58 protein-coding genes (1 of these 58 running past the window's edge) are annotated in these 57,671 nt (G+C 40.8%); 17 read left to right on the forward strand and 41 right to left on the reverse strand.

The genetic code is table 11. The features are described from left to right. Positions 1-939: 939 nt before the first annotated feature. The 18 genes from rplQ to H5117_RS13705 all read right to left on the reverse strand — a co-directional run bounded on the left by rplQ (position 940) and on the right by H5117_RS13705 (position 11,659). Positions 940-1,341, reverse strand: a complete 402-nt coding sequence (gene rplQ, locus H5117_RS13620; protein WP_002959450.1) for a 50S ribosomal protein L17 — start codon at positions 1,339-1,341, stop codon at positions 940-942. Positions 1,342-1,380: 39 nt separating this feature from the next. Beyond that, positions 1,381-2,367, reverse strand: coding sequence for a DNA-directed RNA polymerase subunit alpha (locus H5117_RS13625; protein ID WP_002959452.1), 987 nt, complete (start codon positions 2,365-2,367; stop codon positions 1,381-1,383). Positions 2,368-2,391: 24 nt separating this feature from the next. Further along, positions 2,392-3,012, reverse strand: a complete 621-nt coding sequence (rpsD, locus tag H5117_RS13630) for a 30S ribosomal protein S4 (RefSeq protein ID WP_002959461.1) — start codon at positions 3,010-3,012, stop codon at positions 2,392-2,394. Positions 3,013-3,033: 21 nt separating this feature from the next. Next, on the reverse strand, positions 3,034-3,420 hold the full coding sequence (gene rpsK, locus H5117_RS13635) for a 30S ribosomal protein S11 (RefSeq protein ID WP_002959471.1): 387 nt from the start codon (positions 3,418-3,420) through the stop codon (positions 3,034-3,036). Positions 3,421-3,432: 12 nt separating this feature from the next. Continuing rightward, a complete protein-coding gene (gene rpsM / locus H5117_RS13640; RefSeq protein WP_002959473.1) occupies positions 3,433-3,789 on the reverse strand; it encodes a 30S ribosomal protein S13 in 357 nt (118 codons plus the stop codon). Between the two features lie 125 nt (positions 3,790-3,914). Then, on the reverse strand, positions 3,915-4,028 hold the full coding sequence (gene rpmJ, locus H5117_RS13645; RefSeq protein ID WP_002959476.1) for a 50S ribosomal protein L36: 114 nt from the start codon (positions 4,026-4,028) through the stop codon (positions 3,915-3,917). A 22-nt stretch (positions 4,029-4,050) separates the two neighbouring features. Further along, positions 4,051-5,379 (reverse strand): preprotein translocase subunit SecY, encoded by a 1,329-nt coding sequence (secY, locus tag H5117_RS13650; RefSeq protein WP_002959478.1) that lies wholly within the window; start codon positions 5,377-5,379, stop codon positions 4,051-4,053. A gap of 10 nt (positions 5,380-5,389) precedes the next feature. Beyond that, positions 5,390-5,824 carry a 50S ribosomal protein L15 gene (gene rplO / locus H5117_RS13655; protein WP_002959480.1) on the reverse strand — a complete coding sequence of 145 codons (435 nt, stop codon included), beginning with the start codon at positions 5,822-5,824 and terminating at the stop codon, positions 5,390-5,392. A 4-nt stretch (positions 5,825-5,828) separates the two neighbouring features. Then, positions 5,829-6,011, reverse strand: coding sequence for a 50S ribosomal protein L30 (rpmD, locus tag H5117_RS13660; RefSeq protein ID WP_002959482.1), 183 nt, complete (start codon positions 6,009-6,011; stop codon positions 5,829-5,831). Between the two features lie 2 nt (positions 6,012-6,013). Continuing rightward, positions 6,014-6,520, reverse strand: coding sequence for a 30S ribosomal protein S5 (rpsE, locus tag H5117_RS13665; RefSeq protein WP_002959485.1), 507 nt, complete (start codon positions 6,518-6,520; stop codon positions 6,014-6,016). Between the two features lie 9 nt (positions 6,521-6,529). Then, positions 6,530-6,880: a 50S ribosomal protein L18 gene (rplR, locus tag H5117_RS13670; protein ID WP_002959486.1), complete on the reverse strand. Its 351-nt coding sequence runs from the start codon at positions 6,878-6,880 to the stop codon at positions 6,530-6,532. Positions 6,881-6,889: 9 nt separating this feature from the next. Further along, complete coding sequence (gene rplF, locus H5117_RS13675) at positions 6,890-7,423, reverse strand: 50S ribosomal protein L6 (protein WP_002959488.1); 534 nt, start codon at positions 7,421-7,423, stop codon at positions 6,890-6,892. 13 nt (positions 7,424-7,436) lie between these two features. Beyond that, positions 7,437-7,829 (reverse strand): 30S ribosomal protein S8, encoded by a 393-nt coding sequence (gene rpsH, locus H5117_RS13680; RefSeq protein WP_002959491.1) that lies wholly within the window; start codon positions 7,827-7,829, stop codon positions 7,437-7,439. Positions 7,830-7,850: 21 nt separating this feature from the next. Next, positions 7,851-8,156 carry a 30S ribosomal protein S14 gene (gene rpsN, locus H5117_RS13685; protein ID WP_006794245.1) on the reverse strand — a complete coding sequence of 102 codons (306 nt, stop codon included), beginning with the start codon at positions 8,154-8,156 and terminating at the stop codon, positions 7,851-7,853. A 10-nt stretch (positions 8,157-8,166) separates the two neighbouring features. Further along, positions 8,167-8,706, reverse strand: coding sequence for a 50S ribosomal protein L5 (gene rplE, locus H5117_RS13690; protein WP_010554915.1), 540 nt, complete (start codon positions 8,704-8,706; stop codon positions 8,167-8,169). Between the two features lie 16 nt (positions 8,707-8,722). Continuing rightward, positions 8,723-9,037 carry a 50S ribosomal protein L24 gene (gene rplX, locus H5117_RS13695; RefSeq protein WP_002959496.1) on the reverse strand — a complete coding sequence of 105 codons (315 nt, stop codon included), beginning with the start codon at positions 9,035-9,037 and terminating at the stop codon, positions 8,723-8,725. 10 nt (positions 9,038-9,047) lie between these two features. After that, positions 9,048-9,416, reverse strand: a complete 369-nt coding sequence (rplN, locus tag H5117_RS13700; protein WP_002959498.1) for a 50S ribosomal protein L14 — start codon at positions 9,414-9,416, stop codon at positions 9,048-9,050. Positions 9,417-9,688: 272 nt separating this feature from the next. After that, complete coding sequence (locus H5117_RS13705) at positions 9,689-11,659, reverse strand: AsmA family protein (RefSeq protein WP_182738356.1); 1,971 nt, start codon at positions 11,657-11,659, stop codon at positions 9,689-9,691. 232 nt (positions 11,660-11,891) lie between these two features. Here H5117_RS13705 and H5117_RS13710 point away from each other — a divergent pair, with 232 nt between their 5' ends. The 4 genes from H5117_RS13710 to H5117_RS13725 all read left to right on the forward strand — a co-directional run bounded on the left by H5117_RS13710 (position 11,892) and on the right by H5117_RS13725 (position 14,802). Then, the gene (locus H5117_RS13710; RefSeq protein ID WP_002959502.1) at positions 11,892-12,311 is read left to right on the forward strand and encodes a hypothetical protein; all 420 of its coding nucleotides are present in this window, start codon (positions 11,892-11,894) and stop codon (positions 12,309-12,311) included. Positions 12,312-12,319: 8 nt separating this feature from the next. Next, complete coding sequence (locus H5117_RS13715; protein ID WP_002959505.1) at positions 12,320-12,520, forward strand: helix-turn-helix transcriptional regulator; 201 nt, start codon at positions 12,320-12,322, stop codon at positions 12,518-12,520. A 155-nt stretch (positions 12,521-12,675) separates the two neighbouring features. Beyond that, positions 12,676-13,839: a hypothetical protein gene (locus H5117_RS13720; protein ID WP_024606326.1), complete on the forward strand. Its 1,164-nt coding sequence runs from the start codon at positions 12,676-12,678 to the stop codon at positions 13,837-13,839. A gap of 276 nt (positions 13,840-14,115) precedes the next feature. Beyond that, the gene (locus tag H5117_RS13725; protein WP_182693254.1) at positions 14,116-14,802 is read left to right on the forward strand and encodes a TorF family putative porin; all 687 of its coding nucleotides are present in this window, start codon (positions 14,116-14,118) and stop codon (positions 14,800-14,802) included. A gap of 54 nt (positions 14,803-14,856) precedes the next feature. On the opposite strand, the gene H5117_RS13730 is transcribed toward H5117_RS13725, so the two are convergent. The 4 genes from H5117_RS13730 to H5117_RS13745 all read right to left on the reverse strand — a co-directional run bounded on the left by H5117_RS13730 (position 14,857) and on the right by H5117_RS13745 (position 20,153). Continuing rightward, positions 14,857-15,192, reverse strand: coding sequence for a Bor/Iss family lipoprotein (locus H5117_RS13730; RefSeq protein ID WP_182738358.1), 336 nt, complete (start codon positions 15,190-15,192; stop codon positions 14,857-14,859). Then, positions 15,189-15,500, reverse strand: a complete 312-nt coding sequence (locus tag H5117_RS13735; RefSeq protein WP_002959514.1) for a Bor family protein — start codon at positions 15,498-15,500, stop codon at positions 15,189-15,191. The genes H5117_RS13730 and H5117_RS13735 overlap by 4 nt, the downstream gene beginning before the upstream one ends. A 183-nt stretch (positions 15,501-15,683) precedes the next feature. Beyond that, on the reverse strand, positions 15,684-19,262 hold the full coding sequence (locus H5117_RS13740; protein ID WP_182738360.1) for a M1 family aminopeptidase: 3,579 nt from the start codon (positions 19,260-19,262) through the stop codon (positions 15,684-15,686). Between the two features lie 9 nt (positions 19,263-19,271). After that, complete coding sequence (locus H5117_RS13745) at positions 19,272-20,153, reverse strand: ABC transporter ATP-binding protein (protein WP_002959519.1); 882 nt, start codon at positions 20,151-20,153, stop codon at positions 19,272-19,274. Positions 20,154-20,340: 187 nt separating this feature from the next. Here H5117_RS13745 and H5117_RS13750 point away from each other — a divergent pair, with 187 nt between their 5' ends. Further along, the gene (locus H5117_RS13750; RefSeq protein ID WP_182738363.1) at positions 20,341-21,018 is read left to right on the forward strand and encodes a nitroreductase family protein; all 678 of its coding nucleotides are present in this window, start codon (positions 20,341-20,343) and stop codon (positions 21,016-21,018) included. A gap of 6 nt (positions 21,019-21,024) precedes the next feature. Here H5117_RS13750 and H5117_RS13755 read toward each other — a convergent pair whose 3' ends face one another. After that, on the reverse strand, positions 21,025-21,333 hold the full coding sequence (locus H5117_RS13755) for a helix-turn-helix transcriptional regulator (protein WP_182738365.1): 309 nt from the start codon (positions 21,331-21,333) through the stop codon (positions 21,025-21,027). A 265-nt stretch (positions 21,334-21,598) separates the two neighbouring features. Between H5117_RS13755 and H5117_RS13760 the strand changes: the two genes are divergently transcribed. Then, a complete protein-coding gene (locus tag H5117_RS13760) occupies positions 21,599-21,943 on the forward strand; it encodes a rhodanese-like domain-containing protein (protein WP_024591370.1) in 345 nt (114 codons plus the stop codon). Between the two features lie 15 nt (positions 21,944-21,958). On the opposite strand, the gene H5117_RS13765 is transcribed toward H5117_RS13760, so the two are convergent. Together H5117_RS13765 and H5117_RS13770 are read right to left on the reverse strand one after the other, a co-directional pair. Continuing rightward, positions 21,959-22,360 carry a DUF1801 domain-containing protein gene (locus H5117_RS13765; protein ID WP_024604483.1) on the reverse strand — a complete coding sequence of 134 codons (402 nt, stop codon included), beginning with the start codon at positions 22,358-22,360 and terminating at the stop codon, positions 21,959-21,961. Between the two features lie 37 nt (positions 22,361-22,397). Continuing rightward, a complete protein-coding gene (locus H5117_RS13770; RefSeq protein WP_182737909.1) occupies positions 22,398-22,943 on the reverse strand; it encodes a PH domain-containing protein in 546 nt (181 codons plus the stop codon). Between the two features lie 248 nt (positions 22,944-23,191). Between H5117_RS13770 and H5117_RS13775 the strand changes: the two genes are divergently transcribed. The 3 genes from H5117_RS13775 (at position 23,192) to H5117_RS13785 (ending at position 26,404) form a co-directional block, all read left to right on the forward strand. Next, complete coding sequence (locus H5117_RS13775; RefSeq protein ID WP_182738367.1) at positions 23,192-24,109, forward strand: homocysteine S-methyltransferase family protein; 918 nt, start codon at positions 23,192-23,194, stop codon at positions 24,107-24,109. 32 nt (positions 24,110-24,141) lie between these two features. Beyond that, positions 24,142-25,467, forward strand: coding sequence for a basic amino acid/polyamine antiporter (locus H5117_RS13780; protein ID WP_029773146.1), 1,326 nt, complete (start codon positions 24,142-24,144; stop codon positions 25,465-25,467). A 187-nt stretch (positions 25,468-25,654) separates the two neighbouring features. Next, positions 25,655-26,404, forward strand: a complete 750-nt coding sequence (locus tag H5117_RS13785; protein WP_182695853.1) for a MipA/OmpV family protein — start codon at positions 25,655-25,657, stop codon at positions 26,402-26,404. Positions 26,405-26,491: 87 nt separating this feature from the next. Here the strand turns inward: H5117_RS13785 and H5117_RS13790 are convergent, their stop codons facing one another. The 5 genes from H5117_RS13790 to H5117_RS13810 all read right to left on the reverse strand — a co-directional run bounded on the left by H5117_RS13790 (position 26,492) and on the right by H5117_RS13810 (position 35,075). Further along, a complete protein-coding gene (locus tag H5117_RS13790) occupies positions 26,492-30,796 on the reverse strand; it encodes an alpha-1,6-glucosidase domain-containing protein (RefSeq protein ID WP_182738369.1) in 4,305 nt (1,434 codons plus the stop codon). A gap of 22 nt (positions 30,797-30,818) precedes the next feature. Continuing rightward, entirely contained in the window at positions 30,819-33,692 is a 2,874-nt protein-coding gene (locus H5117_RS13795; RefSeq protein WP_182738371.1) for a TonB-dependent receptor, read from the reverse strand. 166 nt (positions 33,693-33,858) lie between these two features. Further along, a complete protein-coding gene (locus H5117_RS13800; RefSeq protein WP_182738373.1) occupies positions 33,859-34,476 on the reverse strand; it encodes a LysE family translocator in 618 nt (205 codons plus the stop codon). Next, positions 34,477-34,659 carry a hypothetical protein gene (locus tag H5117_RS13805; protein WP_024599480.1) on the reverse strand — a complete coding sequence of 61 codons (183 nt, stop codon included), beginning with the start codon at positions 34,657-34,659 and terminating at the stop codon, positions 34,477-34,479. A gap of 17 nt (positions 34,660-34,676) precedes the next feature. After that, entirely contained in the window at positions 34,677-35,075 is a 399-nt protein-coding gene (locus H5117_RS13810) for a DUF3224 domain-containing protein (protein ID WP_182712836.1), read from the reverse strand. 89 nt (positions 35,076-35,164) lie between these two features. Between H5117_RS13810 and H5117_RS13815 the strand changes: the two genes are divergently transcribed. After that, positions 35,165-36,943: an ABC transporter transmembrane domain-containing protein gene (locus H5117_RS13815; protein WP_182738375.1), complete on the forward strand. Its 1,779-nt coding sequence runs from the start codon at positions 35,165-35,167 to the stop codon at positions 36,941-36,943. Here H5117_RS13815 and H5117_RS13820 read toward each other — a convergent pair whose 3' ends face one another. Then, a complete protein-coding gene (locus H5117_RS13820) occupies positions 36,944-37,576 on the reverse strand; it encodes an OmpA family protein (protein ID WP_002959537.1) in 633 nt (210 codons plus the stop codon). 190 nt (positions 37,577-37,766) lie between these two features. Between H5117_RS13820 and chrA the strand changes: the two genes are divergently transcribed. Beyond that, a complete protein-coding gene (gene chrA, locus H5117_RS13825; RefSeq protein ID WP_182738417.1) occupies positions 37,767-38,921 on the forward strand; it encodes a chromate efflux transporter in 1,155 nt (384 codons plus the stop codon). Here chrA and H5117_RS13830 read toward each other — a convergent pair. The 4 genes from H5117_RS13830 to speA are packed head-to-tail and all read right to left on the reverse strand — an operon-like array spanning position 38,878 to position 43,899. Next, a complete protein-coding gene (locus H5117_RS13830; protein ID WP_039490513.1) occupies positions 38,878-40,137 on the reverse strand; it encodes a mechanosensitive ion channel family protein in 1,260 nt (419 codons plus the stop codon). The genes chrA and H5117_RS13830 overlap by 44 nt on opposite strands. Beyond that, positions 40,134-41,054: an acetyltransferase gene (locus H5117_RS13835; protein WP_002959541.1), complete on the reverse strand. Its 921-nt coding sequence runs from the start codon at positions 41,052-41,054 to the stop codon at positions 40,134-40,136. The genes H5117_RS13830 and H5117_RS13835 overlap by 4 nt, the downstream gene beginning before the upstream one ends. 25 nt (positions 41,055-41,079) lie before the next feature. Beyond that, positions 41,080-41,958 carry an acyltransferase gene (locus H5117_RS13840; protein WP_182682750.1) on the reverse strand — a complete coding sequence of 293 codons (879 nt, stop codon included), beginning with the start codon at positions 41,956-41,958 and terminating at the stop codon, positions 41,080-41,082. Positions 41,959-42,018: 60 nt separating this feature from the next. Next, the gene (gene speA / locus H5117_RS13845; RefSeq protein WP_002959544.1) at positions 42,019-43,899 is read right to left on the reverse strand and encodes a biosynthetic arginine decarboxylase; all 1,881 of its coding nucleotides are present in this window, start codon (positions 43,897-43,899) and stop codon (positions 42,019-42,021) included. A 199-nt stretch (positions 43,900-44,098) separates the two neighbouring features. On the opposite strand from speA, the gene speE reads away from it, so the two are divergent. Then, positions 44,099-44,962, forward strand: coding sequence for a polyamine aminopropyltransferase (gene speE, locus H5117_RS13850; protein WP_182712831.1), 864 nt, complete (start codon positions 44,099-44,101; stop codon positions 44,960-44,962). 180 nt (positions 44,963-45,142) lie between these two features. Here the strand turns inward: speE and H5117_RS13855 are convergent, their stop codons facing one another. The 3 genes from H5117_RS13855 to H5117_RS13865 all read right to left on the reverse strand — a co-directional run bounded on the left by H5117_RS13855 (position 45,143) and on the right by H5117_RS13865 (position 48,655). Next, on the reverse strand, positions 45,143-46,744 hold the full coding sequence (locus tag H5117_RS13855) for a methyl-accepting chemotaxis protein (RefSeq protein ID WP_182738378.1): 1,602 nt from the start codon (positions 46,742-46,744) through the stop codon (positions 45,143-45,145). A gap of 65 nt (positions 46,745-46,809) precedes the next feature. Beyond that, positions 46,810-48,042 carry a hypothetical protein gene (locus H5117_RS13860; RefSeq protein WP_104641785.1) on the reverse strand — a complete coding sequence of 411 codons (1,233 nt, stop codon included), beginning with the start codon at positions 48,040-48,042 and terminating at the stop codon, positions 46,810-46,812. Continuing rightward, on the reverse strand, positions 48,032-48,655 hold the full coding sequence (locus H5117_RS13865) for a methylamine utilization protein (RefSeq protein ID WP_182738380.1): 624 nt from the start codon (positions 48,653-48,655) through the stop codon (positions 48,032-48,034). Before H5117_RS13865 ends, H5117_RS13860 begins: the two co-directional genes overlap by 11 nt. Before the next feature lie 158 nt (positions 48,656-48,813). Between H5117_RS13865 and H5117_RS13870 the strand changes: the two genes are divergently transcribed. Beyond that, positions 48,814-50,856, forward strand: coding sequence for a glycoside hydrolase family 97 protein (locus tag H5117_RS13870; RefSeq protein WP_182738382.1), 2,043 nt, complete (start codon positions 48,814-48,816; stop codon positions 50,854-50,856). Positions 50,857-50,883: 27 nt separating this feature from the next. Here H5117_RS13870 and envZ read toward each other — a convergent pair whose 3' ends face one another. Together envZ and ompR are read right to left on the reverse strand one after the other, a co-directional pair. After that, positions 50,884-52,200, reverse strand: a complete 1,317-nt coding sequence (gene envZ / locus H5117_RS13875; RefSeq protein WP_182738384.1) for a two-component system sensor histidine kinase EnvZ — start codon at positions 52,198-52,200, stop codon at positions 50,884-50,886. A 5-nt stretch (positions 52,201-52,205) separates the two neighbouring features. Then, entirely contained in the window at positions 52,206-52,925 is a 720-nt protein-coding gene (gene ompR, locus H5117_RS13880; RefSeq protein WP_002959552.1) for a two-component system response regulator OmpR, read from the reverse strand. 195 nt (positions 52,926-53,120) lie between these two features. Between ompR and greB the strand changes: the two genes are divergently transcribed. From greB to H5117_RS13900, 4 genes are all read left to right on the forward strand, one after another. Further along, positions 53,121-53,600 carry a transcription elongation factor GreB gene (gene greB / locus H5117_RS13885; RefSeq protein ID WP_182738386.1) on the forward strand — a complete coding sequence of 160 codons (480 nt, stop codon included), beginning with the start codon at positions 53,121-53,123 and terminating at the stop codon, positions 53,598-53,600. Between the two features lie 116 nt (positions 53,601-53,716). After that, on the forward strand, positions 53,717-54,028 hold the full coding sequence (locus H5117_RS13890; RefSeq protein ID WP_138489777.1) for a hypothetical protein: 312 nt from the start codon (positions 53,717-53,719) through the stop codon (positions 54,026-54,028). A gap of 50 nt (positions 54,029-54,078) precedes the next feature. Beyond that, a complete protein-coding gene (locus H5117_RS13895) occupies positions 54,079-54,660 on the forward strand; it encodes a CBS domain-containing protein (RefSeq protein ID WP_039489108.1) in 582 nt (193 codons plus the stop codon). 168 nt (positions 54,661-54,828) lie between these two features. Beyond that, a complete protein-coding gene (locus tag H5117_RS13900; RefSeq protein ID WP_182738388.1) occupies positions 54,829-57,156 on the forward strand; it encodes a Tex family protein in 2,328 nt (775 codons plus the stop codon). A gap of 71 nt (positions 57,157-57,227) precedes the next feature. Here the strand turns inward: H5117_RS13900 and H5117_RS13905 are convergent, their stop codons facing one another. Then, positions 57,228-57,671 carry the 3' portion of a putative metalloprotease CJM1_0395 family protein gene (locus H5117_RS13905; RefSeq protein WP_138489779.1) on the reverse strand. Its footprint extends 411 nt past the window's final position, so only the last 444 of its 855 coding nucleotides appear in the window; its start codon lies off the right edge, out of view; it ends in the stop codon at positions 57,228-57,230.

The raw sequence follows: 57,671 nt of genomic DNA on the forward strand, positions 1-57,671 counted from the left end.
AGCTTGGCTGTTAGAACTCAATCTGTACGAGTGCCCACACAGATGATTGCTTTATATTGTTAAAGAACGTTGCGATTATAAAGTTGAACTTTATCTCGCTAGGGCTGCGCATATTACGCTTTCCTGTTTTTTTGTCAACACTTAAATTTAAACTTTCTAAAAAGATTCAATCTAAGTTTTACTTAACACCCTGAGTTGTTCGTGCCTCGCTATGCGTTGGCGTTTCCCGTCTCAGTGGGGTCGCATTATAGGGAGATCCGAAAACAGATCAACCCTTTTTTGAAGAAAACTTGAAATAATGTGTTGTTCGCTGAGTATTTGAGCTAAACGCTCAAAAACACAACTAAACCACCTGTATTGAGAGGTTTATAGAGCTATTTAAAGTCAAAGTTATGGTAACTAGTGATCAGTAGAGACATATTTGGATCATCAATGCTGAAAAAGCCAACCAATAAGTTAAGAGTCGTGTTACTAAAATCATTTGAAATAGTCAAAAGCTGAGATTTAAATTCATTGGGCTATATTTTTATTTGAGAAGTGAGTTTACTAAGGCCCCAATGGTTAGCTTTACTATGAGGTTCTTAGTACCGGTATATAGATAAGAGAACGACCCCATATATCTTCTGATCAGCTCTAATCAATAAAAACTTCGTTAGGGATTGCTTAATGGCAGTTAAATTCGAAGTGCTATTATTAATAACTGTAAATCACTATATAAAGTGAAAATGATATTTAACTAAAACCGGATAGGCTATTTTGGATGAATGGTAAGTAAAGGTAACTAGGCTAAGTTATTAAAACAGCAGTCAAAACAACCTATCGATTCAGAATCTATGAGTCGATGCACATAATAAAAGGTAATTACTGGTTCATATAGTTTGACAAATTTTAGGCAAGAAAAAGCCGAGCATAAGCTCGGCTTTTAGGTTTCTTTAAGACTTACTCTGCAGACTGTGCGTCTTCTTGAACTGCTTCGCTAGTCGCTGGGCGACCAACTAGTTCAATATAAGCCATTGGTGCATTATCACCAGTACGGAAGCCACACTTAAGAATACGAGTGTAACCACCTGGACGATCCGCGTTACGTGGACCGATTTCACTGAATAATTTACCAACAACTTCATTATCACGCGTGCGAGCAAACGCTAAACGGCGATTTGCTACACTGTCAGTCTTAGCCAGTGTGATTAAAGGTTCAATTACACGACGTAACTCTTTCGCTTTTGGCAAAGTAGTTTTGATGATTTCATGTTTCACCAAAGAACCTGCCATATTGCTAAACATCGCTTTACGATGGCTACTGTTACGGTTTAATTGACGACCACTCTTACGATGGCGCATGACCCTATCCTTCTAACTAAACTAATATAGTGATTTAGATTATTCAGCTAAGCTTGCAGGTGGCCAATTTTCTAGGCGCATACCTAGAGAAAGTCCACGTGAAGCTAGCACGTCTTTAATTTCAGTTAGAGACTTCTTACCTAGATTAGGCGTTTTAAGAAGCTCAACTTCAGTGCGCTGAACTAAATCACCGATATATTGAATTTGCTCGGCTTTCAAACAATTTGCTGAGCGTACTGTTAATTCAAGATCATCAACTGGACGAAGTAGAATAGGATCGAATTCTGGCTTCTCTTCTTTCTCTTCTGGCTCAGTTACATCACGTAAATCTACGAATGCATCTAATTGCTCAGCTAAGATAGTAGACGCACGGCGGATCGCTTCTTCTGGATCTAAAGTGCCGTTTGTTTCCATATCAATGATTAACTTGTCTAAATCTGTACGTTGCTCAACTCGAGCTGATTCAACCGAGTACGCAATACGTTCAACTGGGCTAAATGATGCATCAAGCAACAATCTACCAATTGGACGCTCATCGTCATCAGAGGATAAACGACTAGATGCCGGCACATAACCACGACCACGTTCAACACGAATACGCATGCTGATCTCGCTGTTATTTGTAGTTAAATTACAAATAACGTGATCTGGATTAGCAATTGTTACATCGCCATCGTGCTGAATATCAGCCGCAGTAACAGGGCCTACACCAGATTTAGTCAGGGTCAGAAAAACTTCATCTTTGCCTTCTAACGTTACTGCTAAACCTTTAAGGTTTAATAGTATTTCAATGATGTCTTCTTGAACGCCTTCTTTCGCGCTGTACTCATGTAATACACCGTCGATTTCAACTTCAGTTACTGCACATCCAGGCATAGATGAAAGTAATATACGGCGTAAAGCATTACCCAGAGTATGGCCAAAGCCACGCTCTAATGGTTCTAAAACTATTTTAGAACGCGTTGGGTTGATAGCGTCGATGTCGACTAACCTTGGTTTTAGAAATTCTGTAACAGAACCCTGCATTTTATCCTCTCTTAACTCTTAACTTTACTTAGAGTAAAGTTCGACGATTAGTTGTTCATTAATGTCCGCAGACAGGTCTGAACGCTCAGGTAGACGCTTAAAGCTGCCTTCCAATTTCTTACCGTCAACTTCAACCCAAGTCGGCTTTTCACGTTGCTCAGCCAACTCTAGAGCAGCGATGATACGTGCTTGCGTCTTAGACTTCTCACGGATTACAACAGTATCTTCTGGAGTAATTACGTATGAAGGAATGTTCACAACACGACCATTAACTAAAATCGCTTTATGGCTTACTAACTGACGTGCTTCTGCACGTGTGCTAGCAAAACCCATGCGATATACAACATTGTCTAAACGTTGCTCTAAAAGCTGTAACAAGTTTTCACCTGTGTTGCCTTTAAGGCGAGCAGCTTCTTTATAGTAGTTACGGAATTGCTTTTCTAATACACCGTAGATACGACGTACTTTTTGCTTTTCACGTAATTGTAAACCGTAATCAGATAAGCGACCTTTACGAGCGCCGTGCTGACCAGGTGCAGTCTCAAGTTTACACTTAGAGTCGATAGCTCTTACGCCGCTCTTAAGGAACAGGTCAGTACCTTCACGACGACTCAGCTTGAGCTTAGGGCCCAAATATCTTGCCATGTTATTTCTCCTAACCTATTGTTAAACGCGACGTTTCTTCGGTGGACGACAACCATTATGTGGTATTGGCGTCACGTCAGTAATGTTGGTAATACGGTAACCAGCAGCATTCAAAGCACGTACAGCAGACTCACGACCTGGACCTGGACCTTTAATGAAAACTTCTAGATTTTTTAAACCGTATTCTTGAGCAGCAGTACCTGCACGCTCTGCAGCAACCTGAGCAGCAAATGGTGTAGATTTACGTGAACCACGGAAACCTGAACCACCGGCAGTAGCCCATGATAGTGCATTACCTTGACGGTCGGTAATCGTTACAATAGTGTTGTTGAAAGACGCATGAACATGAGCCATACCATCAGCAACTTGTTTTTTAACCTTTTTACGACGAATTGGTGTCTTAGCCATAATACTATCCCCTTATCGCTTAATAGGCTTACGAGGACCCTTACGGGTGCGCGCGTTAGTCTTAGTTCTTTGACCACGTAATGGTAAAGAGCGACGGTGACGTAGGCCACGATAACAACCAAGGTCCATTAGGCGCTTGATATTTAAAGTAACTTCACGACGAAGATCACCTTCAACAGTGTACTTGCCAACTGCATCACGCAGTACGTCAAGAATTTCGTCTGAAAGTTCACCGATTTTTGTGGTTTCGGCGATACCAGTCGCTTCTAAGATAGCCTTAGAGCGAGTCTTACCTATGCCATAAATAGCTGTTAAACCAATAACTGCATGTTTATGATCAGGGACGTTAATGCCAGCAATACGGGCCACTAACACATCTCCTATATTCGAATTTGGTAATCAAAAGTTTGAAAAGCCCGTAAGGATACTCAAACGAAGACCAAATCACTACTAAAAACACAGGCCGAGAAAACTCAGCCTGCACGACTGTTTACTTAGCCTTGCCTTTGCTTATGCTTAGGCTCACTGCAAATTACGCGTACTACACCAGCACGTTTAATAACTTTACAGTTACGGCATATTTTCTTAACGGAAGCACGTACTTTCATTGCTCAACTCCGTAAACTGACCTTATCGACCGTAGCCTTTAAGGTTCGCTTTTTTCAGCACAGAATCATACTGATGAGACATCAGGTGAGTCTGTACTTGTGCCATAAAGTCCATGATTACTACAACGATAATCAAAACTGATGTACCGCCGAAGTAGAATGGCGTTTGCCACGCCATCGTCATGAATTCAGGCACCAGACAGATAAAGGTTATATACAAAGCACCTGCCAATGTCAGGCGTGTCATCACTTTATCAATGTATTTAGATGTCTGCTCACCTGGACGAATACCTGGGATAAATGCGCCAGATTTCTTAAGGTTATCTGCTGTTTCACGTGGGTTAAAAACCAACGCTGTGTAGAAAAAGCAGAAGAAGATAATAGCCGCAGCTAAAACAAGCGAGTACAACGGTTGACCTGGAGTCAACGTAGTAGCAACAGCTTGTAATACATCAGCGACTGGACCTTCACCTTGGCCGAACCAGCTAGCAATTGTACCAGGGAACAGAATTATACTGCTAGCGAAGATTGGTGGAATAACACCCGCCATATTTACTTTTAGTGGTAAATGCGTGCTTTGGGCAGCAAATACTTGACGACCTTGTTGGCGTTTAGCGTAGTTAACAACAATACGACGTTGTCCACGTTCGAAAAACACTACAAGATAAGTAACAGCGAATACGATTACCGCAACCATCAACAGTACAAAAACATTCAAATCACCTTGGCGCGCCATTTCGACTGTCGAACCAATAGCAGACGGCAAGTTAGCTACAATACCAACAAATATTAGAACAGAGATACCGTTACCGATACCGCGCTCTGTTATTTGTTCACCCAACCACATAAGGAACATAGTACCAGTAACTAAACTCACCACAGCGGTGAAATAGAAACCCATACCAGGGTTAACAACTAACCCCTCCATCATGCCCGGTAAGCTAGTAGCAATACCGATTGATTGAATAGTAGCTAGCACAAGCGTGCCATAGCGTGTGTACTGGCTAATTTTTTTACGCCCTTGCTCACCTTCTTTCTTAAGCTCTATAAACGGAGGATACATATGCGTTAATAGTTGCGTAATAATCGAAGCCGAGATATACGGCATAATACCCAGTGCTAACACTGAAGCTCGCTCAAGTGCACCACCACTGAACATGTTGAACATTTCAACAATGGTGCCCTTTTGTTGCTCGAAGAAATCGGCAAGTACAGCGGCGTCAATCCCAGGGATCGGCACAAATGAACCTAGACGGTAAATTATGATAGCACCCAATACGAAGAGTAATCGGCGCTTCAATTCCGAAAGTCCACCTTGTGCACTTTTTGTATCTTGACCTGGTTTAGCCATTAGTACTTCCTTAGTCTTCTACCTTGCCTCCGGCAGCTTCAATAGCTTCGCGAGCACCTTTAGAGGCTTTAAGGCCTTTAACGGTAACAGCGCGTGAAACTTCGCCAGATTTAACAACTTTAACGAAAAGAACGTTCTTTTTAACTAGACCAGCTGCTTGTAACGCGCTTAGGTCTACCACATCGCCTTCAACTTTAGCGATTTCAAAAAGGTTTATTTCTGCAGATACTAAAGATTTGCGAGAAGTAAAACCAAATTTAGGTAGACGACGTTGCATAGGCATTTGACCGCCTTCAAAACCAACGCGTACTTTGCCGCCAGAACGTGATTTTTGACCTTTGTGACCACGACCACCAGTCTTACCTAGACCAGAACCGATACCACGACCAACACGTTTTGGAGCAGTTTTTGAACCTGCAGCAGGTGAAAGTGTATTCAAATGCATCGAATTAACCCTCTACCTTAACCATGTAAGAAACCTTGTTTATCATACCACGTACACATGCTGTGTCTTCTAACTCAACAGTGTGGTTGATACGACGTAAACCAAGACCGCGTAATGTAGCTTTATGTTTCGGTAAACGACCGATAGAGCTTTTTACTTGTGTTACTTTTACAGTTTGATTTGCCATGGTTACCCCAGTATTTCGTCTACGCGAAGGCCACGTTTTGCAGCGATTGACTGTGGAGAATTCATATTCTCAAGAGCCGAAATCGTTGCACGTACTACGTTGATTGGGTTAGTAGAACCGTAACATTTAGAAAGTACGTTCTGAACACCAGTCACTTCTAGTACTGCACGCATAGCACCACCTGCGATGATACCAGTACCTTCAGAGGCTGGTTTCATGAACACTAGTGAGCCAGCATGACGTCCCTTAACAGGATGCTGTAATGTATTGCCATTTAGGTCTACATTGATCATGTTGCGACGTGCTTTTTCCATTGCTTTTTGAATAGCAGCTGGAACTTCACGTGCTTTACCATAACCAAAACCTACTTTACCTGCGCCGTCACCAACTACAGTTAGTGCAGTAAAGCTAAAGATACGACCACCTTTAACTACTTTAGACACACGGTTCACCGCGATTAGCTTTTCAGCTAGATCAGGCTGTTGTTGCTTTGCTTCTACGTTAGCCATAGTCTACTCCTAGAATTGCAAACCGGCTTCACGCGCAGCATCAGCTAGCGCCTTCACACGGCCGTGATATTTAAAGCCACTGCGATCAAAAGCAATCTTTTCGATGCCTTTGTCAGCCGCACGTTCAGCAACCGCTTTGCCAACTGCTTGCGCAGCTTCAACGTTACCGGTGCCTTTAACTGTTTCGCTAATAGCCTTTTCAACAGTAGAAGCAGCAGCCAGTACATTACCCTCAGCATTTACAACTTGAGCGTATATGTGACGTGGCGTGCGGTGGATAACAAGACGCGTTGTGCCTTGTTCAATATAATTTCTACGAGTGCGTTTAGCACGACGTAGACGAGCTGTTTTTTTATCCATCGTCTTACCTTACTTCTTCTTAGCCTCTTTACGGCGTACATTCTCATCTGAATAACGAACACCCTTACCTTTATAAGGCTCAGGTTTACGGTATGCACGAATGTTAGCAGCTGTTTGACCAACTAACTGCTTGTCTACGCCCTTAACTAGAACTTCTGTTTGGCTTGGAGTTTCAATCGTAATTCCTTCAGGAACTGCGAAATTAACTGGGTGTGAGAAGCCAAGAGTTAAATCCAATGTTTTACCCTTCGCTGCAGCACGGTAACCCACGCCTACTAACTGAAGTTTCTTCTCGTAACCTTCATGCGTACCAACAACCATGTTGTTGATTAGAGCGCGAGCAGTACCTGCTTGAGCCCATGCATTAGCTACGCCATCACGAGGTAAAGTAGTAATAACGTTGTCATTTACTTGTACTTCAACAGCGTTGTTGATTGTACGAGTAAGTTCACCGTTTTTGCCTTTAACTGTGATTTCCTGGCCTTTTAATGTAACTTCTACACCGGCAGGAACAGTAATTGGTGCCTTTGCTATGCGAGACATAGTTCCCCTCCGATTAAGCTACAAAACCAATGATTTCACCACCAACACCAGCACTACGTGCTGCGCGGTCTGTCATTAGGCCTTTAGAAGTTGATACGATAGCGATACCAAGACCACCCATTACCTTAGGTAATTGGTCACGTTTCTTATAGATACGTAAACCAGGGCGACTTACACGCTGGATATTTTCAATTACAGCTTTGCCTTCGAAGTACTTCAACTCGATAGAAAGCTCAGGTTTAGTTTCGCCGTTAACAGCGAAATCTACGATATAACCTTCGTCTTTTAGTACTTTAGCTAATGCTACTTTCAGCTTTGAAGTTGGCATCGTTACAGATACTTTCTTCGCTGATTGACCGTTACGAATTCGTGTGAACAAATCCGCGATAGGATCTTGCAAGCTCATAGTCTTACTCCCATGATTCTATTACCAGCTAGCCTTTTTAAGGCCAGGAATTTCACCGCGCATAGCTGCTTCGCGAACTTTAATACGGCTCATGCCGAATTTGCGAAGGAAACCATGTGGGCGGCCCGTAATGTTACAACGATTACGTTGACGTGCAGGGCTAGAATCACGTGGTAAAGCTTGTAGCTTAAGTACCGCGTCCCAACGATCATCTTCAGATGTGTTAACATCACTGATGATAGCTTTTAGTGCAGCGCGCTTTTCAGCGTACTGAGCAACTAGTTTTGTGCGCTTTGCTTCGCGCGCTTTCATAGAATTCTTTGCCATAACCCTACCCTTATTTCTTAAATGGGAAGTTAAACGCTTCTAACAACGCACGGCCTTCCTCATCAGATTTCGCAGAAGTAGTGATAGTAATATCCATACCGCGTACACGGTCTACTTTATCGTAATCGATTTCTGGGAAGATGATTTGTTCACGTACGCCCATGCTGTAGTTGCCACGTCCATCAAAAGACTTTGCACTTACGCCACGGAAGTCACGAATACGTGGGATAGCGATTGATACCAAACGCTCAAAAAAGTCCCACATACGCTCGCCGCGTAGGGTTACTTTACAACCAATCGGGTAGCCTTCACGCACTTTAAAGCCAGCAACAGATTTGCGTGCTTTAGTGATTAAAGGTTTCTGACCAGAGATTGCTGCTAGATCCGCTACTGCGTTATCTAAAATCTTCTTGTCAGCTAGGGCTTCGCCCACGCCCATATTCAATGTGATCTTTTCGATCTGAGGGACTTGCATGACAGAGCTGAAACCAAACTTCTCTTGAAGTTCAGCAACTACTTTGTCTTTATATACTTCATGCAGTTTCGCCATCATTCTACTCCAACTATTAGATAGTTTTACCAGTAGATTTAAAGATACGTAATTTCTTACCATCTTCAATCTTGAAACCTACACGATCAGCTTTACTCGTTTCCGAGTTGAAGATCGCAACGTTTGATGCATCCATAGATGCTTCTTTCTCAACAATGCCGCCAGCTTGGTTCAATTGTGGAACCGGCTTTTGGTGTTTCTTGATCAAGTTTATGCCTTCGACAAAGATTCGACCAGATTCAGTAACAACTGAAAGCACTTTTCCGCGCTTACCTTTGTCTTTACCTGCTAGTACGATTACTTCGTCATCACGACGTATTTTTGCTGCCATGATTGGCTCCTTACAGTACTTCTGGGGCTAGTGAAACGATTTTCATGAACTTATCATTACGAAGTTCGCGAGTCACAGGGCCGAAAATACGTGTACCAATTGGCTGTAAGTTATCATTTAAGATAACAGCAGCGTTGCTGTCAAAACGGATCAGAGAACCATCTGGACGGCGAACACCTTTTCTGGTACGCACAACTACCGCGTTTTTAACATCACCTTTCTTCACTTTACCGCGAGGAATAGCTTCTTTTACAGAAACTTTAATGATGTCGCCAATCGCTGCGTAGCGACGGTGAGAACCACCAAGGACTTTTATACACTGCACTTTGCGAGCGCCGCTGTTATCAGCAACTTCCAGCTGAGTTTGCATTTGGATCATGTTAATGACCTCCGGTGTAGTAATTACAACGTGTCTTAAATTTGTTTAAAATCAAGACATTTCGATTAAATCCCACTCAAAAACAAACGAGTTGTCTCTTAAGGGCGGGCAATTGTACCAGCATTGAGGGGGTAGCGATAGGTTATTTTTTAATTAATTTGGAGTGATGGGAAATTAAAGCTGAGTAATTACGGCTATGTAGCTATTTTACAGGTGGTTACAAAACAAACAAGGCACCTGTAATGTGCCTTGTTTGTTTAAAGTGTAATAAATTAACCAAATAAACCTTTTAATTTATCTTTAATTTTATCTTTTGCTTTGTCTTTGGCTTTTTCTTTTGCCTCATCGACCTTCTGCTTAGCTTCATCTTTGAGCGCATCACCAACATCTAGCTTTATACCTACATCGTGGAAAGGCCCTTTTATACGTAGTGGTATTTTAAAGCCAGTGCTGTCATCGGTAGTTCCCTGACCTTCGATAGATCCAACTATACCTGTAACCAAACGATAGTTGACCGTTGTTTGCGGTAAATCAACGTCGCCTTCACCTGATATTCTAATAAGTGGGCTGATAAGTGATAGGTCGGTATTTTTGCCAACGCCATTAGTAAAGTTAAAACTTCCAGTTAATGCTGAAAAATCTGTTTGCTCAGATTCTTCAAATCCGGTATTAAGCCCTTCAGATGCAGCACCAAAGTTACCTGAAATGAGTTCCTTACCTTTACGAACCATCTCAGCTATATTTGCACCTTTTACAGCTCCATCAGCAAACTCAAATCCAAGCTTTCCATTAAGCGCATCAATAAACGACTTTTGACTTTGGCCAGTTGTGTTTAGGTTCCAATTTAAAGACCCCTTACCCATTAGCTTGTCAAAACCTGCCGCATCCGTTAATAAAGGCTGTGCATCTATTCCAGCTAAGTCAAAGTTAGTTGATATTTTATAAGGTACTTGCTGTGCGTTTACATTGATAACGCCTTTACCTGACCCTTCATAAGCAGAAAAGCTATCTAGGCTTAGTTTTGCAACGCTATTTTTTAAAGCAACAGTAAATTGATTTGCGCCTAATTTAATATCATTGGCTTTTAATCCACTTGAACGAATCACTACATTTGCATCTAGTGAATTTAATGCACTTAAATCAATTTTAGTGTCATCCCATACTATTGGCTCTGCAGGTTTATCTTCTTGCTCTTCTGGCTCTTCTTGTTTTGCCACTGCTTCAGGTAGATACGGGTTTAAGTCAAGCATACCTAAATTAATATCAGCATTTACTACTAAACGCTTACCTAGGTTAAGCTCGCTCTTACCTTTTATTTCTAATGCGTCTAACGTCGCAACTAAATCTTCTAGATTAAATTTCTCACCTAGTAGGTGCATTTTACCGTTTACACTAAATCCGTTAAATGCATTGTCTTTAGCGTCTAGCTCTACACCTTGCCATTTCGCAATACTTTTAACAGACTCACCGCTTAGTGCTAACTGACCCTTAATATCTTGGCCTTGCTTAGCTATGCTCCCTTCGAACGTTAAATCAACTAAACGAGAATCTAAGGTTTGTTTAACATTAAAAGTAGCACCTTCAATTGCTTTAGCAGGAGTATCTAATTTTATATCAAGATCAAAACGCTCTTGCATATAAGTAATACCTCCTTTTACTTCTAATGTTTTACGAAGTGAAGGAAGTAAAATAGCGAGTTCTAAATCGCTAATTTGTTGTTTGGCACCTGTTTGACCATCTAGATAAGTGAATGTGCCGCCATAAATAGCAACCTCACCTAACTCAATATCAAAGTTATCTGGAAGCTTTATCGCTTCACCTGGTTGGCTCTGCTCTTTTGGTTGCTCTGCAACTACATCAAACAACTGCCAATTGGCTTTACCATTTTTGTCGGTTTCTAATAGGATATTTGGTTCGTTTATAACAAACTTATCTAATTTAAACTCACCACCAAATAATGAAAACCAAGGTATGTGTACAGCAAGCTGTTTCATACTCGCCATATCGGCGCGCGAACCTGATTCCATATTTGCAAAATGCACGTCGTTAAGTTCTAACTTTAATGCAGGGAATACACTAAGTGTTTTATCACCTTTAATAGTAAGAGTGCGCCCAGTTGTTTGTTCTACCTGTTCTGAAACTTTGTTAAAAATAGTATCAGTAGGGATTAAAAACGGTGCGGCAACAATTAGTGCTATACATAGTAAAAGTATTACACCTACAATTTTAAGTAAGGTTTTCATGATCGTCCTTTCAAACGTGCAAATAATGTTCTTATCATAGCGAGTGTTAGCCTTAAAATCATTGTCGTTCTGATAAAAAAGCTTTTTATTAGATATTACATTCCCATCCTGAATCGCCCCTGAAACATTTTGATACCTTTAGGTTACAAATAAATATTGACCCAATGAAACCTTAAGGTTGCATTGATACCTACAGGTTACATATTGTAAAAATTTTAAAAGGAAATGAGCTATGTCTAATTACGATATTAAAAGTGAAGAAAAATTTATGGGCCAAAATGCATGGTTTTCATTATTCATGGGGGTCACTTTATTAATCATTAGTGTTTACCCAATGCTTAATCAAACATCAGCCCCACTATTGTTTTTAGGAACTGCTGCTTTTTTAGGTTCATTCTTTATGTTTGTGATCAGAGGCGGGTTTACATGGAGAATGAAATACCACCTTACATATAAAGATGAGTATTTAAATACCATCGACACTATTGCCTATAAACATGTCGTGCTTGGCTTACTTTTTAGTATGGGTGGCGTGTACTTACTCTCCGATACTCTTGCTTTAGAAGTATCTCACAGCATGATGGCTACATTTTACCTTGCTGTAATGAGTTTAATATACGGCGTATCAATTCTTTGGCAAAGCAAAGATTAGGAGCAAAAGTGCAAAATAAAATTGCAAAATACCGCAAAGAAGCAGGCCTTTCTCAACAAGACTTGGCTGATCTAATTGCGGTTTCACGTAAGACTATTAGTACAGTAGAAACGGCACGATTTACCCCTTCGGTAATAATTGCTCTAAAAATAGCAAAGCATTTTAATACCTCAGTTGAAAGTCTCTTTGTACTAGATAAAAATGATTGATACATGTTAAAGCGTTGGTCTCATTCTATTAGCAAAAACACCGATTTAGCTACTTCAATTACAACGTATGGAGGACAGCGCTGTTGTTATTAGCGTAATTGCGCTAAAATAGACCAGCAAAAAAATATATATCTAAACCGGAGATTCTACAAGGCATGAAAAAACTGCTAATTTCACCGTCAAAAATGACGCTAGGCGAACAAGAAAATCAAATCTATCAGAACATTCTGAAGCAATCTTCAGAATTAAGCCTTAACCTTATGGCCGTGAAAGTAGAAAACCACCCTGATGATTTTTTACCTTGGTGTTACGAATTGCTAAGTGCAAGCAGAGATCGTATGAACTACGACTTACTAGAGCCGCAGCAATTACCAGTACTTAAGAAGCTACACGATCAGCTTATTTCAGCTATCAGCTTTTTACAGGTTAAAACTTTACGTATTGCTCCGTGGCCTGTAGTAAGTGTATTTGTAGAACAACACAAAGACGTTATTGCTCTTGATGAACAGCTTCGCTTAGTAGACTACATTAAAAGCATTCGTGAACAATCTCTTAAAGATATGATTCCTGAAGACTTACTTGCGTTTAGCGGTAAGCACATGGCATCACTTGATCCAAGCACATACAACTTTGACGTTGAATGGTTTGCATCAACAAAAAGTGCGAAGAGCTTTCATCAAATGCTTGGCGATTTACCAGGTGCCTTTGACGATGCACTAGTAAATATTCCACTTGAAGGTGACATTACTCAATACGAATATCAACAATTTGTTGCTGCTTATTCAAAAATATTCACCGACAATAATGAAAAACCAACACTTGCGCCTGCAACACGACTGCTTGCAATGCGTCGCCCTGATATATTTACTCCGATCACAAACAATCGATTAGATGCATTATGCGGTGCCCTTGGTGTTTCTAAACTAAAAAATAGTGATTTTGAGCGTTACTGGCAAGATATTGTAAAAGGTATTCAAGCTATGTCATGGTACAAAATGGCTAAACCTAGTAATGAGTTAGAAGAACAATTAGTTGCTATTAAAGCACTAATCCCATGTTTCTTTCACTATGCTGATGCAAAAACACCAGATAACTCTAACTACATCAAACTGTTAAGTAAGCCTAAACGAACTACAACTACGACAGGTAAAACTCAGCGTAGAGGTAAAGAGTCTGCAGAAATTTTAGTAGACCGCGCACTTGCTGCTGACGATATTCCTGAGCACATTCGCAGTAAGCGCGATTCAATTGTGAGTGAAGTTCAAAAAGGTCGTAGTGTAAACGAAACAATTAGCCTTATGCGCACTATATTTGGCTAAAAACTTCTAATTTAGCCGTACTTTCATGGTGCGGCTAGGTTAATTTATGCACCAACAGTGTGCGCAACATCTTCCTACATACCATCTCTCTTCTCAATCTATAAAATACAAGCCCATGTTTTTAATGTATAAAAATAATTTTTAATAAAAAATAATGAAGCTGGCACATACAGTGCAATTATCCCGTTAGTTAAACAATAAAAAGCCGTCAGCCTAAAGGTTCCGAATACATAATAAAAACCTTGGCGAGCAAAAATCATATAACGGGAAATGGACATGCTAAAACTAAAAAAAACCATCGCTATAAGTGCTATAGCATTAATGGGCGCAACATCTTTAACATCAACAGCCGTACATGCTGAAGTAACAGCTAATGCAGCGGCAACATCAAACTACTTATGGCGTGGTCAAGAGCAAACTGGGGGCGATGCAGCTATTTCAGGCGGTATTGATTACGCCAATGAATCGGGCTTTTATGCAGGTACTTGGGCTTCAAATGCATCGTGGGCAGATGAAATGACATATGAGCTTGATTTATATGCAGGCTTTGGTGGCGACATTAACGAAAGCGTTAGCTATGATGTTGGCTATATTTATTACGCTTACCCAGATGCAGCTTCTGAAGCTGACGCAGATTTCTCTGAAATTTACGGTAGCATCAGTGTTGAAGGCTTTACATTTGGTGCTTCAGTACTTGCAACATCAGCTGCAAGTGGTGATGGTACAGACTTTGGTGATTCACTTTACCTGACAGCTGACTACGGTTTTGCTATTGGCAGTAACGGCACTGAAATGGCACTTCACTTAGGCCACTACTCTGGTGACTTTATTGGCGATGATAATATCTTAGATTACGGTGTATCAATTTCGAAAGATGGTTTCACTTTTGGTTTATCTGATACAGATATGGATGACTCAGATATTAAAGCTTACGTTGCTTATTCTGTAGACTTTAATTTATAAGAAAGAATGTGTTACTTGCTGCGACACGAAGGGCCTTTTGGCCCTTTTCTCGTTTTATAGCTGTTTTGCTTTAAATGGTACCTTATTACATTGTACTTCTACTGTTTTAGGGTACCAAGCTGGGCCAATTTGATTCACAACCACCTCAGCTAAACCATTAGTAAACGATTTATACGTATGAACGCTTTGCCACTCCCCTTGTGGGCAATGTTTTGTTAAATCTAACGGCTCTGATCCCTCGTACAACGCAAGTGCAAAATTATGATGCCACTGTGAGCTTTTTAGCGTTTTATTGCTTACTTTGCTCTGCATACCGTTATCAAAGTAAATATTTGTACACCCCGTTAAAATAATCAGTGTGCAACCGGCTGCAAATAGCTTGATGCTCATAATGTCTCCCCTAGTACTTGCTCTTGGCACCACACTTTAATGGTATGGGGCGAGTATATTCCAAGCGTAATTAAACTCAGCGCTCCATCACTAAACGTTTGTTGTGACTGCATTTGAATAACCGGTGTATTTGAACATATTTGTTTTACGTCTACCCGCTGCTCACCCACTAATCCCCATAAATAAAATGGGCGGCTATCTTCGTAATTAGCTTGGCTCGTTATTTTTGCTGTTGCCTGTGGCTGAATGGTTACCGCAGAACAAGCACTGAGGCTTAATGCTATCGCCCCTATAATTAATGGTTTCATACTCTTCCTTATAAACTAAATACCAGTAAGGTAACTTTATAAGAGAACATAAAATATTAGCGTAAAAAGCTGTGGGGAATATGTAGAAACGCTATGAAGTTTTATACAGTTTATTACACATAAAGGCCGCATAAATGCGGCCTTTAAAGTAGTCAGTTTAAGTGTTTAGTAAATAAATAGACTTTAAAACTTAGCTAAGTTGTTTTTACTGTCTTTGTCGACCAGCTTAATGTAAGGATCAACCCCTGCAAATAATGGTTTTTCTTTTACTTTTAGATCAATAGTATTATTACCAGATACTATTTGATGCTTTTGCGAGTAAATAACAAAGTCTTCAGCGAGTAAGTTTTCAGGGTCGTCGCTAAATAATGCAATATCAATTAGCTCATCGAGCGGCTGCTCAGTTTCTTCACCTTGTCCATCGGCATGCTGCTTAGTTGCTTCAACGCTCAGTGTTACTGTATAAAAACCTTCGCCATCAACATCATCAGTAACCGACACTTCTTTCATTTCAAGCTCATAAAGCGTTATATATTTAAACTGATCATCAATAAAACGTTGTTCAGCTTGTGTTGCATCTCGCTTTAAATAACTAAGTAAATCAATTGTGGTTGGATATGGCGTTGATTGATATTTAAACTCATTCAAAAACGCTTTAAGTGCTGCATTTAAGCGTACTTCACCTAAACGATCATAAATCGCCATCATCGCAACTGAGCCTTTATTGTAATGAAGGTATTGTTGAGCCTGCGTTTTATATAGTGGCATTTCTTCAAAGGCTTCGCCAGTACGGCCCATTAAGTATTTATCTAACTCGTACTTTAAGAATTTACGAAGTTTCTCGGCGCCAAAGCGTTTTTTTAGCACCATAAGCGCACTGTACTGGGAAAGTGTTTCAGAAATAACAGCACTGCCCTCTACATTAGCCCCTGATACTTGATGCCCCCACCATTGGTGCGCAACTTCATGTGCGGTTACATAGTAAGGTAGGTCAACTTTACTCTCATCTCTTAGGTCTGTAATAAAGCCCATACTTTCTGAGTAAGGTACCGTATTGGCAAAACTTTGCGCAAACGAGCGATACTTAGGAAATTCAATAATACGAAGCTGTCTATGCTGATACGGGCCAAAGGCTTGTGTGTAGTAATCTATTGAGTCTTGAACTGACTCAATCATGCGGTCAACATTCCATGCATGATCTTTGTGGTAGTACACCTCAATATTTACACCGTTATGCTCAACCTTTTTACTTTCAAGCTCTGCCGAAAGCACAGAGTAAAAGTTTATAATTGGAGCATCCATTTCATAAACAAAAGTACGGCGCCCGTCTTTTACACTCTCACTTTTTAAGTAACCTGGTGTAATAGCAAATTGTGACTCATCGGTGCTTACCGTTGCCTTATAGTTTATAAAGCCATTAGCAGGCCCAAACTCATTTTGCGTATAATAGCGGCTGTCTTCTAGTTTATGTGCGCGCTCAAGTTCAGGTAAATCGTGCTTGCGGCGCTCATACTTATCGGCAATTTGAAAATACTTTTGATAACCAAAATTTGGCAATAATTCTCCATTATTTATAAATGTACCGTTGTGCACGAGTTGAGTATCAGATCTCCTATCAACAAAACCGTCGTGTTCACGAGAAACTGAGAGCTCGCCTTCTCGTACTTCATTGGGCATTAGCGGTTGTTCAAACTCAAACCATACCATGCCAAAATCGGTTAAACGCTCTACTATTTTTCCGCCCGCCATTTTTACATCCCAGCTTTTAGATTGGCTAGGCTCGTTGATTAACACACGGGTTATTGGCTCGTTTGCGGTATTGGTAAACTTAATTTTAGCCACGGCATTTAAAGCACGCTTTTTAGGATAAATATCAATGTGTAAGTCAACATCAGTTATTATAGGCAGTGGCAAGTCTTTGTATTGTGAAAACTCTTGCTCATACCTTACTTGTAGCGCTTCGTTATCATCACTTGTTACAAACTCGTTGATTACACGGGTGTTGTAATAAATGTTATAACCCGCGCCCACAAATACCAATAAACTTATAACGGCTGCAATCTGGCCTTTTAAAGACATGTTGTAACGCACTAAAGATAAACGAGTACGCAATGATTGCGACGGGCCGCGATGCCATAAAGCAAACCCTACAATAGCTAAAAACACACTCAATGCCCCCCAATATAGGGTATACCAATGCGCGCCTTGTAAAAAATGTCCATAACCATTTATATCAGAATACGGTACGCTACTGCTTTGAGAAAAATGATACATATGATGCTCAAACCCGTAAGCACCCATTACCATTTGAGCAATGTAATACAGAATAAATAAACCCATACCTATGTATTTATTAGGGCTAATTATTTGTAAAAAGAACGCCAATATAGCCATCATAATTAAAGGCAGTAATGTAAGGTAACCCAACCTAAATAAGTACTGACCAAGCTCTAGGTTAAATTGCCCCTTAAATAGCTGCACTGCAATGGTAAACATCATGCCTACTAAATAAAGGCCACAAACTGCAGTGATTAACGCAATAATTTTAGATACCCAAAACACACTGTTATGCACCGGGAAACTGTCAACAATATCACCCATACCACTTTGGCGTTCTCGCCAAACCAGCTCTGCGCTGTAATAAGCAATAATGATAAACATAAACAAAGCGGAGGAGTTTTGAATAATGCCCACCATGTTTTGTGTGAGCGGCCAATCCGTTGTGCCATATGCGCCAATAGGTGCAAAAAGTGGTGCGAGTAACATAGTAATACTGACACCCGCTAAAATCATAAAAGGGGCACTTAATATAACTTGCTTAAGTTCAAATAAGCTGCGCATTACTAATTGCGATTTCGTATTTACCCCTTTTGACTTGTAATTTTTAGCGCTGCTAATAAGTGCTGCTTGTTTGTTTTTTACAAACGTTGAGACAGCAAATTGCTTTTTCTGTTTTTTAGTGACTACGCGATTACCTAACTTTCCGAGGCCAAAAAACATCGCTAAACTTATTGCTACCCATAAAATACGGTTAATTAAAAAATCGCCCGAAAGCGTTAACACTTCAGTATTTTTATCACTTACAGTCCAGTAACGGGTTAAGTCAATTAACGACCCTGTGCCAAATGGGTCTGCGTAAACAACAATATTTCTAAACGCTAAATCGTCAAAATAGATACTCGCCAATTGGTAGGTTATATAAACCACCACGGCCGTTACATATACCGCCATCATGGTTTTAAAATAGACCGCCACACTATTAAAAATAGCACTGAGGACCAATAAGCTTGGCACTGCTAAATATAAGAAAGGCGCTGCGTAATATATAAACTTATTGGGGCCTACTAGCTCGCTATCGAGCCAGCCAACCAACAAGCCAAATTGAGATCCCAAAAATACGCCTAGTGGCACGCTTAAAAACACAATAAGTACAACTAAGTAAGAACCAAAAAAACGCCCTGATTGATAAGCAAGCGGGTTAACGGGCTTACTAAACACCAGCTCATCCATTTTGGTCTCGCTGTTGCGAATCGCTGAGCTTGCAACAAAGTTAACCACTAAAAACATAGCAAGCGTACAAAAGGTAACCGTTAAAACCATAATGGTATAAGGCGAGTTCATATGAACATTAGCCCCACCTAACGGAAACTTACTACTGGAGCTTATAAAAAACGCCATAAAAAAGAATATTAATGAGGTCACATAAAACGAAGGCTGACGCATAAAATAGCGCAGCTCAAACGCTAGCATATTAAAAAACATAGCGCCCCCTTATGCTACTTGGCTGTTACGATGATTAAGCAACGTAGAAAAATACACATCTTCTAGGTTTGCACTGCTGAGCTCAAAACCTTCAGGGGCTTCATTGGCTAATACATGTAATATGGTTTGCCCAGCAAATAAGCGTTTTGAAATAACAGGCAGCTGCGGTTCAAGCTCTAGCGCTTCTTCTTGGCTCATGGCTTTGCGCCAAATTTGGCCTTGGAGTTTATCGGTAAGGGCAATTGGATTGCCCTCTAATAGTATTTTACCGCCTGCCAGCACCGCCATGTTTGGGCAAAGCTCTGCTACATCTTCAACAATGTGGGTCGATAATATAACGACTTTTTGCTCGCCTAAGCTTACTAACAAGTTATGAAAGCGATTTCGCTCTTCAGGATCTAGCCCTGCGGTAGGTTCATCAACGATAAGTAAGTCGGGGTCGCCTAGTAAAGCTTGTGCAATACCAAAACGCTGGCGCATACCGCCCGAAAAGCCACTTACCGCTTTTGAGCGATGTTGATATAAATTAGTATGTGCAAGTAATCCTTCAACCGACTCTTTACGCTCTGCTTTATTATGAATTCCCTTTAAAACAGCCATATGGTCCAGTAAGTCGTAAGCACTAACACGCGGGTACACACCAAAATCTTGTGGTAAGTAACCTAAGCGTTGGCGCAGAGCCTGTGGGTCTTTAAAAACATCAATACCATCAAAAGTGATTGAACCCGAATCAGCCGACTGCAGTGTTGCAATGGTACGCATTAGCGATGATTTACCTGCGCCATTTGGCCCAAGTAATCCAAACATCCCTTTGCCGATAGATAAATCAACACCTTGTAGTGCATGTACGCCATTATCGTAGGTTTTAGATAACCCTGTTATTGATAGCATTTTTACTTCCTTGAATATGAGTAATTATTTTTATAATGTTTTATACCACAAGGAAAATAGGAACATAAGTTACTTGCTGGTTAAATTTGTAACAACAAATAAACATAATTTAAACTCATAACACTTGCCTGCACTGTATTCACTCGGTATAAAAACCACATATACTTTTTATAAGAAACGAAAAGCCATGCAAGATCACCAAAGCCAGCCGTTAAATGACTTTATAGAATATCCACATGAAGAAATGCTAAATCGTGCTAACGAGTTTTTACAAACCAGCCAACGCCGCCATAGCATTCGCAGCTTTAGCGATCGCCCAGTACCAAAAAATATTATTGAAGCATGTATAAAAGCAGCTGGCACAGCACCAAGTGGAGCGAATCATCAGCCTTGGCATTTTGTGGCTATAAACAGTAGCGATGTAAAAAAACAAATAAGAGAAGCCGCAGAAAAATTAGAGCGTTCTTTTTACGAAGGCAGAGCAGGTGAAGAATGGTTAGATGCGCTAAAACCGTTAGGTACCGACGCCAATAAACCTTATTTAGAGCATGCACCTTGGCTTATAGCTGTATTTAGTCAAAAAAAGGGCGGCGTAAGCAGCGATGATAAAAATACGAATTATTATGTGCATGAGTCTGTTGGCTTAGCTACCGGCTTTTTAATTCAAGCTTTGCACCGCAGTGGTTTGGCAACCCTTACTCATACTCCAAAGCCAATGAGTTTTTTAACCGACATATGTAATCGCGATAAAGATAACGAACGCCCATACATGCTACTTATTGCAGGCTACCCAAGCGATGATGCCACAGTGCCTGCCCATGCACTTGATAAAAAATCGCTTAATGAAATTGCGACCTTTATTTAAAACACATTATTTAGCTGTACTTTGCTTGCAAAACCACTCGTAAAGTAACGTAATAATCGACTCAACTTTTGGGTCGATCAGCGAATAATAAATAGTGTGCCCATCACGGCGAGTTGCTACTAGCTGCGCTTTACGTAAACTCGCCAAATGCTGAGACAAAGCAGACTGCGCCAACGGAACATTTTGATTTAACTCACCTACACTTTGTTCACCTTGTAATAAACTGCATAAAATCATTAAACGGTTTTTATTTGCCATTAATTTTAAAAACTGCTCTGCCTGCTGGGCGTTTTCTGCAAGTTGTTCAATATTCATTGTGATACTTAATTATTTTGCGTGTTTTAATTATAGACTTTTACATTAGCAAGTTCTAATATAATTAATATTAGACCTTACTAATATTAATTTCATTCGCTTTAATTAGGGACTATGTTGTTACAATTTCAGTACTGCTAAGCTACTTTGTTGATAGTAACTTTCAATTTTTAACGTTATTTATTGGTATTAACTTAGTGCAATCCGCCTACACTAAATGATGCCCATTAATGACTTTTTTGCGCAAAAGAGGATTTACAAACTAATGCTTACTTCAATTCCTGATTTACTAAAAATTATCACACCTAACCAACGCCGTATTGATGCAGCGCAAGCAAAACTCGAGCTTGAACAAAATAAAGGTTTACTTATTGATGTGCGAGAACCTGCAGAGCACGCGACAAAATCGGCTGCCGGCGCTATAAATATTCCGCGTGGGTTACTCGAGATGAAACTGATGGAAATAGAAAAAGACGCAGCTCGCCCTATTTACGTGCACTGCGCAAGTGGTGCGCGCGCAACGTTGGGAGCAGAAGCGTTAACGCGTGTGGGTTATGAAAACGTAACCGTTATTACCTGTGACGCAAACCAAATATGTAGTGTGTTTTAAACATCAACTGAATACTTATAATGATGCGCCTAGTAAAGGTAGGCGTTTAACTTTGTGATAAGTCAGTGCTAATTTAATACACTCTTTAACTGGGTATTCTGGTAATGGCTTTTCACTATTTAATACAATTGCCCGGTTACCTTCGAAAGTGAGAGTGTGGGAATACAACTCTCTAAATGTGCTTACTAGCTTTGATTGGCAATGAAAAAACAAATAACACGAGGAGCCCTTAAAGCCTACGCGAATGGGGCTGCCATTTATTGTGTTATAACTTGGCTCTCCCCACTTTAAAGACTCTTCAACAGCTCCTAAGTTTTGCTCTTGTGCTACGGTATAAATTAACTCTCGTAATTTTATAAGCTTACTTTTTGCTATCTCAGGATAATTATTAAATATATTTTCTATTTCCGTATTCATAAAAATATCCTTATAAGCTTTACAATTTTAAAACAGGCTACTTTTGCTGCCTTTCATCAAGTAAAACAAGTAGCATCTGCTCAATATTTTTAACACTATAAGTAAGTGATCTCAGTAGCTCTTTCTCACTTTGCTCTGTTGCCTGCTGCGACGCTTTACCTTGGTTTGCCAATACATCTTTTTGCTCAAGTATGGCTTCTCTAAACTCACTGGCATTTTCAACACCAAGTAATGACACCAATGCACCATGACCCGACTGCCCTGCAGTTTCAAAGCTTAACCGATATAAGCCAAAAAAGCGCATAAGCGGCCCTTGGTTCAGCCCAACATCGGTTATTTTTTCAAGCGGTATAGATTTTTCTTCTTTAAATAAAATGCCGCGTTTAACAACCAGCTTTTGCGTGAGTAATTGCGCCGACATAGCGGCCAAAATTTTACCTGCCACCAGCCATACAACAAATAACACCAAAGGTATAAGTGGAATGGTCACTAGTGCAACGGCACTAAAAAAGCATGCCATGGTCATCCAGTATTGCTTCACTTTGGGATCAAAGCTGGCACTTTTTAAAATAGAGTTGCTCATTGGTTTATCCTTAATCTACTTAAACACGGCGCTTTACTGCTAGTAAAATACACTGCTTGTTTAAGTTACGTGATCAATTACTTCAATGCAATTTAACGAGGTTGTTAAGCAATGATAACGCTTAGTTAATACGCCCATTATTTTAATTTATAGGGTTGTTTAACCTAATTGTGTGCTTTATATTCTGGCAACAGCTTTATAGACGTCTAAACATCCAAAGTGAAATTATCTCATACAAAGGGAACATAATGACAACTCATACTCTAACTTTACTCGATGGCGGCATGAGCAGAGAGCTCACTCGTATTGGTGCGCCATTTCAGCAACCTGAGTGGTCAGCATTGGCAGTAATAGAAGCCCCTGACAAAGTAACGCAGGCTCATAGTAACTTTATACAAAGTGGTGCCACTGTTATTACCACAAATAGCTATGCATTAGTGCCTTTTCATATTGGCGAAGAACGCTTTAATCAATCTGCTAAATCACTGGCTGAAACCGCCGGACTAGCGGCTAAAAAAGCGGTCGAGCAACACAATAAAGGCACAAAAATAGCGGCAAGTTTACCTCCTATGTTTGGCTCATATCGCCCAGATTTATACCAAGCAGAGCAACTAACACGCATTGCTACGCCTTTAATAGAAGGCCTAGCACCTTATGCCGACCTGTGGTTAATAGAAACCCAAAGCCTCATTCAAGAAGCGCTCGATATTAAAGCACTAATCAGTAAAGTAAGTGATAGTCAAAAACCTGTGTGGGTTGCCTTTACCCTTGACGATGAAAACCCCAACGAGCAAGCCACGTTACGCTCGGGCGAGTCGGTGCAAGATGCGGTCACTGCAATGCTAAAAGAAAATGTAAAAGGCATTTTATTTAATTGCTGCCAGCCCGAGGTAATAGAGCAAGCTTTAGTTTTAACCCAAAAGGAATTAAAAACACAAAGAGCAGAGCATGTTCAAGTGGGTGCTTACGCAAATGCATTTGCGCCACAAACTAAAGAAGCCACAGCTAACGAAGGGTTAGATGAGGTTCGCAAAGACTTAACCCCGCTCTCTTACTTGCAATGGGCTAAGCAATGGCAACAACAAGGTGCCAGCATAATTGGTGGCTGCTGCGGTATAGGCCCTGAACACATTGCAACATTAAATCAGCACTTTGCCTCTTTATAACGCTAATTATTAGCTTACATGTAAGTAGTAAAATGAAAGAAAATAAAATTGGATTAGTCGCACTTACCGCGCTGGTATTTAGTGCAATGGTAGGGGCTGGGATATTTAGTCTGCCACAAAATATGGCCGAAGTGGCTGGTGTAAATGCTGTTTTAGTAGGTTGGCTTATCACCGGTGTGGGTATTTTATTGCTTGCAGGGTGTTTTTTACAATTATCACGCGCTAAGCCAGAGCTCGACGGCGGCATTTATATTTATGCTAGAGAAGGCTTTGGCGAACTAGCAGGCTTTTTATCTGCATGGGGCTATTGGCTTTGCGCCACCATTGGGGTGGTGGGTTATTTAGTCGTGGCTTTTGCTGCTTTAGGCGCATTTGTAGATACGCCAACATTCACTCTATTTGGCCAGGGTAATACCCTTATGGCGTTTATTTGCGAATCTATTATTTTATGGGCTGTGCATTTAATTATTGTTAAAGGCATTAAACAGGCCTCTTTCATTAACCTGCTTGGTACTATCGCTAAAGTGATCCCGCTGTTGCTATTTATCGGCTTTGCTTATGCTTATTTTGACCCTAACGTATTTAAGGCAAATCAAAGCCATGTGAGCGTGCAAACAGACTTTATTGATCAAGTAAAAAATACCATGCTTATTACTTTATGGGTATTTACCGGTATTGAAGGGGCTGCCGTGCTCTCTGCACGTGCCAAAAACCGTAAAGATATTGGCCTAGCCACGGTGATAGGCGTTGTTGCAGCGCTTATTTTATATATTGCTATTACCATGCTGTCATTTGGAATAATGAACCAAAGCACTATCGCCCAACTTAGTAACCCTTCAATGGCGGGCATTATGGCCATGATGAGTGGCACTACTGGCAAAGTTATTATAAGTGCGGGGCTTATTGTGTCGGTACTGGCTTCTTACTTAAGTTGGATTATTTACGCCGCCGAAGTGCCTAACAGCGCGGCTAAATACGGCGCATTTCCTAACGTTTTTAAAAAGCAAAATCATAACGGAACCTCTATAGCGTCATTAACTTTAACCAGCCTTACGGTGCAACTTTGCTTAGTGCTTATTTTATTTACTGGCGAGAGTTATAACACCTTAGTGCTTGTATCAACGTCTATGATATTGGTGCCGTACTTTTTAGTTGCCGCCTATATGGTAAAAGTCGCCTTTGCACAAAAGCTCTCGGTACCCATTAAGCTAATGGGGTTAGGCGCAAGTGTGTATGGTTTATGGCTTGTTTATGCTGCGGGGCTAAACACATTAGCGCTTTCACTTATTTTATATATTCCAGGCACGTTATTATTTATGTATAGCCGTAAACAATTTAAATTAAATCAACACGCTTAAAGTATCCATACTCAGGTTTTATCTTTATTAAAAGCCTGAGTATTAACCCACTTACATTCAGATAAACTTTCATACACTCTCTTACAAACGCCAATCAAAAATATAGCTACACTAAAGCCTAATAGCGTTGCGGCACACTTTACTTATCGCAAACAATTTTCACTTTTTACTTAACACCAAGGCTCCTATGAACACTTATATACAAAACTCACTACGGTTATTAGTTGGCACACTTGCACTTGGCAGCATTACTGCTCAAGCTGAGTCGCAGTTTTCTTTAGGGGGCGGTGTCATTTCTACCAGCTCACCTTATGCAGGTACCGACAGTGAAACGCTATTTTTACCTATCATTACTTACGAAGGCGAAAGGCTTAGTTTTAAAGGTTTTTCGCTTGATTATAAATTAGTGGAGCAGCAAGGTTTTAACTGGTCATTAGTTTTAGAGCCAGGAGATAACTTTGATACCTCAGATTCAGACCTTGCAGCCATAAAAGCCTTAGACGATAGAAAGCTATCACTCTACGCTGGCACGCAGGTTAGTTACACTGCAAGCTTTGGTAAAATAAGCGCCAGTGCTACCCATGATGTAATAGGCCACGGCGATGGCGCTAAATTTAAAACCAATTACAGTTACCCTATTAAGTTATCTAAACAACTAATGCTCGTTCCTTCTGTAGGTGTTGAGCTAAATAGCAGTGATGTATCTAACTATTATTATGGTGTAGCACTGGGCGAATCTACCACCTATGCGCCTTACGAACTTGGTTCTACGGTTAACTACAATGCGGGTTTATTTTTAATGTATTACATTAATAAAAACTGGAACGTAAATGCCATGGTTAACTATAAGCAGCTCGATTCTGATATTGAAGACTCACCCATTATTGATACCGATAACACCACGACTGTTATGATGTCGGTTAACTATCGTTTTTAATCCCCCCTTTTGTTAGGTATTAATTAGGCATTAAAAAAGCCGAGCATACAGGGCTATGCTCGGCTTAGGTCTGGGAAAATATAACTGCTACTGCTTATTAATAAGTATGCTTACATTTTCTCTATCTGGGCCTATTACCTTAAAGGTGTAAGTACCTTGTTCGGTAATATTTAGTGCTATATTGGCACCTACGGCTTCAAGTAGTGTTAGTTCATCAATTGCCACTACCGGCGTATCGCCTGCTCCACCGTAATCAACGGTACTCCAATCTTCAGACGCTACTTTAAATTCGTAGTCACCTGCTTCTAAATCTATTGATGTAGAGTAAATTGCATCACCCTCGTACATAAGCGGGTTATCAGTACTCCAGTCATTTAAGCTGCCGCGAATAAATACCGTTGTTTGTGCAAACATTTCAGCGTTGAGCACTTTTAGCGATACGTTATTTAAATCACTGGCGTCAAATATAAACTGGTATTCACCTTCTTCTGCAATGTCGATGGTCATATTCGCGCCCGCAACCGACAACTGCTCAGCGGTGCCAACCATTACACTGGCATCACCCTCAGCCGATCCATAATCAACCGTGCTCCAATCTTCTGACGCTACTTTAAATTCATAACTTGCAGCACTCAGTGTTTTAGTAAAGGTGTAAATGCCTTTACCTTTATAACTTAGCTCATCGGTTACTCCCCAGTCATTAAGCGTACCGCGCACATAAATAGCAGTGCCTATAAATGGCTCTTCGTTGTATAAAGTAAGCGTTGGATTTTCAGGGTTTGAAGCATCAAGTGAAAATACATAGGTTGCATCAATAGCAGCGCTGAATGTCATGTTTGCACCTGAGCGCGTTAATGCCTCACTTTGGTTTTCAACTACATCTTTATCAGCGTCAGTAAGCGCGCCAAAATCAACTGTAGACCAATCTTCAGAGGCAATTTTAAATTCGTAATCGCCAGCGCTCAGTGCAATTGCTATACGGTATTCACCCTCGCCAATATATTCAAATGCATCGCGTGTGCCCCAGTCGTTTAAAGTCCCGCGCACAAACACAGCGGTGCTGCCATAAGGTACTACATCAGGTGCACCCACTGTCGCATTTGCACTTAAACCAGCACCTTGGCTCTCACCTTGGTTTTTAGTAAATACAGCTAATGTGTAAGGCGGTACAGTAAATGTGCCTTCGTTATCGCCAGCAGCAAAATTAGCATCGGTCATGCTTGCATCAACACTGTTTTTTAATACGTCGTGTAATTCAAAATCCGCTGCGGTGGCAATAGTATGGCTAAGGGTTTGCTCGGTTGCGTTAATCACGACAACAAGCGCGTCAAATGCAGGGTCTAAGTCTGTTAGCCCTTCGCCATCATCAATGCTCATTACAATTAAGCCATGTTGCTGCGCTTTACCTACGTTATGAAAACCCACTCGCTCAATAACATCTTGCTCTGTGGTTAATCTAAAGAGTGCGCTGCTACTACGTATTTGTAAAAACTCGTTAAATACATCATGTGCAAAGGTAATATCTTGTGGCTGTGCGGCCGCTTGGGTATTAGCAGAAATAGGCATAATTTCTTGCCATTTCACTTCGTTGTCTTGTGCGGGTGGCAAGCCAATATTCCAGTTATTAGTATCTTGGGTAAAATCAACAAAGTTAAACCAGTCGCCAGAGTCGTAGCTGTTACGATCCATCGATTTTGAACGCAGCAAGTCGGCGCCCATTTGCATAAATGGAATACCTTGGCTCATAAGCGGAAGTGCTAACGCCATATTATGAGCACGAACGCGCTGCTCAATACTCATATTAGTGCTGTGTTTATATTGCAGCTGATCCCATAGTGTTTCGTTATCGTGTTTAGATACGTAATGAATGCTATCGGCAGGGTCTAGTGCATACGCTGTTGGCTGGGTATTCCAAGTAAAGCTATTACCCTTTGCTAAGTTACCTTTAAAGTCTTTTAAAATGTAGTTTTGTAAATTACCCGCAAGCGACAAACGTAAAGTATCTTGCTCGGCTAGGTTGCCATCTGTCGGGTTATTGCTAAACATTGCACCACCACGCACGGCTTCACGAATACGGTCGTTAAATGTACCCACCTCTGAGCCTGCCATATCAGCCTGTTTAGCTTGTGTGAATAAACGATTGTTAGCTACTTCACCAAAATCCCAGCCTTCACCGTAAAAATAGTTATCTGGGTCAACTGCTTGCACGGCTTCACGCGCAGCTAATATTGATGATTTTGGCATATGCCCCATTACATCAAATCTAAAACTGTCGTAGCCAAATTCACGCGCTAAAATAACCAATGAATCAGTAACAAACTTATCCATCATTACATGCTCTGTAGCTGTATTTTCACAACACGTTGAGCGCTCTATTTCACCACTTACTTCGTTATAGCGATGGTAGTAACCCGGTACTAGCTTATCAAATACCGACTTATCCCAAATACCCGACGACGTTGTATGGTTATAAACCACATCCAGTACAACACGAAGTCCTACTTCTTGCAGTGATTGCACCATAGCGCGGGTTTCTTTAACGCGGGCAATGCCCTCTGGGCTTGAGGCATACGAGCCTTCAGGCGCTATAAAGTAATGCGGATCGTAACCCCAGTTAAAGCCATCTAAATCACGCATCGCATTGGCTAATGCTTGTGCATCGTCTGAGCCAGGTAGGTAACTTTGCATAATATCGACAATGGTGCTGCTTTTATCTTCGATTTTACATGCATCAGCTTCATCGTTAATACGCTCACATAATTTACCTAAGGTGTCTGTAATTTCCACACGCTGCGAGGCATCCTCTTCAATGGAGCCAATATCAGTCACTGGCAGTAAATGAAAGTGTGTTAAGCCTTTATCTGCTAATTGCTTAAGGTGCTGCATTGGCACGCTTTCAAGTTCAGTGAATGCAAGGTATTTACCGCGGTTTGCTTCGCTTACTGACTGATCACGCACACTAAAATCACGTACATGGCCTTCATAAATAACCGCATCTTCTGGGTTAGTAATAGTAGGCACGATACGCTCATCCCAGCCTTCTGGCTTAGTGTCATCATCGGCTAAATTAATCAGCTGGCTGTATAAACCATTGGTAGATACATTGAGTGAGTAAGGGTCTGTACTCCAAAGCGACTCTATTTGCTGAGTCAGTGGGTGGTAAACATCAAAATTAAAGCGGTAATAGTGGCGGTCGTATTGCATATCTAAACTTGCTTGCCAAATACCTGTCTGTGTATTTAATGTCATTGGTATAGAGTGCACTTGTGTTTTTGCATCATCAAACACGTTTAGCACCATGTTATTAGCGGTGGGTGCCCACACAGTTACATCAATCGCGTTATTGCCATAAGTTACGCCAAGTACAGCTTCGTTAGCGTCATCTTCGCCTTGTGTGTAAAGGGCATCGAGAGCTTTAGCGGTTTGTACATAGCTTGCTTCTAGCAGCTTACCTTCACTATCGTAACCGGCAATAACAAGCTGCGATTTTATAAGCGCTTTAGCCGTGTTTGTATCCCAACTTCCTTCGTAAGCGTTCCAATTGGTTAAATGCGGTACTTTTGCCGCTTGCTCATCAGTTAAACTGCTTGATTGCAGCGTAACAGTATCGCCGTTTAAACCAGTATCAATATCCACTTCAAGCTGAGCCGTAGCTGATGAATGCAACTTAATTAGGCTTGTAAGCTCGTTACTTGGTTTATACAAAATAGTATTTAAATCAATCCAATGCGCTGAAGCACCTGTTATAGCAACTGCGCGTTCGCCCAAACTTAAAATAGGATATTCAAACACCGAAGGCTCACCATGAATGGTAAAGTTCATACGCTGAAAGGTTTCATCGTCTTGCATCAGCGGCATGGTTAAATCCACATCACCAAACGCCTTACCTGACCCTTCTGTACCAATATGAATAATAAAATTGGCACATTCGTTATAACCCTCTTTAAGGTTAATTATCCAGTACGCACCGTAGTTTGGATCAATACCATCGTATTCATGGCCGTTAGCCCAATCACTGGTATCAAATGGTGGTGCATAAGCATCACACACATCGTTATTCCACGAATGTAATCGGTAACCTTCGTAGTTATCATCGGCTAAGCGGTTATAAAATAAAACCGCCTCTCCCTCCCCTGCAAATACAACAGGGTCTGGCAGGGTTGGGTCGGCGCCAACCACGCAACTTTCGTTATTTTCATCAGGTACTGTAGGTGCAGGGCACGATATAGGTTCGGGATCGACACATTGTGACCCCGCTTCATTAGGGACTTGTGGCACATTACAGGTAAGTAATGGTTCACCAGATTCAACATCACCTGTTCCACCACACGCTGCTAATAGCATTAACGCTAACGTTATTAGCAAATATTTAGACTTAGTTATAATTTTCATTTTTAAACGCTCCGTTTGCTAATTAATGACTGTATGTAAAACCAAGGTAGAACTGACGACCAAAGTACTGAGTCGTCCCTGTTCGTTGCTCTGAGCCAAAGTAACTTTGGGTTGGTTCATCGGTTAAGTTATTAACTTGCAAAAGCATTGTTAGCGAGTCGCTAAAGCGATAAGAGGTTTGAAAGTCGACTACGGTTTCAGCATCAAAATTAACCACTTGCTCGTTAATGGCAACCTGCTCTGATACAAACTCATCGCGGTAGCGCACATTGAGGCGGGTTTCAAAATCATCCATTGAGTAAAAAACCGTGGCATTAAATACGTTATTAGATAGCCCAGGTAAAGATTGCGCTAACGTGTCGCCCCCTAAACTGGTAATCGATTCAATTTCACTTTCGGTGTATGAGTAACTTGCATTAGCGCCTAAGCCATTAAATGGCTCAGGTAAAAAGGTAAACACTTGCGTATAAGCAAGCTCTAGCCCTCTGATATAGCCACCTTCACCGTTATTAACTGCCGTGGTGTAAATACCGTTTGTTGTCGCAACTTGCTCGCCACTAACTGGGTCTTCTATAGAGTCAGGTACGTTAAAGCCACTGCCTTTAAAGTCGAAGTTTTCGATTGATAAGGTTTCAACAAACGAGTCTATATTTTTATAAAATAACGCTGCTGCGATAGTGCCGTTACCTTCTTCAAAATAATATTCGTAAGATAAGTCGTACTGGTCGGCATAAAAGGGTTTTAAAAATGGGTTATTAGTACTTGAACCATTAATAACACCATCGTCACTTACGTTTGCACTGGCATCGCCCGCTAAGCGGTTAATTGGCGCACGCGACATTACTTTAGCCGCTGCAAAGCGCACAAGTGAATTGTCGTTAAGTTGCAGGTTTAAATTTAATGATGGTAAGTAGTCGGTGTATTTAGTGCCTAATACATTAGGTGCGTATAAATCATTTACAATGCCGTTCTCATCAACAATATTTTGCGCACCTAAGCGCGCATCGCCTACTACGTTTTCTAGTACCGTTGCTGATTGGTCGGTTTCAACGCGGCGCACACCCACATTACCCGATAGGTCGAGCCCCCCTATTTGCGTGTTAATGTTTACCATAACGTACGCAGCTAGCACATCTTCAAACACCGAGCCGCTTTGTAGCAATGTCCACGAATAGTTAGTTGTGTAACCTTGCGCGTCGTCTACGCCATCGGCGTTGCCCCATGTTTGAACAGGCTCGGGCGTGCCATCTGGAAACCACGCATTGAGCGCTTTGTCTAAATCAATGGCTAAATACGACGGGAAATAACTAAACTCGCCCTGCCAGTCAACCACAGAGGCCATATCGTCGGTTAAACTCAAAGGCGGTTGCGTTGCTGAAAACGCCCCGTCGTTACCGTACTCAAATACCGAACGCTTTCGGCTGTATTCTCTATCTGAGTAGCGCGCACCAAACTCTACTGAGCTAAATATGTCGCTTTCTAGCTCGTATTTAAAATCGAGCTTAAATGCCGTTACTTCATCTTCTGTTTGATCTGGGTAAATACCATATTTGCTGACCATTACACGGTCTATATCGCTAAAGGCGGCCGCCTGATTAAACCCAACGTCAGATAAATTTAAGCCGTTTAATTGATAGTTAATTGCTACGTTGTTATCAAATACTGGCGTTTCTGCATTGGCATCTTCTGCTACTAAGCTCCACAGTAAGCCATTTCTAAAATTACTTTTTGCGCGAGAAAGCGACACATCGGCATTTACGCTTAATCTATCGGTTACCTGCCAATCGGCATTAACGCCAAAACTATCTACTTCGTCAAAGTCTTGGTTGTCGTCGTTCACTATTTCAACGCGGGTATAGCTTTGCGAAGTACGGTTAACCGCTGCGCCTATTACGGCATTACCGTCGAGCTGAGCGTTTGCATATGCAGCTGTTGGCCCGCCTAATTTAACCCTCAGGCCGCGGGCAAACGACTCTTTATCAAAGCGCGATAAAAACGCATCACCTTTTAATTTAAAGTTATCTGCCGGTGCCCACTCTATGGCTGCTAAATAGCCATTACGGGTTTCTTCGCCACCTAAATGCTGTAGCTCAAAGCCTTCGCTAATGTATTCGTTTTCTGGTTTAGCTAAAGGGCCATTGGTGTCGTTAGCTGCGCCATCTACATCTTTTGTGTCGTTGTAAGCAAGGCCAATAAACTGCGTTGCTACACTTGGCTGAAACAAGCGCGCATAGCCCAGCGCCACGCCCAATGTGTCGTCTAGGTATTTGCCTTGATACGAAAAACTAATTCGGTCGCCAAATTCAGTGGCATCCGATACCTCTGAGGCGCGGTCGTTATACATACCGCGCACATTAGCTACAAATTTATGTGTTTGGTCGTTATTGAGTGGGCTGGCGGTTTCAAGCTCTACCGTACCGGCCACGCCACCTTCAATAAGCGATGCCTTTGGCGATTTGTATACCGCCGCAGAGCTAATTAATTCTGACGGATATTGGTCAAACTCAATACTGCGGCTGCCACTTGTAGATACTTGCTCGCGGCCATTAAGTGTTGAAAATACAAACCCGCCCGACAGCCCGCGTATATTAATTTGCGCCGCTTGGCCGCCCGTTCTTACTGCTGAAATGCCTGGTAATCGTGTAAGCGCATCGGCCATTGAAATATCAGGCAATGCCCCTAAATCATCGGCAGAAATTTGTTCTGACACCGTATCGCTAAAACGCTTTTGATTTAAAGATTGGATTAAACTGCGACTAAAGCCTCGCACTTCAATAATTTCTAAATCTTCAGCTTGTGTGCTGGGTGATTGATTTGTTGAGTCTTCGTTTGCAGCCAATGCACTATTTGCGGCAAATAAAGCCAGCATAAGTGCACTTAGTTTAAACTTGTCCATGTGTGTGAACCTTTGAGTTATTGTTGTCAGGTGTTGCTGTGTTGTTCAAAACACAACCAACAAATTGTAACTAAAAGGTAAAATTAATGTGATGAATACGTATGCAGGGCATGAGAGTTAGGCTGCAGGTGTATGCGCGTACATACACCTGCATTTGGAACGCTATTTAAAGGCTAAGCACCACTTTTATCGCAAGAGCAATAAACACAACACCCAGTATTTTATCAAGCCACGGGTTTTGCTTGGTAAATCCAAAGCGGTTTTTTGAAACCTCTGTCAGTAACGCCACCAGCAAGTACCAACCGGTATCAATTACAAACACGGTTAAACACATAATTATGCCCACACTTAAAGTAAGTAGCTGAGGGTCAATAAACTGTGAGAACAAGGCTAAAAAGAAAATAGCGAGCTTGGGGTTTAAAAAAGCAATGGCAAAACCATCTTGTAATGCTTTAGCTGCACTTACCTCACTTTTTTGTACTTCAAGTTCGTTATTGCTGGGTTTTGCTAGCAATATTTTTATACCTAAATACGCCAAATAGGCTGCGCCTAAATACACGAGTATTTGATAAACAGTTGGAAACTGCGTCATTAAAGCGCCTAACCCTAATAACGATGCACCAGCATACAAGCCAACGCCAGTACCATGACTGAGCGCGGCAAGCATACCGTTTTTCATACTGCCGTTAAGTGAGTGCTTTAAAACCACCGCTAAACTTGGTCCTGGCGACATTGCGCCCATCATACAAATAGCCGCTAGGCTTAACCATACTGTAAATGTCATTTAAAGCTCGTCAGTTTCAATAAACAAAGTATAACCATGCACTTGGCCATAAAAGCCTGTCAATGGCACTGCGTTTATTACTTTCCAGCCATCTTGGTTTAATTCCTGTATGCGGTCATTCAGTGCGACTATATCTACCCCACCCAAAAAACGGGTCTTTCTAAATTCGATTACTTTTTGCATTTTAATCCTTGTGTATCTTATAAGGTGTATTCAAAATCGTAGTAATGAATCCCTTGCTCAATACGTATTTTCATACTGCCCGTTAACCCTTCTAGCTCATGAGTGCCTGAATCGGGAATTACATTTAAAATTAGGCTGTCTTGGCCTTTATCCATAGTGCCAAAATGCTGCAGTACAAAACTGCCTTTTTTGCCGTCAAGCTCGCCTATTACTTGCTCTATGGCAACATAACCGGCACTGCCTTGTGTGGGTGTCATGGCGCTTAGCATTTCGCCTTGGCTGGTGGCATTTAAGCTACCTTTAAATGTTTTATCTATCGACATACGCCCTAAATTAACGCCGTTTTGGCCGCTTGCGTAGCCTTCAATTGGGGCTAGATTTACATTAAATTCTCCACTTACGGTTGCAGTAGTCATAACGTTTCCTTATTGGCTAATATTTAATAGTATTGATTTTTATTATCTTAGTGCCATATCTATACCTTAACCTTTAAAAAGAATCCACTATGTCAAAAACAAGCCCTAAGCCCGAAAAAGCCGCTTTTAGTAGTTTATTACCTATTTTTGCGTTTATTAAACCGTATAAATGGATGGTAGTGGCGGCGCTTGCTGCCCTTTTAGTCACCGCTGGTGTTAACTTATCATTAGGTCAAGGGGTTAAGTTTGTCATAGATCATGGCTTTATAGCTGGCTCTAAAGATCAGCTACAACAAGCTGTATTGGTGCTTATTGGTTTAATTAGTTTATTGGCTGTAGGCACCTTTAGCCGCTTTTATTTAATGTCGTGGATTGGCGAGCGAGTCAGTAACGATATTCGCAAAGCCGTGTTTAATCGCATTGTTACTTTGCACCCAAGCTACTTTGAAGAAAACCGCAGTGGCGAGCTTATGTCGCGTTTAACAACCGACACAACATTACTGCAATCAATTATTGGTTCATCATTTTCTATGGCGCTTCGCAGTGTACTTATGCTGGTTGGTGGGCTTGCTATGCTGCTGTTTACTAATTTAAAACTTACCTTAGTGGTTGTAGCCTGTGTACCGCTGGTACTTGTACCCATGATGGTATTTGGTCGCAAGGTACGCAAACTCGCAAGCTCTAGCCAAGATGCCATTGCCGACATAAGCACGTATGCCGGCGAAATCATACAAAATATTAAAGTAGTGCAAAGCTATAGCCATGAAGAGCAAGAGCAGCATGCCTTTGCACTTGAGACCGAAAAAGCCTTTAACGTGGCTAAAAAACGCATTAAGCAGCGTTCGTTTTTAATAGCCGTGGTGATTTTTTTAACCTTTAGTGCCATTAGCGCAATGCTTTGGGTGGGTGGTAACGATGTACTTGCAGGTACTATGACCGGCGGCGAGTTAGGTGCATTTGTGTTTTACGCTATTATGGTGGCAATGTCGGTGGCAACCGTTGCTGAAGTATATGGCGAACTACAACGCGCAGCAGGCGCAGCTGCAAGATTACTTGAGTTACTTGCTGTTAAAAGTGAGATAGAAAACCCGCTAAACCCACAAGATAGTAACTTACTAAAAAATAGTAACAGTCCTGCTATTACGCTTGAGAATATAAGCTTTAACTACCCTTCTCGCCCAGACGTAAGCGCACTTAATAAAATAAGTTTAAATATACTTCAAGGCCAAACTGTGGCTATTGTTGGCCCTTCTGGCGCAGGTAAAACAACCTTATTTGAATTACTACAGCGCTTTTACGATCCGGCTAGCGGAGCCATTAAATTTAAAGATATAAACATTAAAGAATTATCGCTTAATACCCTCAGAGGTAAAATGGGTATGGTAGCGCAAAACCCTATTTTATTTAGCTCCGATGTAATGCATAACATTCGCTACGGCAACCCAAAAGCAAGTGACGAGCAAGTATATGCCGCTGCCAAACATGCTCATGCTGATGAATTTATTAAACAATTACCGCAAGGTTATAACAGTTTTTTAGGTGAGCAAGGTGTGAGGTTATCGGGTGGGCAAAAGCAGCGTATTGTACTGGCACGCGCTATTTTAAAAGACCCTGAAATACTCCTTCTTGATGAAGCCACCAGTGCACTCGATGCTCAAAGTGAGCACCACGTGCAAGCTGCGCTTGAGCATTTAATGCAAAATAGAACAACGCTTATTATTGCCCATAGGCTGGCAACGGTTAAACATGCCGATGTGATTGTAGTCATGGAAAATGGAGAGATTATAGCAACGGGTACCCACCAAGAATTAGTAGCAAGTAACCCGTTGTATCAAAAACTGTGTGAATTACAGTTTAATAAAGACTAATTATTCTTCTGTGTTTGGCACTATTTGAATTTCTACACGGCGGTTTTGAGCACGGCCATTTGCACTATCGTTAGTCGCAATTGGACGTGTTTCGCCATAACCCATAGTACTTACACGCTCAGCCATAATCTGCTGGTTCACTAAGTAGTTTTTAACGCTTTGAGCACGTTCACGCGATAGGTTCATGTTGTAGCTGTCTTTACCTGTGCTATCTGTGTGGCCTTCAATACTTAGGTACGTTTTTTCGTATTTGTTCATCACTTTAGCAATAGCATCTAAGGTATCGTTAAAGCCAGACGAAATATAAGATTGGTCGGTCGCAAACGTAATATTAGATGGCATAACTAAACGCAAGTTATCGCCTTCACGTACAACTTCAACACCAGAGCCTGCAAGTTCATCACGAAATGCTTCTTCTTGCTTATCCATGTAGTTACCCACTGCAGCGCCAGCTAGTGCGCCGATCGCAGCGCCTATAAAAATACGCTTATCTTTATGGTTACTTGTTGCTTTACCTAATACGCCACCCGCTGCTGCGCCAATAGCCGCACCTTTGCCGGTGTTATTCATTTCACAACCAGAAAGTAATACAGCTACTACGGTTACGCTTAAAAGTGATTTAGTTAAAGTCATGGTGATACCCTATTCATTAAGAATTTAGCAAGAGTATGCAAATACATGTATGAACAAACTATGAAGAGAGTGTTAAAAGCAGCGCATCTTGCTTGATTGTTAAACAGACCTCAAACTAATGTGCCGTTTTAATAAAAATGTCATACTACGCTGTGACAATTTAATGAATTTTACAAAGGATATTGGCGCAATGTTAATTGCTATTTTTAGACAATTTTTTTTACTAGGGTGCATGAGTTTTGGTGGCCCCGCTGCGCATTTAGGCTATTTTAAGCGCCACTTTGTAGACTCGTTAAATTGGCTAACTAACACGCGTTACGCACAACTTATTAGTTTAAGCCAAGCATTACCAGGGCCAGGCTCTAGCCAAGTTAGTTTTGCTATTGGTGTTGAGCGTGCAGGAGTACTGGGTGGTATAGCTGCTTTTGTAGGCTTTACCTTGCCTTCGTTTTTAATAATGGTGCTGCTTGCGGTTAGTGCCCATCAGTTTGACGCTGTTTACTTTGCAATTATTGCAGGCTTAAAGTTATTTGCCGTTGTTATAGTCGCGGATGCAACACTTAGTATGGCTAAAAGCTTTTGTACAAGTGCTGCGCTTAAGTTACTTGCGATAATGAGTACACTTGCCTTGGTGTTATTTCCAATGATGGGAACTCAAATAGCGATTTTAATCACTGCTGCAACAGTAGGTGCTATATGGCCTTTATTAAAACTTGGCACAGTAGCAGACGATGTTAGCAGTAAAAATAGTAATATTAATTGGATTGCACTGGGGTTATTTGCGCTCTTACTTGGGGTTAGCTTTATTCCACTAGGGCATGAGTTTGCTTTGTTTATCCCTTTTTACCAAGCGGGTGCAATGGTGTTTGGCGGCGGACACGTAGTACTGCCGGTACTTCAAGCTGGCGTACCAGCATTGAGTGATGATCAGTTTTTAAGTGCTTACGCGAGTGCACAGGCAGTGCCAGGGCCAATGTTTACTATTGCTACTTACTTAGGCGCACAACTTACTTCTGAGCAACCTTTAGTGGGTGCCCTTATAGCTACACTGCTTATATTTATGCCTGGTTTTTTACTTATACTGGCGTTTCAGAAGAGTTGGATTAATTTGGCAAGTAAGCCACGTTTTGCAAGTTCAATAGCGGCGCTTAATGCAGCGGTAGTCGGTTTTTTAGCGGCCGCATTGTATTCACCAATTTGGACATCGGCTGTGTATAACCTTTGGCAGGTTGCGTTAGTAATAATTACATTTGCATGGCTGCGATTTAAAAAGCCACCTATTTGGTGGCTCTTAGCTTTATTTATTGCTGTGGGTCTTTTGCAGCACTATTTGCCATCACTCTAAATGTTGGCTTATCTGTTTGTTGCTCGTTAGGAGGGCTTAATTGCCCACTAACACTTTGATATGCCCTAAGCCCAAACACTGGCAATACTGCAAGTAAATGGTCCATTATTTCGGCTTGTAGATGCTCGTACGAAATCCAGCGTTTGTCTTCACTAAAGCAATAAAACTCAATCGGTAACCCGTGGTTCATTGGTTGTAGCTCTCGTACCATTAACGTAAGCGACGTATTAATTTTACTGTGCTGCTTTAAATAGCCCTCAGCATAACGACGAAACAGCCCTAAATTAGAAACTTGAGCGGGTAATGTCGTCACTCGAATGTAATCATGCAACGGAATAGCCGCATCTATTTGCTTTCTAAATTCATCACTTACTAAACAAATACTGTGCATATCTATATTAAGTGAACGCTTAATACGTCTACCGCCCGACTCTTGCATACCGCGCCAGTTTTTAAACGAACCCGCAACTAGCATATAAGTTGGAATAGTTGTTATGGTGTTATCCCAGTTACGTACTTTCACAGTGTTTAAACCCAAATCAATTACTTCGCCATCGGCGCCGTAGTTTTCTACTTGAATCCAATCACCATAGGTTACTAGGCGATTTGCTGCGATTTGAATACTAGCTACAAAGCCTAAAATAGTGTCTTTAAATACTAATAACGTAACAGCAGCAATAGCACCAAAGCCAGAGAGAATATAAGTGGGTGACTTCTCAAGGAAAATACTTACAATTAAAATAGCACACACAATAAAGGTGATTAGCTTAACAACCTGAATTAAGCCCTGAATAGGGACTTCGCGTGCAAACTCCAATTGGTTATAAATAGAACCCGCAATACTTACAATACTGCTAAAAATAAAACCTACATGAATAATTAGTATAGCTTGGCCAACCGTTTTCAAAATTTCAGCGGTCAGTTCATTAACCGGATAAACACTGTCAAAGGTCGCCAAAAATAATACGCTGCAAAGCATACCTGCAATACGTCTATTAAGCTTATTAAGCATAGGCGACAACGAACCAATACGTTGAGGCGAAAGCTTAGTTACCACTTTTTGAATGCCTGGTAACATTAACCTACGAGTAAATAAGTAAACAATTAATAAAGAAAAAATCCCTATTGAAACTGCGGTAATAGAACTAAGAAAATCCGCATCGGGTACTTTTTCAAACCAAGGAGCGATTAACTCCTGTAGGTGGGTGTTGGTCATAGTGTTTCAATTTCCTTACTGATTTGTGGTTCAGGTAAATCTTGTTGAGCATAAATATCGGCAAGCTGCTGATCTTTCGCAACCCATAGCTCATTCACATAATGTTGAAAATTAGCTTTAAATACGTCATCGGTTTGATAGCTGCCCTGCATATTGTCATTAATGGGCGTTACGTCTATTGAAACATAAATAGAATCTAGCTCGCCTTTGAGTAAGTTCCGACAAACGTGATCTGTTTTACCGCTATACACTAAACTTGTATTTAGCATGGCATCAAATTGGTTGGCTAGCACTTCAAGCGCAAAAGCAATGCCACCCGCTTTGGGTTTTAATAAGTGCTTAAAAGGACTTTGCTGTAGATTATGCTTAGCTGGCGTAAAGCGTGTGCCTTCAACAAAATTAACGATGGTAGTAGGATAGTGACGAAAATTGCGACAGCTGTGCTTTGTGCGCTCTACATCCAACCCTTTCAATTTTGGGTTTTTAGCAAGCTGTGCTTTGCTTACCCGTTTCATAAACGGCATACCCATAGCCCACGCACCAGTGCCAATAAAAGGCACGTATTTTAATTCATCTTTTAAAAAAAACTTAGGGGCTGGTAATGCATGTAATGAGCTAAGCACGGTTATATCTAACCAACTCGTGTGATTACATATAAGTAAATACCAACTTTTTGAATTTAAATCGCCACTTATATCAACCACAATATTAGGACAACCTAGCCACAAGCCAAACCGATTGCCATTACACCACCCTCGATAAGCGCTGTGCAATAAAGAGTTAACAACAGACAAAGGCAGTAATAACTTAATAAGCCCTAGTACAAATACTAGCGAGCCAAAAAGCATTACATTAGAAAACAATACGCAGCCCACAATTAAGCCGTTAAGCCAATTTGGTAACCACTTTTTTAGCATAACTGTAAGCTCATATTTTTGCCTTTTATTTGGGGTGTTTTTCGAGCGATTGTAATGTTTGCTCTTTATTTTCCCATAAACGATTTAGCTCGCTTTGAAAGCGTACTCTAAATTCAGAATCGCCGGTGTAGTCACCAATAAGCTCTTCGCTTACAGGCCTTACATCCACGTGTACGTTGATATTTTTTACCTTACCACCTGCAAAATCCATGAATGTAGGAATCCCATCAGGGTAATGAATTGTAACGTTAACCACTTTAGTAATTTGCTCGCCCATCGCTTGCATTACAAAAGCAATACCGCCCGCTTTTGGTTTTAATAAATGTGGAAACGGGCTATTTTGGCGCGCGTGCTTTTGTGTAGTAAAACGAGTGCCTTCTACAAAGTTAACCACACTTACTGGCATCTCTTTAAATTTTTCGCAGGCTTTACGCGTGGTTTCTAAGTCTTTGCCACGCAGCTTTGGATTCTTTTTTAATTGGCTTTTACTCGTGCGGGTCATAAACGGAAAATCAAGCGCCCACCAACACAAACCTAGAATAGGCACGTAAATAAGCTCTTTTTTCAAAAAGAAGTTTAAAAATGGAATTTTACGGTTAAACACGCGCTGCAATACTAAAATATCGACCCAGCTTTGGTGATTTGCAATTACTAGGTACCAATCCTTTAGCTTAAGGTCTTCAAGGCCAGTTACATTAAGTTTAGTTGGCGTAAATAACTTTTGATTTAAGCTATTAAAGGTCACCCAAATTGTTGCAAATTGCTTTGCAGCCCAGCTCATAATCTTTTGTAGAGGCTTAATAGGTATAAGCTTTATAAGCCCACAAATAAAAATAGGCACAAACCAAAAAAGTGTGTTTATTGTGTAAAAAATAATACTAAATACACCGCGAATAACTGACATTACTTCCATTCCTTTAAACATTGCGCAGCCACTAATACTGCGCTTTCAGTTGCTTACAAATTAATCTTCAAAATAGGTATAGCCTTCAAGGCCTGCATTAAGCTCAGCTAAGTAACCTTCTTTACACTGCGCTGATACATCAAGCTTATTAACTTGGTACGCAAAGTTGTCAGCTAAAATGGCGCTATCATAGTCAACAAACTTTAATACATCCTTAACGCTATCACCTTTTATAGCATTGGTTAACACATAACCTTCATCGTTAAGCTCTACATGCACAGAATCAGTGTCACCAAATAGGTTATGTAAATCGCCTAAAATTTCTTGATATGCACCCACCATAAACATCGCAATATGGTATTGCTCGCCATGTTTATATTCTGGAATGGGTAAGCTAGTTTCGATACCAGCACCTTCAACGTATTCACGGATTTGCCCGTCAGAGTCACAGGTAATATCTTGAATAATCGCGCGCTGAGTCAATGGTTGAGTTAAGTTTTCGATTGGCATAACCGGAAACAACTGCTGAATACCCCATACATCAGGCAATGACTGAAATAATGAAAAGTTAACAAAGAGTTTATCGGCAAGCTTTTCGTTTAAATCGTCGAGGACTTCACGGTGCGCGCGCGCATTATTACTAAGCGATGCACGTACACGATGTAAAATAGTAAAGTAAAGCTGCTCTATTTTCGCCCACTCTAGCATGCTTACTAAGCCATGCACGTACTGATCGTGCGCTTCGCTAAATAAGTGCATAGCGTCGTGATAAATCTCAAGTGCCATACGCGGGTTTAAACGCTGTAAACACTGCCACATTTCATCAAGCACTAACGCGCTATTTTCAAGCGGTGGCTCTGGATTTAAATGATTGGGCGCTTTTTCTACGTCAATTACATCGGTAATTAATACCGCATGGTGAGCGGTTAAAGCGCGCCCCGATTCGGTGATAATGGCCGGATGCGTAAGGTTATGCTGATCGCACACCTCTGCAAATGCATTCACTACATTACGCGCGTACTCTTCTACGGTGTAGTTCATTGAACACGCACTGCGTGAGCCAGAGCCCTCGTAATCAACGCCTAAGCCGCCACCCACATCAACGGTATTTAACGGTACATTTAATTGCGTAAGCTCAGCAAAGTGGCGTGCACATTCACGCAAAGCACGGTGAATATCACGAATGTTGGCAATTTGAGAACCAATATGAAAATGCACCATTTGCATTAAGTGCAGCTTATTATGCTTTTTAAGCACTTCAACTGCACTTAGTACTTGGCCTGCCGTTAAACCAAACTTGCCTTTTTCGCCGCCCGTGTTTTGCCACTTGCCTTTGCCTACTGAGTTTAGGCGAATACGAATACCAATAGCAGGTTCTATGCCTAGGTTGTCTATTTCTTCAAGTAGTGTGGTTAGTTCTGAAAGCTTCTCTACCACAATTTTTACGCTGTGGCCCATTGCTTGACCAATACATGCTAAACGTAAAAACTCACTGTCTTTATAGCCGTTACACACAATAGTAATTGGCTCTTTTGCTACGCCCAAAATAGCCATAAGTTCTGGCTTTGAGCCTGCTTCTAGGCCAACAAGCCCGCTTGGATGCGCTAATAGCTTACTTACTACAGAACGTTGCTGATTTACTTTTATTGGGTAAACACAGGTGTATTTTCCGTTATATTCACGATTTGCTCGCGCTTGCGTAAACGCGTTAGTAAGTGTGTCTACACGATTTTTTAAAATATCAGTAAAGCGTACTAAAACCGGCAACGTTAAACCTTGTTGCTTAAACTGCTCAGTTAATTGCGTTAAAGAAATGGCCGGTTTTGTTTGGTCGCCATCTGGGTAAGCCACCAGTTCGCCTTGTGCGTTAATATCAAAATAACCATCACTCCAATGAGCAACGTTATAAGTGGCGCGTGCTGTTTCTAAACCCCAGGTCATGGCAAGTCTTCTTTAGTCAATTAGGTATAAAGGCGCATTTTAATACGTCACTATCCACTAGGCTAACAAAAATTGAACTTTCACTCACTCCTAACTAACTTTATTCGTCAAATCAGTTAAAATGTCATTGAGCAAAACGCCAAGCACTGGCAGAATTGCCCCTTTTTCATACTCAACCTAAAAAAGTGTAATAGTAACTATGGCAAATTTAGATCAAAGTAAGTGGTTTACTGAAATTAGCGACCGCGATGGCAGCGCATTTTCATTACGTATTAATAAAAAGTTAGATGAAAAACAGTCTCCTTTTCAAAAGGTAGAAATGTTTGAAACCACAGACTTTGGTAATTTAATGATCATCGACGGGTGTACTATGGTAACAACCCGCGAAAACTTCTTTTACCATGAGATGATCAGCCACCCTGCACTTTTAGCGCACCCAAACCCTAAAAACGTCGTTATTATTGGCGGCGGCGACTGCGGTACTTTACGCGAAGTATTAAAACACCCAGGCGTAGAAACTGTAACGCAAATAGATATAGACGAAGTAGTAACGCAAATGTCGTTAAAATACTTCCCAGAGCTTTGTGAATCTAACAACGACGCCCGTGCAACGGTTATGTTTGACGACGGTATTAAATACATGCGCGAAGCCGCTGGCGAATCTATCGACGTGGTTATTGTTGATGGCACCGATCCGGTGGGTCCAGGTGAAGGTTTATTTAATCATGCGTTTTACACAAGCTGTTTAGATGCACTGCGCCCAGGTGGTGTTTTAGTACAACAAAGCGAATCACCTCTTATGCATATGCCATTATTAGTTGAAATGCGCGAAGCAATGCTAAGCGTAGGCTTTAACGATTTACAAACACTGCCATTCCCGCAACCAATTTACCCAAGCGGTTTATGGTCGGTAACACTTGCACGTAAATCACAAGCATTTGACGGTTTTAGAGAAGACGGCGCAGCACAAATAGCTGAGCAAAGTGAATACTACAACAGTGGTATTCATCATGGTGCACTCGCTACACCTAACTACATGAAACGCGCTTTTGATAAAAAATAATACTAATTCACTTTAGGCTTTGTTGACTTCTCAAGGTTAAAATTGCATTAAAAAAGGGACTTTTAAAGTCCCTTTTTATATTTATAATGACTATTCAAACTGAACTCGAGCTGGCAAACAACATAAGTACAGTTATATTTCAAAACCTTAAAGAGCTATCTAACCAAATAATCAGTTTATTTAAACTTTAAATCGATGCACTAAGTGATTTAGCTCATCAGTCAATTGTTCCATTTTTTTAGATACATCCTCAGTAGTTCGAGCAAGCGCCCCCCCTTCTAAAGTTTGATCGTTTAATGATGATAGGTTTTGACTTATTTCATCTGCAACCGTTGTCTGCTCTTCAGTCGCTTGCGCTGTTTGCATCGCCATATCATTTACTTTAGTAGACGAGCTTTGCATTGCATTAAGCACATCATTAGTTTGACTAAACGAGCCAACCGCATCATCTGCAAATTGCTTACCTTCATCTATCGCTTTAATTGATTGTTCTACGCTCGTTGCAAATTGCTCTATCATTTTTTGAATATCGTTTGTGCTAACTTGCGTGCGTGTAGCCAATGTTCTTACTTCATCTGCTACCACAGCAAAACCTCTGCCATATTCACCAGCTCGCGCGGCTTCAATAGCAGCATTGAGCGCCAGTAGGTTTGTTTGCTCTGCAATGGCACGAATAACCTCAAGTACTTTGGCAATGTTATCAGAGCTTTGTTGTAGCTCTGTAGAGCGCGCCATAGCTTGCTCCATATTTTGCGACAAAGAAATAATACGAGAACTAGAGTGCGCAACCGCTGTTAATCCTTGCTGAGCTAAATTTAACGATTTATCAGCTTCTGTTGATGATTGCTGAGCAACACCTGCAACTTCTCTACTTGCTACACTCATCTCATGCACTGCACTTACTATCGACTCAGAAGCTTGGCTGAGCGTTTGATTTACCGCATTGTTTTTATTTGCAACCTGACTTAACTCACCACCTAATTCACTTAGCTCTTTTGATTGCTCTAAAATATCGCGAATTAATTGCTGTAAGTTGTCGAGAAAACGATTGAACTGCGTTGCAAGTTCAGAAAACTCATCTTTAGACGTTATAGCGATCCTACCAGTTAAATCGCCATCACCAGAGGCTATATCGTCAATACGAGAAGTTACATAGTTAATTTGCTGCGTTAATTGCTTAGGAATAAGATAACTAAACCAACACGCCACTAATAAAATTAATATGACAAAAATAAGCATAGTTAACTTAGTTGAAGCAATTGTGTCTGATAGTTTTTGAACTTCTTCAACCGATGTTTGCTCTGCTAATTCACCAGCTTGATCAAGCGTAGCTCTTAATTCGTCAAATGCTTTTTCTGATTGAGACTGTTTTTTTAGATTTGTTTTATCATTCATATAGGCCAGTGAAGCGTTTAACCAAGTATTATAAGCACCATCAAAACCGCGAAGCCCATTTATAGCTTTTGGATAATCCGATAACAAAGTTAAGTACTGCTCTAACCTTTGTGTTACTTGCTCGGCATTTTCTTTATGCTTTTGCAAATAAGCTTCTTTATTGTCGTTATGTGCGACTAAATTTAACTCAGCAACCTTTGCTTGATACAAATCCCTGTCGGCACTCAAAGCAAGAGACACAGCCTTAATAAATTTATCGGATTGCACATCTAATGCATTTTTTTGTAAGTTAATTAAGTATGAATACCCAATAATTAACGACAAGATAGCAATACCTAAAATAACAATAGGAAAAGAGACTTTGACGCGGATACTATTCAAATTCATTAATTACTCCAAAAAAAACCATATTTAATACCTACCTTTTTGATAATAAATCTAGTTTATAAAACCTAAAATCGCCATTGAGCGTTTAGCATTATTTGCTGCTGCGAGATTCGTTCATTAAATCCAATTGGCTCTCTATTTTTTGCAACACTTTTAAGTGCCGAACCTTCAACCCCTATTTGTAGTTTATTAGTGAGCTGGTAGCGCCATGTTGCGGTTAAACCTTCCCCATTGCTTGCATTAGGATCAAACGCAGTAGTGTCGTTATCTGTCACTTTAAAGTAATCGTAGCGTACAGAAACTCGATGCTTGCCTTCTTTATGGCTTAACATTAAATAATGGCTGTAAAAGGCATTATCTATTAAAGCATTAGCGCCCATTTCGGTTTTACCATTAAGTACCTGTGCTATAAAGCGGGTTTTATTATTAAACTTATAAAGCCAAGCGGCGCTTGTAAAGCGAGTATCCCAAGCATACTGCCCTGTACTAATATTAAGTGTGGTTGGGTCACCGTTATTGTTGTAATAATAAATTCGAAATTGTGATTTTTTTAAGTAATCCCAGTGTACGCCAGCGTAATAGCCAAAACGTCCGTCTACTTCTTCAAACGGTAAAACCTGATTAGCTTGCCAGCGTAATTCATACGTATTTAATGCCGCTACAGGCGCAAATTTAACACTTTCGTTAAATGTAGTTTGCCTATCGTGTAATGCAAAACCACGCCAAGCAAGTAAAGTACCGGCAGGGTCATTGCCTTTAAATGTAGCACCTACAAAACTAAAGCTATGAGCGCTGTTAAAACGTTTTGCTGGGCGCTTAATAGTTACCTCTGCGCCAACAGTGCGTACTTCCTCGCCTATCCAGCTATTAATAGCTGAGTTTGTATAGTTATAAGGAGAAGTCCATCCTATATCAGGGTTTTCAAGCGACATAAGTGGATAAAAGCCCCCTACACGCACATGCCATTTATAGTTGCTGTTAGATAGCGGCTGATACTTTATATAAGCTTGCGTAAAACCAAGGCCAACGTCAGGATCTTGATTCGCATTTAACACCCCATGAGCCGACCAACTAGATGCTAAATCAACATTAAAATCTAAAATACCTTGGGATAAAATAAGTTCGTCGCTTTTAGTATCGTGCCGATATAGCCCAAGGCCGCCCTCTTGGAAGCTACGTGTATCGTCACCCTGCACGGCTCTAATTTGTATCAAGCCTTTTACTTGTGCATACAATGCATTACTAAAACATAAAGCACCGGCTAAAAATATCAGCCTCGTTAAACGATTAATAGTCATCAAATTCATCCGTAGCAAAGTCAATTTGCTCCGCAATTTCCTGCTTTACTCTATAAGTGATCGGGTTAGTAGCCACAGTAATAGTTTGAGATTCAACCTTACTAATATCACTAAACCCAGAATGCCAAACACTTAACGTGTATTCGCCTACATTGGCATTTAAATCAACATGACCATTTTCATCAGTGATTGCAAAAATAGTACTATCGACCACTACAATATAACCTAACATCCAATCATGAATGTTACAGCCAAGCTCAACGACCCCTGTTTGATCAAAAGTAATGGGCGCTTTTGGGTGCTCCTTATATAGCTTTAATTCAAATGTTTTAGCTTTAGAAAATGAATAAACGTGATGCATGATTGAGTCCCCATTCGGAAACTCTACCTTTGCATTTTGTGGGACAACTAAAATACGCGGCTTAAATTCTCGATTTTGCTGGGTCATCGCATAAGGTGCTTCTGGAGGAATAACGCCATAGGAATCTCCTGCAGTTAGCCACACAACAGCATTAGGTAATGGGCCATTATTAGCATTTTTAATTGTTATATTTGCTGCAAAAACTCCAGTACTAACACTTAGTAAAAATACACAAAGTAAGCTTTTTATCATTTTCTTGTCGCTATTATCAATTTGTTTACATTATAGACCGATTAAACCACTAAATTCTTTCTATTTTTTAAAACATTGAATACGTATGTAGGCAGTCGTATTAATCATCAACAGTCATTATCCTTAAATATCACCACCGACTCATCTAAGGACACACCATGAGAATCCCTGCACTTGTGCTTTTAGCCTTTGCTAGTAATAGCTACGGACAAACTGTAGAGCTAAAATCGCCAGACACACAAATAACAGTAAGCATCTCTGATGAAAACACCACACCAAGCTACTCAATAGAATTTAAAAATAATCCTGTTATAAATAAATCACTGCTTGGATTTGAATTTAAGACTCAAGCTGCGTTTAGTGATGGCTTTAAAATTAAAGATATCAAGCAGCAAAGCGTAGACTCACAGTGGCAACAGCCATGGGGAGAGCGCCAAACAGTCACAGATAAACATAACGAAGTAGCTGTTACCTTTACAAAAAAAGAATCTAACTCAGGCACTTATACTATTCGTTTTCGCGCATTTAATAGTGGTGTAGGCTTTAGATACGAAGTACCTAAACAAGCAGGCTTTGAGCAAACATATATAACTAAAGAACTAACTGAGTTTGCAATAAATGATAGTCAAAATGCTAAAGCTTGGTGGATCCCCGCTCGTGGTTGGAACCGTTATGAGTACGTTTACAACACCACCGCGCTTAACGAAGCGGCGTTAGCCCACACACCATTTACGTTTAAAACAAATGATGGCACTCACGTAAGCATTCATGAAGCTGCCCTTGTTGATTACGCAGGTATGGTACTTAATCAGCGCCGCCCAGGTACGTTTACGGCTGATTTAACACCCTGGTCAGACGGTATTGCGGTTAAAAAACAAGGTGCGTTTAATACTCCTTGGCGTACCATTCAAATTGCCGATAGCGCCGTGGGTTTAGTTAATTCAGACATTATATTAAATTTAAATGAGCCTAATAAACTCGGTGATGTCTCGTGGGTAAAACCAGGAAAATACGTAGGTATTTGGTGGGGCATGCACATAAACACACAAACCTGGGGCAGTGGTAAAAAACACGGAGCTACAACACAAACCACTAAGTACTACATGGACTTTGCGGCTGAGTACGGATTTGACGGTGTGCTAGTAGAAGGTTGGAATGAAGGCTGGGACGGGGATTGGTATTTTAACGGTGATGTATTTAATTTTACAAAGCCTTACGATGACTTTGACATAAAAGCCCTCACTCAATACGGCAAACAAAAAAGCGTACAACTCATTGGTCATCACGAAACATCAGGTAATGTAAGTAATTACCATGACCAAATGGAAGATGCTTTTGCCCTTTACGAAAAATCAAACGTAAGCCAAGTTAAAACAGGTTACGTAGCCGATGGCGGTAATATAAAACGTATAGACAAAAACGGTATTGCACGCCATGAATGGCATGATGGCCAATTTATGGTTAACGAATATTTATACAACGTAAAGCTGGCTGCTAAACATAAAATTAGCATAAACACCCACGAGCCTATTAAAGATACTGGCCTGCGCCGTACCTACCCTAATTGGATTGCGCGCGAAGGTGCACGTGGGCAAGAGTATAATGCATGGGGGTCGCCTCCTAACCCACCTGAACACGTACCGATGCTTGCTTTTACACGTATGCTTTCTGGCCCTATGGACTTTACACCGGGTATTTTTGATATGAGCTTTAATGGTTTAGGGGATGATACAAATCGCCCACAAACCACGCTTGCAAAACAGCTTGCGCTTTATGTTGTGCTATATAGTCCGATTCAAATGGCTGCTGATTTACCTAAAAATTATTTAGCTAAGCCTGACGCATTTCAATTTATACAAGACGTACCTACAGATTGGCAGCAAAGTATTGCCCTTGATGGCGAAGTGGGCGACTTTATTGTATTTGCTCGTAAAGAGCGAAAACGCGACAAATACACAGGTAATGATTGGTACTTAGGCGCCGTAACTGACGAAAAAGCCCGTACTATTGAAGTAAAACTCGACTTTTTAGAGCAAGGTAAAAAGTTTGAAGCGCAAATTTATCAAGACGGTAAAAACGCAGAGTGGAAAAATAATCCATATGATTTAAATATCGAAAAGCGCGTAGTCACCACAAACGATAAACTAACGCTTAAACTAGCTACCAGCGGTGGCACAGCCATTCGCTTTAAAGCACTTTAAGTAATTGAGTAAGTAACTCTGCACAGTTTACTGTGCAGAGTTAAGCGCCTTAATCGGTAAATAAATTTGTGCACTTAAGCCACCCTCAGAGCGGTTTTCTAATTTCACTTTACCGTCGTGCATATCAATAATGCGTTTAATAATGGCAAGGCCTAACCCACTGCCTTCGCTGCCACGCGCTGCATCCCCTTGCTTAAAAGGTTCAAATACAGATTCAAGCTCGCTTTCAGGTATACCAGGACCCTTATCGTTAACTGCAATAACTACGTATTTTTTATTTGAATTAAAGTAACTCAGGACTTCAATATCATCCTCAGAGTAACGCAATGCATTACCTATCATATTTGTAATTACGCGCTTAATAGCCACAGAGCTCAATGGAATTTTGCCTATGCTTGGGTTGCTCTTAAATATGATTGTGCGCTGGTGTTGTAGCTCTGAATGGACAACCTCAGCAACTAAGGCGTTTATATCTTCGCAGCTTAGTTCTTCACGTTTATGGTGGCGTAAATACTCAATAAACTGATCGATAATCCCGTTCATATCTTCTATATCGTAAATAATACCTTCGCGAAGATAGTCATCTTCATCAACCATCATTTCGGTGGCTAAACGGATACGCGTAAGCGGCGTACGTAAATCATGCGATACACCAGCCATTAGTAACCGGCGGTCGTTTTCAAGTGCGGCAATTCCGCGCGACATTTGATTAAACGCGCGCGTTACTTCTATTACTTCTGTTGAGCCTTCTTCTTCTAATTTGGTAGAAAAATCGCCTTTACCTACTTTCACTGCAGCTTGTTGCAGTGCTTTTAATGGCCTATTAAGGTGCCTTGCAAACAACCACCCACCCAGCACACTTAAAAAGCCAATACTTGATAAGTAAAAAGTTAAAAACTCTAAGTTATTCTCTTTAAAACCTTTAAGCGGTACTTTTACCCAATAACCTGGCGCTTGCGGTGCTTCAACCCAATAAATCAATGGATCAGTTTGGCTAATACGTACACGAGAATAACCACCAAGTTGCTCAGTCATACTACGCGATAGCATAGAATATTCGCGGCTTTGTCCAAGCCCTTGACGCATTGCTTCGCGCTGCGTCATCACTTCGATGCCGGTAATTTCAAAAAACTTCGCAGATACTTCGTCGTTTATTTCAACGCCATCTTCCCAGTCAATAAATACCGTTTTAATTTGCTTAGCAAGCATCAAGTTAACTTGCTCAATAGTTGGTTTTACAACATAAAAACTAACCGTAACATAAGACACTATTTGATTTATTAGCAACAAAGCCGCCACTAAAAAAACAGTTTGCCCAAAAGCACTGCGCGGAAACATGCCCATAAATATTACTTTTCACCGTCGGGAACAAACACATACCCCAAACCCCAAACGGTTTGAATATATCGAGGATTAGCAGCATCTACTTCAATCATGCGGCGAAGTCGCGACACTTGCACATCAATACTTCGCTCAAGCGCACTGTAATCACGTCCACGCGCCAAGTTCATTAGCTTATCGCGGCTAAGTGGCTCACGCGGATGCGAAACAAGCGCTTTAAGCACTGCAAACTCACCACTGGTAAGCGATATTGTTTTATCCCCTTCACTCATTTCGCGCGTTGCTAAATTAAGCGTAAATTTACCAAAAGCAATTAAGTTTTCTTCAGCAGCTGGAGCACCTGGCACTTCTTTTGCGCGGCGGCGTAAAATTGCTTTTATGCGAGCAAGTAGCTCACGTGGATTAAATGGTTTTGGAATGTAATCGTCAGCGCCAAGTTCAAGACCAATAATACGGTCTACTTCGTCGCCCTTTGCAGTAAGCATAACAATAGGAATTTCATTTTCTTTTTGGCGTAGTCGGCGGCAAATAGATAAACCATCCTCGCCTGGAAGCATTAAATCGAGAACCATTAAGTGAAAGTTTTCACGCTCTAGGAGTCTATCCATTTGCTCCGAGTTTCCTGCGGTTCTAACAATAAAGCCTTGCTCTACTAAGTAACGTTCAAGCAAACTGCGTAAGCGCATATCGTCATCAACAACTAATACTTTTGTGGTCTCGTGTCCCATAATCTCTTTCTTATTTTTATATCCAATTACTAGTTAATATAAATGAAAAACTTAATAATCAAAAACTAATTACTTGCTTAGATTGTTACTGAACATTTCAAAGCTTCCTTACTCGTACTTTATTAAATTTTACGCTCGACAAATTTTGGCAAATTTAATAACGTGCACACCATTAGAGTTAATAAAGAATTGGCCATGAAAACAAATTTAGTTACCCGCGAAGGTTACTTGCAATTACAACAAGAACACGATCAACTATGGAACGTAAAACGCCCAGAAGTAACAAAAATAGTAAGCTGGGCAGCCAGCCTCGGAGATCGCTCTGAGAACGCAGACTATCAATATAACAAGCGTTTGCTACGCCAAATTGACCGTCGTGTACGCTACTTACGCAAACGCATACCTGATTTAAAAATTATTGACTACTCTCCCGTGCAAGATGGAAAAGTATTTTTTGGTGCATGGGTTGAAATTGAAAACGAAGAAGGTGAAGTTAAAAGGTTCAGAATTGTAGGTCCTGATGAAATTTACGACCGTAAAGATTACATATCAATAGACTCACCTATGGCGCGTGCGTTGATTAAAAAACAAGTAGATGACGAATTTGAAGTGACCACACCTCAAGGAAAAAAGCAGTGGTATGTAAACAGTATCGATTACCAAAAAAAGAAATAAAAAGTTTTGATTCAGATCATGTTAACTTTTGATTGTGTAAATTAAAGCAATAAGCTATAACTGAATTATTCAAGTTGATTTGTTTAATTTGAAAGCAGTTAATTAAGGTCGTGATTATGTCAAACATGGTACAGCGCATATTTAGTAATGCCGTATTGTTTGCACTTTTAATGAGTGTAAGTTTGACGCTGCATGCCAGCAACACTGACGTAAACCTTGATAACGCTAAACTATCTAATCACTTTATTACTTGTGATATTCCTGACCAAGCAAACCTCGATTTTGACGTGGACTCTCACGTTAACACTATTACCTTTAGGTCGCCTCAACCACTTCCTAATGTCGTAGATTCTTTTTATAAGAGCACTAATCTAAACAGACCTTTTAGCACTGCATACCAACGCGGACCACCTAGCTATTTAATTTAATTCATTATTTTACAACTTAATTAAATTTTATAACTACTAAGGTGACTACTATGTCTAACTTTAAAGAATTACGTACCCAAAATATTTCTCATGGCGTTATTGCTAGCACATTTGCAGATGATCAACCATTAATCGATTTATCTTCTCCAGCGCTAAAAATGGTGAATAACTTTACTCAAAAAACACCTATTCGTGCAGAGCATGGAACAACGATTACAGATGCACTTAAACAAGTAAGTGCACAACAATCTGACTTTGTTTTAGTAACAGACGAACACCAAAAATTAATTGGCCTAGTTTCTAGCGCCGATTTACAAAGCTCTAAAATTACTATTATTGCAGAGCGCTTAAATATGCAACGAAGCGAAGTAAGCTTACGTGACATCATGACACCAGTTAACCGCCTTACAGGTGTAAGTATGCAAAGCTTAAGCTACGCATGCATTGGTGATGCGCTGCAAACGATGGAGCATCAGGGCACAATGTTTTTATTAGTTACAACAGCGAGTAACGAAATTTGTGGTTTAATTTCAGCTCGCCAAATAGCTAAAACATTACATATTCCTGTACATATCTCACCTATTGCTCACTCTTTCAGTGAGGTATTAGAAAACATTGAGCACCCTCACTAGGGCGCTCTTTTAGTTGAATTGATTTGCTCCCGACCCAACCATCTTAAAGCAAGTAAAATAGCTTGCTTTAAGAGCTTTTCATTACTACCTCCTGTGATATTATTCAAGCAATTAACAGCGCCAGTAACACGCTTCTGGTCTTATTTTATTGTATAAAAAGGTTTTTGCATGAGCGATATCTCTGCACGTTTAGCCGGTGAGTTAAACGCACAGCAGCAACAGGTTGTTGCTGCAACAAAGTTACTTGATGAAGGCGCAACTGTTCCTTTTATTGCCCGCTACAGAAAAGAAGTTACAGGCGGCCTAGACGACACCCAATTACGCCTTTTAGAGCAGCGTTTATCGTATTTACGTGAACTAGAAGAGCGCCGTAGTTTTATTTTATCGACAATCGAATCGCAAAATAAACTAACGCCAGAGCTAAGTGCCGATATAACTAATGCACAAAGTAAAACAGAACTTGAAGATTTATACCTACCATATAAAGCTAAGCGCCGCACTAAAGGCCAAATAGCAATTGAAGCTGGTTTAGAGCCTCTTGCAGATGCACTATTTAAAGATGCTAACCTTGACCCAGAGCAACAAGCGGAACAGTTTGTAAGTGCTGAAAAAGGTTTTGCAGATACAAAAGCGGTACTTGAAGGCGCTAAATTCATCTTAATGGAACGCTTTGCTGAAGACGCAAAATTACTTGCTAAATTTAGAAGCCACATTAGCCAAAATGGCGCAATTGAAAGTACTGTGATTAAAGGCCAAGAGCAAGCCGGTGCAAAATACCGTGATTACTTTGAGCATCAAGAACTTCTTAAAAAAGTACCTTCTCACCGTGCGCTTGCAATGCTTAGAGCTCGAAATGAAGGTGTACTTCAGTTAAATATAAACCCAGAGCCTAGTGCAGAAAATTCAGCACAATTATGTGCAAACATGATTGCTGAGCATTACTGTTTAGATATTAAATATAAAGCGGCAAGTCCTTGGTTATTAAACGTTGTTCAATGGGCGTGGAAAGTTAAGCTAGGGTTACACCTAGAGAATGAGTTTTTTGCAGCAATGCGCGAAAAAGCAGAAGCCGGTGCAATAGATGTATTTGCTAAAAACTTAAAAGATTTATTAATGGCTGCACCTGCAGGCCCTCGTACTACTTTAGGTCTTGATCCAGGCCTTCGTACTGGCTGTAAGATTGCCGTTGTTGATAGCACAGGTAAATTACTAGCTACACAAACTATTTTCCCTCATGCACCACAAAATCATTGGGATAAATCAGTGCGTACGTTAGAGCAACTTTGCCGTCAGCATAAAGTTGAGCTAATTGCGATTGGTAACGGTACTGCATCACGCGAATCAGATAAGTTGGTTGCTGAGCTTATCAAAGCAAACAGCGAACTTAAGCTTAGTAAAATTATGGTTAGCGAAGCGGGTGCATCGGTTTACTCAGCTTCTGAATTTGCAGCTAATGAATTTCCAGATTTAGATGTTTCTATACGAGGGGCTGTCTCTATTGCACGCCGCCTTCAAGATCCTCTTGCTGAACTTGTTAAAATTGAGCCAAAATCAATTGGTGTTGGCCAATACCAACATGATGTATCACAAAGCCAGTTAGGCCAGAGCCTTATTTCAGTAGTTGAAGACTGTGTAAACTCAGTAGGCGTAGATTTAAACATGGCCTCGGTACCGTTACTTACACGCGTATCTGGTTTAAACAAAACATTAGCGCAAAATATCGTTAATTATCGCGATGCTAACGGCACATTTACTAAACGTAGTGAGCTTAAAAAGGTTGAGCGTTTAGGGCCAAAAGCATTTGAACAAGCGGCTGGTTTTTTACGTATTAACAATGGTAGCGATCCACTAGATAACTCATCAGTACACCCTGAAGCTTATCCTGTTGTTAAACGCATTTGTGAACGCAATAGCGTAGATGTCAGTAACCTAATTGGTAACAGCGACTTTTTAACTAAACTTGCTGCTAACGATTACACTGACGAAAAGTTTGGCTTACCAACCGTTACCGACATTATTACTGAGCTTGATAAACCTGGTCGAGATCCTAGACCTGAATTTAAAACAGCTGAGTTTAAAGCCGGTGTTGAAAAAATTAGTGACCTAAAACCAGGTATGATTTTAGAAGGCGTGGTTTCAAACGTTGCTAATTTTGGTGCGTTTGTTGATGTAGGTGTTCACCAAGATGGTTTAGTGCATATTTCAGCAATCACGAATAAATTTATATCAGATCCGCGTGAAGTTGTTAAAGCTGGTGATATTGTAAAGGTTAAAGTTGTTGAAGTAGACGCTGCACGTAAACGCATAAGCTTTACTATGCGCTTAGATGACGATATTGACACAAGTAATAAGTCAGCAGCTCCAGCTACGCAAAAGCCACAAGCACGTGCTAATAATTCGCAACCTCGCGCTGCAAAGCCTAAACGTGACAACGGTAATGCGTTAATGGGCAATGCATTTGCCGATGCGTTCGCTAATGCTAAAGTAAAAAAATAATACTTGTACAACTAAGCTAAAACGAAAAAAACCGCGTAAGCGGTTTTTTTGTGGTTATGTTTTGCTAATTATTAACTTAACGCTGAAAAACTACTTTGGCTCGCTGGCGATGTAGCCATTTGATAAAAGTTAGCAATACGCCCCGCCCGTGCTTCAACATCGGCATCACGTGTTTGCTCGTCACTTTTAGCTGTTTTTGTATCGCTGCTTTCATCGCTAGAGAATGACGCTTCAAGTTTACTTTTTGCGTCTTCGTCGTCTTCTTTTTCAGGTTGTGCAAGCTCAGCTTGAGCGGCTGCTAGCTTTTGCGTAGCATCTGCAGCAATAGAGCGATCAGCTCCCGAAGGCTCTGCAGGCGCTAATGCGGCAGCGCGTACCGTTTGCATTTTGTCTATAGTCGCTTGCGGGTCACCCGGAATTTCTGATACATCTATTTGTACTTCTCCGCCAACTGCGTAGTTAGTACCATCTGGGCCACGTTGATACTCATAACTTGGCGAGCCAGCATATTGCCC

Origin of the sequence: Pseudoalteromonas sp. SG45-1, assembly GCF_014164135.1 — a bacterium.
GTDB lineage: Bacteria > Pseudomonadota > Gammaproteobacteria > Enterobacterales > Alteromonadaceae > Pseudoalteromonas > Pseudoalteromonas distincta.

Excerpts from the sequence above, each read along its gene's own strand:
- rplQ (WP_002959450.1), bottom strand. The coding sequence starts at position 1,341 with ATGCGCCATCGTAAGAGTGGTCGTCAATTAAACCGTAACAGTAGCCAT.
- H5117_RS13625 (WP_002959452.1), bottom strand. The coding sequence starts at position 2,367 with ATGCAGGGTTCTGTTACAGAATTTCTAAAACCAAGGTTAGTCGACATC.
- rpsD (WP_002959461.1), bottom strand. The coding sequence starts at position 3,012 with ATGGCAAGATATTTGGGCCCTAAGCTCAAGCTGAGTCGTCGTGAAGGT.
- rpsK (WP_002959471.1), bottom strand. The coding sequence starts at position 3,420 with ATGGCTAAGACACCAATTCGTCGTAAAAAGGTTAAAAAACAAGTTGCT.
- rpmJ (WP_002959476.1), bottom strand. The coding sequence starts at position 4,028 with ATGAAAGTACGTGCTTCCGTTAAGAAAATATGCCGTAACTGTAAAGTT.
- secY (WP_002959478.1), bottom strand. The coding sequence starts at position 5,379 with ATGGCTAAACCAGGTCAAGATACAAAAAGTGCACAAGGTGGACTTTCG.
- rplO (WP_002959480.1), bottom strand. The coding sequence starts at position 5,824 with ATGCATTTGAATACACTTTCACCTGCTGCAGGTTCAAAAACTGCTCCA.
- rpmD (WP_002959482.1), bottom strand. The coding sequence starts at position 6,011 with ATGGCAAATCAAACTGTAAAAGTAACACAAGTAAAAAGCTCTATCGGT.
- rpsE (WP_002959485.1), bottom strand. The coding sequence starts at position 6,520 with ATGGCTAACGTAGAAGCAAAGCAACAACAGCCTGATCTAGCTGAAAAG.
- rplR (WP_002959486.1), bottom strand. The coding sequence starts at position 6,880 with ATGGATAAAAAAACAGCTCGTCTACGTCGTGCTAAACGCACTCGTAGA.
- rplF (WP_002959488.1), bottom strand. The coding sequence starts at position 7,423 with ATGTCTCGCATAGCAAAGGCACCAATTACTGTTCCTGCCGGTGTAGAA.
- rpsH (WP_002959491.1), bottom strand. The coding sequence starts at position 7,829 with ATGAGCTTGCAAGATCCTATCGCGGATTTGTTCACACGAATTCGTAAC.
- rpsN (WP_006794245.1), bottom strand. The coding sequence starts at position 8,156 with ATGGCAAAGAATTCTATGAAAGCGCGCGAAGCAAAGCGCACAAAACTA.
- rplE (WP_010554915.1), bottom strand. The coding sequence starts at position 8,706 with ATGGCGAAACTGCATGAAGTATATAAAGACAAAGTAGTTGCTGAACTT.
- rplX (WP_002959496.1), bottom strand. The coding sequence starts at position 9,037 with ATGGCAGCAAAAATACGTCGTGATGACGAAGTAATCGTACTAGCAGGT.
- rplN (WP_002959498.1), bottom strand. The coding sequence starts at position 9,416 with ATGATCCAAATGCAAACTCAGCTGGAAGTTGCTGATAACAGCGGCGCT.
- H5117_RS13705 (WP_182738356.1), bottom strand. The coding sequence starts at position 11,659 with ATGAAAACCTTACTTAAAATTGTAGGTGTAATACTTTTACTATGTATA.
- H5117_RS13710 (WP_002959502.1), top strand. The coding sequence starts at position 11,892 with ATGTCTAATTACGATATTAAAAGTGAAGAAAAATTTATGGGCCAAAAT.
- H5117_RS13720 (WP_024606326.1), top strand. The coding sequence starts at position 12,676 with ATGAAAAAACTGCTAATTTCACCGTCAAAAATGACGCTAGGCGAACAA.
- H5117_RS13725 (WP_182693254.1), top strand. The coding sequence starts at position 14,116 with ATGCTAAAACTAAAAAAAACCATCGCTATAAGTGCTATAGCATTAATG.
- H5117_RS13730 (WP_182738358.1), bottom strand. The coding sequence starts at position 15,192 with ATGAGCATCAAGCTATTTGCAGCCGGTTGCACACTGATTATTTTAACG.
- H5117_RS13735 (WP_002959514.1), bottom strand. The coding sequence starts at position 15,500 with ATGAAACCATTAATTATAGGGGCGATAGCATTAAGCCTCAGTGCTTGT.
- H5117_RS13740 (WP_182738360.1), bottom strand. The coding sequence starts at position 19,262 with ATGTTTTTTAATATGCTAGCGTTTGAGCTGCGCTATTTTATGCGTCAG.
- H5117_RS13745 (WP_002959519.1), bottom strand. The coding sequence starts at position 20,153 with ATGCTATCAATAACAGGGTTATCTAAAACCTACGATAATGGCGTACAT.
- H5117_RS13750 (WP_182738363.1), top strand. The coding sequence starts at position 20,341 with ATGCAAGATCACCAAAGCCAGCCGTTAAATGACTTTATAGAATATCCA.
- H5117_RS13755 (WP_182738365.1), bottom strand. The coding sequence starts at position 21,333 with ATGAATATTGAACAACTTGCAGAAAACGCCCAGCAGGCAGAGCAGTTT.
- H5117_RS13760 (WP_024591370.1), top strand. The coding sequence starts at position 21,599 with ATGCTTACTTCAATTCCTGATTTACTAAAAATTATCACACCTAACCAA.
- H5117_RS13765 (WP_024604483.1), bottom strand. The coding sequence starts at position 22,360 with ATGAATACGGAAATAGAAAATATATTTAATAATTATCCTGAGATAGCA.
- H5117_RS13770 (WP_182737909.1), bottom strand. The coding sequence starts at position 22,943 with ATGAGCAACTCTATTTTAAAAAGTGCCAGCTTTGATCCCAAAGTGAAG.
- H5117_RS13775 (WP_182738367.1), top strand. The coding sequence starts at position 23,192 with ATGACAACTCATACTCTAACTTTACTCGATGGCGGCATGAGCAGAGAG.
- H5117_RS13780 (WP_029773146.1), top strand. The coding sequence starts at position 24,142 with ATGAAAGAAAATAAAATTGGATTAGTCGCACTTACCGCGCTGGTATTT.
- H5117_RS13785 (WP_182695853.1), top strand. The coding sequence starts at position 25,655 with ATGAACACTTATATACAAAACTCACTACGGTTATTAGTTGGCACACTT.
- H5117_RS13790 (WP_182738369.1), bottom strand. The coding sequence starts at position 30,796 with ATGAAAATTATAACTAAGTCTAAATATTTGCTAATAACGTTAGCGTTA.
- H5117_RS13795 (WP_182738371.1), bottom strand. The coding sequence starts at position 33,692 with ATGGACAAGTTTAAACTAAGTGCACTTATGCTGGCTTTATTTGCCGCA.
- H5117_RS13800 (WP_182738373.1), bottom strand. The coding sequence starts at position 34,476 with ATGACATTTACAGTATGGTTAAGCCTAGCGGCTATTTGTATGATGGGC.
- H5117_RS13805 (WP_024599480.1), bottom strand. The coding sequence starts at position 34,659 with ATGCAAAAAGTAATCGAATTTAGAAAGACCCGTTTTTTGGGTGGGGTA.
- H5117_RS13810 (WP_182712836.1), bottom strand. The coding sequence starts at position 35,075 with ATGACTACTGCAACCGTAAGTGGAGAATTTAATGTAAATCTAGCCCCA.
- H5117_RS13815 (WP_182738375.1), top strand. The coding sequence starts at position 35,165 with ATGTCAAAAACAAGCCCTAAGCCCGAAAAAGCCGCTTTTAGTAGTTTA.
- H5117_RS13820 (WP_002959537.1), bottom strand. The coding sequence starts at position 37,576 with ATGACTTTAACTAAATCACTTTTAAGCGTAACCGTAGTAGCTGTATTA.
- chrA (WP_182738417.1), top strand. The coding sequence starts at position 37,767 with ATGTTAATTGCTATTTTTAGACAATTTTTTTTACTAGGGTGCATGAGT.
- H5117_RS13830 (WP_039490513.1), bottom strand. The coding sequence starts at position 40,137 with ATGACCAACACCCACCTACAGGAGTTAATCGCTCCTTGGTTTGAAAAA.
- H5117_RS13835 (WP_002959541.1), bottom strand. The coding sequence starts at position 41,054 with ATGCTAAAAAAGTGGTTACCAAATTGGCTTAACGGCTTAATTGTGGGC.
- H5117_RS13840 (WP_182682750.1), bottom strand. The coding sequence starts at position 41,958 with ATGTCAGTTATTCGCGGTGTATTTAGTATTATTTTTTACACAATAAAC.
- speA (WP_002959544.1), bottom strand. The coding sequence starts at position 43,899 with ATGACCTGGGGTTTAGAAACAGCACGCGCCACTTATAACGTTGCTCAT.
- speE (WP_182712831.1), top strand. The coding sequence starts at position 44,099 with ATGGCAAATTTAGATCAAAGTAAGTGGTTTACTGAAATTAGCGACCGC.
- H5117_RS13855 (WP_182738378.1), bottom strand. The coding sequence starts at position 46,744 with ATGAATTTGAATAGTATCCGCGTCAAAGTCTCTTTTCCTATTGTTATT.
- H5117_RS13860 (WP_104641785.1), bottom strand. The coding sequence starts at position 48,042 with ATGACTATTAATCGTTTAACGAGGCTGATATTTTTAGCCGGTGCTTTA.
- H5117_RS13865 (WP_182738380.1), bottom strand. The coding sequence starts at position 48,655 with ATGATAAAAAGCTTACTTTGTGTATTTTTACTAAGTGTTAGTACTGGA.
- H5117_RS13870 (WP_182738382.1), top strand. The coding sequence starts at position 48,814 with ATGAGAATCCCTGCACTTGTGCTTTTAGCCTTTGCTAGTAATAGCTAC.
- envZ (WP_182738384.1), bottom strand. The coding sequence starts at position 52,200 with ATGGGCATGTTTCCGCGCAGTGCTTTTGGGCAAACTGTTTTTTTAGTG.
- ompR (WP_002959552.1), bottom strand. The coding sequence starts at position 52,925 with ATGGGACACGAGACCACAAAAGTATTAGTTGTTGATGACGATATGCGC.
- greB (WP_182738386.1), top strand. The coding sequence starts at position 53,121 with ATGAAAACAAATTTAGTTACCCGCGAAGGTTACTTGCAATTACAACAA.
- H5117_RS13890 (WP_138489777.1), top strand. The coding sequence starts at position 53,717 with ATGTCAAACATGGTACAGCGCATATTTAGTAATGCCGTATTGTTTGCA.
- H5117_RS13895 (WP_039489108.1), top strand. The coding sequence starts at position 54,079 with ATGTCTAACTTTAAAGAATTACGTACCCAAAATATTTCTCATGGCGTT.
- H5117_RS13900 (WP_182738388.1), top strand. The coding sequence starts at position 54,829 with ATGAGCGATATCTCTGCACGTTTAGCCGGTGAGTTAAACGCACAGCAG.